The sequence below is a fragment of the bacterium genome, assembly GCA_026416715.1.
Lineage (GTDB): Bacteria > UBP4 > UBA4092 > JAOAEQ01 > JAOAEQ01 > JAOAEQ01.
This window is the reverse complement of the sequence record JAOAEQ010000018.1, coordinates 1-57,671: the sequence shown is the minus strand read 5'-3', so window position 1 is coordinate 57,671 and position 57,671 is coordinate 1. Positions and strand designations below refer to the sequence as shown.

Below are 57,671 nucleotides of genomic sequence, written 5' to 3'. Positions count from 1 at the left end.
AAATCGCTACACTCTATTCGCTTAAAGCGTTTATCGAATCGCAACAATCAGAACAACATCTTAACGAGAATATTAACCAGTATCTTGCAAAACTCTCAGCAAATCTCAAGGGTATCCGTGTGATTTCGGTTGCGCCGAACGGAATCAATCGTTATGTTTACCCGCTGTTTGGAAATGAGCTTCTGCTTGGAAAAAACCTATTCTCTGATTCGCCATCGGAACTCCGCGCAGATGCACTCCGTGCGCTACGTTCCCGTAAAGTAGTTATCAGCGGTCCGTTTGAGGATTGGAACGGCGGTTTCGGGATTATTGGTATATTAGCGATTTTCCGGAATGAACGATTCTGGGGCTTCGTGACTATAGGAGTCGATATAACTAATTTACTCGAAGAAGCGCAATTCGGTGAAGCGAATCATCCAAATTATTATGCTTTCCGTCGTCATACCGGTAAAGTTTTTGCCGGAAATCCGTTGGTGTTTGACAAGAACCCGGTTATCAGCAAAATTGAACTGCCGGGCGGATATTGGGAATTAGCAGGAATTCCACGTGCTGGTTGGAATGCACTGGTATTTAAACGTGTTTGGATAATGCGAGGATTAAGTTTGGTGTTTTTATTGCTCTCCTTCAGTTACCTATATTTTCTGCTCACGCAACGAACGCAATTAGAACGACTTGTTGCCCAACGAACTTTAGAAGTGAGTCGAATTGCAACCCAACTTCAGATGATTACCGACGGTATCAGCGGAATAATTGCTTATGTAGACCGTAACGTTCGCTATCAATTTGTTAATAAAACCTATGAAACTTGGTATGGATTGACTAAAAACGATATGCTCGGAAAATCGATGCGCGAAGTCTGGAAACCGGAGGTTTATTCACGAATCGAACCGTATATCCAGCAGGTATTATCCGGCATCCCGGCACATTATGATTCTACTATCGAGCTGAAAATCGGAAAGCGTGAAATTAGCATTGATTATATCCCGCATTTTGGCGAGACCGGCGAAGTTATAGGTTTTTTTATTCTCGGTGTGGATATGACCGAGCGCAAACTCGCTGAAGAAAAATTAAGAACCGCAGAACAACAGTTGCAATTTTTCCTATCCTCGAGTCCAGCGGTTATTTATGCGGAACAATTTGAACAAGGTATTGCCCGTAATGCTTTTATCAGCGATAATTTGCTGGATATATTTGGATATACTTCGCAAGAATATTATCGAGAAAGAGAATTTTGGAAATCGCGAATCCATCCGGATGATTATCCTTTGGTCGAACAGAAATATAACCGATTTTTAGACCAAGGGATATTCCGTTGCGAATACCGATTTCGGCATAAAAATGGAAGCTATCGCTGGGTATATGATGAAGCACGAATTATCCGAGATCATTCAGGAACTCCGAGTCAGATTATCGGTTTCTTGAACGATATTACCGATCGAAAAACTGCAGAAGAAAAAGCGAAATCAACGCAAGAACGATTGAAATATCTAGTTTCGGAAGCGCCAGTAGTTATTTATTCCTATTCAGTTGGTGAAGAGCGCCAAGTAACGTTCGTGAGTGAAAATGTAATAGATTTACTTGGGTATGCTGCAGGTGAGTTCATTATCGAACCCGATTTCTGGCGAAATCGGGTTCATTCGGAAGATTATCCGCAGGTACGACATGAATTAGCGAACTTATTATCTACAGGACATATTGTTCTTGAATATCGGTTTCAGCACGAAAACGGAACTTACCGCTGGCTGCGGGATGAAGCGCGCGTGATTAAAGATAATCAAGGTAATCCGGTTGAAGTTATCGGATATTGGATTGATATAACTGCTGAAAAACAAGCGAAAGAAGAACTTGATCGGAGTTTCGGGAAACTCCGCCGTGCAATGGCAGGAACGATTCGTGCGTTAGCGTCAGCGACTGAGCTGCGCGACCCATATACCGCTGGACATCAACGGCGAGTAGCGAATCTCGCGCGTGCTATTGCTACGGAAATGAATCTGCCCTCAGATACTATTGAAGGAATTCGAATCGCTGCTACCGTTCACGATATTGGAAAAATCTATATTCCGGCGGAAATCCTAACTAAACCAACGCAATTAACCGCACTCGAATTTGAACTGATTAAAACGCATCCACAAGGTGCTTATGATATTTTGAAAGAAATCGAATTTCCTTGGCCAGTAGCGCAAGCGGTATATCAACATCACGAACGACTTAACGGTTCTGGATATCCGAACAAACTCACCAGCGACCAGATTGTTCTCGAAGCGAAAATCATTGCGGTTGCGGATGTGGTTGAAGCGATGACTACGCATCGACCGTATCGTCCGGCACTCGGAATTGAAACCGCATTAGATGAAATTAAACGAAATAGCGGAATCCTATATGCTCCGGAAGTCGTCCGTGCGTGCATAACTGTTTTTGAAAAAGGATTTATTTTCGATTAATTTTTAACCCTAAAGTTTAGAACTCTGCCAAGGTATAACTGAATTCTTCAAGGTAAAAGACGGACTATGCAATAGCAAGAGGGAATTATGACCGCTATTATTGATTTTCATACGCACGCATTTCCGGATACACTTGCCCAGCGGGCTATGGAGCATCTGACAAAACAAGGAAATATTCCTGCATTTCATCAAGGAACGATTTCTGCTTTGCTGGAATCAATGGATAAAACCGGCATAGAAAAAAGTATCATCTGTTCGATTGCAACGAAACCGAACCAGTTTAGGTCGATCTTGAATTGGTCGAAATCAATCGCATCTGATCGGATTATTCCGTTTCCATCGTTTCATCCGGATGATCCAAAGTATGCGGATAATATCAAAATGATCAAAGATGCTGGGTTTAAAGGAATTAAATTTCATCCGTACTATCAAGAGTTCAACCTAGATGACGAAAAAATGTTCCCGATATACGAGCACATTGCTACGGCAAACCTTATTTTGCTCTCACATACCGGATTTGATTTTGCTTTTCCATTTATTAGAAAAGCCGACCCGGAAAAAATCCTGAATGTTCTATCTCGCGTACCGGAGTTAAAACTAATCTGCTCGCATCTTGGCGCCTGGAAAGATTGGGATAATGTCGAATGCTTACTCGTCGGTAAACCGCTCTATATGGAAATCTCGTTTGCACTCGATTTTCTGGAGTTCGAACAAGCGAAACGTATCATAGTGAATCATCCACATGAATATATCCTATTCGGTACCGATTCACCTTGGACTGACCAGAAAAAAACATTGCACCTGCTAAAATCACTATCACTCGACCCTACGTTTGAACAGATGATTTTGTATGGAAACGCTATGCGATTGCTTAACTCCGTTAGCTAACTCAAGCTTAGTTCAGGAGATTCTAGGTTAACCCCCTATGTATAATTCTGCATCAACTCGTTTTCTCGAGCTCAAGCACAGGGTTATACTCAGCAGTTTGCATGAGTATATCTTATTAGGATACAATTTATCATTATTTATTTTTCTGTTGCATTAGGAGTAATCGGTTATGCCATATATCTATGTTATTGCCGAAAACCAAAACTTAATCCGAAAAGAATTATTTCGAGAAATAAAAGATGCGCAAATCTGTTACGGAGAAAAAGTTCCGTTCGTCGAGTTATTCGCCGCAGATGTTATTGTTTATTACGTGACTAACGAACAAATTGCAGTAACTGATATATTAGAATTACGAGAAGAGAAGGAACTATTTTTAAAGCCGATATATCTCGTTGCCGAACGTGAACTAATCGAAGTTAGCGGATTGATTGATGAAACAATTTTTATTTCAAGCACACCACAGTTAATGGCACAGAAACTCCGCGCCGGACTTGAACTCGCAAAAAAAGTCAATCTCTATCAGAAGATGTTTCCGCTCGATAATCCGAATGAAATCTTGTTACTCCGCTATCTAGAAACTCGACCGAATTACCATCTTAATCCAATGATGGACTATCAATCGCGAGTCGGCTATACGTTCCCGTTAGTTTCTGCGCTGTTAAATGCGCCGGATGCAGATGAAATCGCGTTTCTCGATTCGTTATCCGCGATGTTTCTCCTGTCACGGAATCTTCTGGATAAAGTGCATCTTTGTCCGTTTTGTAAGTATGCTCAGATAAATTTCCGCGAAATCTGCCCGAAATGCAAGTCAATTACTATCTCGGCTAGTACTGATTCCGGTCAATTCAAATGCAACGAGTGTTTGCACCAATTCACACTCGTAAACTATGATTGTTTGTGTTTCTATTGCGGTAAACGATTTACGCCGGAAACCGCGCTGGTTGTTGAAATCAATGGATATACGATTACGCAAGCTGGTATTGAGAGTGCAAAACAAGGTGTATTACCGACGTCCGAACTAATGAAAACAATTCAGAAAGAAACCGGATATTATACGCTCGATGAATTTCGGGAAATGCTGAAACAGGAAGTGCGTCGTTGCACGAGATATAACTATCCGTCAACTCTCATTCGATTTAAGGTTAAAAATCCACAGTTTCTGGTTGAACGGTTCGGATTAGCGCAGGCGCAAAAGATTTGGAAAGAAATCGCTACGATATTCATGCAGACTTTTCGTGATACTGACATTTTAACCGAATATCGGGTAAATGAACATTTAGCGATTCTTCCGCATACCGATATATTCGGTGCGCAGAAAATATTTGACCGGATTAAAGAACAGGTGAGTAAGAAAATCCAGCAGACACTGGATATCCAATACCAGGCGCTCGGATTACAGAATGAATCGTTTGAACTAGAACTACTACTTGAAAAAATGGGCGGGTAATTTGTCTGAGTTAAAACTCGAGGTGAACCGTTGTGTTAAACATGATGTATCCAACCACTATAGTTAAGTGGTGCAACGTTGAAAAATAGGAGTTATCAATTATGGCTACAAAAGAGCTTTTATTGGGGAATGAAGCGATTGGTCGAGGTGCGATCGAAGCAGGTATTTCGTATGCCGGAAGTTATCCGGGAACTCCGGCAACGGAAATCCTTGAATATTTGGCAAAACATAGCGATGCGGTGATAAACTGGGAAGCTAACGAAAAGATTGCTCTCGAAAACGCGATTGGTGCATCGTATGCTGGTAAACGGGCGCTTTGTTCGATGAAGCATGTCGGACTTAATGTTGCTTCCGATGCGCTGATAACTATTCCATATCTAACGGTTAAAGGTGGATTGGTTATTGTGGTTGCTGATGATCCCGGTGCATATTCGTCACAAAATGAACAAGATTCACGGTTTTACGCGCAGTTTGCCAAAATCCCGTGTTTCGAGCCGAGTGATGCGCAAGAAGCAAAAGATATGGTTATCGCCGCATTTGATTTATCTGAACAAATAAAACTGCCGGTTATGGTTCGCAGTCTTACCCGAGTTTCGCATGGGTTATCTCCTGTAGAAATCGGGATTCCTCGCAAACCAAACCCACCATCGTTAGAAAAAGACCCGGGTCATATGCTCGCTATTCCGAGCAATGTTATTCGATTGCATCAAGAGCTTATCGCTAAACAACCACAGTTAGTCCAATGGGGTGAATCTGCGGGATTAAATATCACCACCAAATCCATCCATCAGAATAAAGGGATTATCGCCTGCGGAATTACATATCACTATGCCAAAGAGTTTGCCCGCGATTATGCGTTCTTAAAAATAGGGTATTATCCATTTGCGGAGAAATTAATCGCTGAGTTCGTTACGGGTTTAGATGAGGTCTGGGTTCTTGAAGAAGGTGAACCGTTTGTTGAAGAGCTCACGCGTCGATATGCAAAACATGTTAAAGGGAAACTCTCCGGCGAATTGAATCGAGTAGGGGAACTCGGTCCGGATGCAATAGCTAAAAATCTTGGTGGAATGCAGGTGAACCCTAATATAGAAACAATCAAAAAATCGTTACCGGTTCGTCCGCCGGTACTCTGTCCTGGGTGCGGGCATCGAGAATTATATAAAGCGTTGAATGAAGCACAACCAACGTTTATAACCGGTGATATCGGCTGTTATACACTCGGAGCAAATCCGCCATTATCGGCAATGGATACATGTTTGTGTATGGGCGCAAGTATCAGCAAAGCCGCAGGAATCGCGAAGCAAGGATATACCAAAATCGCAGCGATTATCGGCGATTCAACGTTCATCCACGCGGGGATTCCAGCGTTAATCAGCGCAGTATATAATCAGGCGAATATAACGGTTATTATTATGGATAACGATTCTGTTGCTATGACTGGCCACCAACCGACTCCATTAACCGGAATAACTGCTAAAGGTGAAGCAGGGGGCAAAATTGTTCTGGAAGATTTATGTAAATCCTGCGGAGCGAGTTCGGTTGAAGTCGTTGACCCATTCGATGCTAAGAAAACAAAAGCGGTTTTAGTTGAGAAACTGAATGCTGCTGGAACTCACGTGATTATTGCACGACGTCCGTGCGTTCTGCTCACCCGAAAATCGAAAAGATAAATTGTGGGTTCGTATTAAAAAATAAATCTATAAAGGTACTACGCGCATTAAAGAGAATAAACTTCTTTTGCCGATAGAACGGTCATCTGCGCCTTTTGCAACGCTTTAATTCCATCAGCAATGTTCTCGGTGCGAATAACCACTACTGCTTTCTCACCACTTTTTGCAACAAATGCATAGAGATATTCAACGTTTAAATCTGCTCGATTGAACACTTCTAACACTGACGCTAATCCGCCTGGTTTATCCGGAACACCTACTGCAATGACATCGGTTTCCGCGACGCGAAATTTTGCTTTCTCGAGAACTTGTTTCGCTTTATCCGGGTTTGGAACAATCAATCGTAAAATGCCGAAATCAGACGTATCGGCGATGGATAACGCGCGAATATTGATTTTCGCTTGGGCAAGAACATTAAGTACTTCAAGTAATCGTCCTTTTTTATTTTCAAGAAAAATCGAAATCTGTTTGACTTTCATAGCTATCAGCCTCCTCATTCATTGAATCATGTTATTCCTATAGATTGAAAGAAGTTAAACAACAAGTTACTGTCGTTTCATTACAATTGCCGTTTATCGATAACCCGTTTCGCTTTTCCTTCACTTCGTGGTAAAGTTTTTGGTTCGACTAAAGTTACTTTTACCCGAATTCCAATCGAATCTTCGATATGCTGTTCAATTCTATTTCGGACTTCTTCCAGATGCTTGATTTCATCTGAAAATAATGATTTCGTCGCTTCAACTTGAATCTCCAGTTCGTCAAGGTTATGCGGGCGCGTTATGATAATTTGATAGTGCGGTTCGACTCCTTTAATTTCGAGCAGTGCTTTTTCAATCTGCGAAGGGAAAACAATCACACCACGGATTTTTAGCATATCATCCGACCGACCGGTAACTCGATCCATTTTTATCAGGGTTCGACCACAAGCACATGTTCCAGATTTTAATTGCGTAATATCTTTCGTCCGGAAACGAATCATAGGCATACCTTCCCGAGTTAAGGTAGTCAATACCAATTCGCCTTTTTTCCCTTCCGGTAACACTTCTAACGTTTCCGGCGAAATGATCTCTGGATAAAAATGGTCTTCAAAAATATGCAATCCACTTTTCTCCGGACACTCTTGCGATACCCCGGGTCCGATGATTTCAGTTAGTCCGTAAATATTCAATGCGGTTAAATGAAACCGCTTTTCAATTTCTTCGCGCATTCGTTCTGTCCACATTTCTGCACCGAAGCAACCGGATTTTAACTTCAATTTCTTTAAATCAATCCCTTCTTCTTCAGCGACTTCTGCTAAATAGAGCGTATACGACGGTGTACAGGTTAATATGGTTGACCCGAAATCACGCATAACCTGCAGTTGTCGTTTAGTATTCCCAGCAGAAATCGGAATGACGGTAGCCCCGATTTTCTGCGCACCATAATGCACGCCAAGTCCGCCAGTAAATAAACCGTAGCCATATCCGTTCTGAACAATATCATCTTTTTTTGTTCCTGCCATCGTCAAAGTTCGGGCCATCACTTCGCTCCATAACTCGATATCTCCACGCGTATATCCGGCAACAATCGGAGTGCCAGTTGTTCCCGAAGAAGTATGAATTTCCACAATCTCGGACAACGGAACCGCAAACATCCCGAACGGGTATACTTCCCGTAAATCATCTTTACTCGTCAAAGGAAGTTTCTCGATATCTTTGAGGGTTTTAATATCCGCTGGTTTAACTTTCGCTGCTGCAAACCGTTTCCGATAATAGGGAACGCGTTCATAGGCATATGTAACAATAGTGCGGAGTCGCTCTAGTTGTAGTTCCTGCCGTTGTCTTGCCGACATACATTCGGCTTCACGATTCCAGATCATTTTTTCTTCCTCCCTGAAGTTAATTTCCCTTGATAAAATGGAATGTTTGCTTTTTTCAATAATTTTTTAGCGAGTTGAACGTCAACGCCTTCAACCAGAAGATACGCTCGTTTTCGCGTATCCAGAACCAAGACATGCGCATTTTCGATATTTAGTTTATTTCGGGAAAAAAATTCCGCGATCTGATGTAATCCGCCAGGTTTATCTACCATTTCAATTGCCAGAACCTCTTCGAGCGATACGGTCATTCCTTTATTTTGCAATGCTTTGAGAGCTTTTTTCGTATCATCAACTACAAATTTCAGTACGCCAAATGCATCTGAACTGGCAATACTAATCGCAAGAATATTTATGTTATTTTCGGCCAATATCCGAGTTATTTTTTCCAATTTTCCCGGTTTATTCTCGGCAAAAACCGATATTTGTTGAATTCCCATAATACACCATGCTCCTTTCGGAAATAATCCTGAAAATGATTTACGCTACAACGTTCGCTTATCAATAACCCGTTTCGCTTTCCCTTCACTAATCGGTAAGGTACCAGGTTCGGCGAGTTCGATTTTCGGAGTAACGATGATTTCTGACTTCAGTTTGTCAATCAATGTTTGCCGTAATGCAACCAGATGTTCAACTTTCCCATCGAATAAACTTTTTTCTATCTCAACTTTAATAGTGATTTCGTCTAACGCATCGAGTACTATCAGATAATTTTTCGCTACGCCTTTAACACTCATCAGAATGCGTTCAATCTGCTGCGGGAAAATATTTACTCCACGAATGATAAACATATCATCCGTTCGTCCGGCAATTCGGGTTATCCGCCGATGCGTTCTACCGCATTTGCATTTTTCCGAAATGACTGAGGTAATATCCCGAGTTCGATATCGTAATAACGGCATTCCTTCTCGGCATAGCGTGGTCAAAATTAATTCACCTTGTTTTCCTTCGGGAACATAATCGCCGGTTTTCGGGTCGATGAGTTCAATATAAAAATTATCTTCCCAAAGATGCATACCGTTTTTCTCTTCACATTCAAATGCTACTCCCGGTCCATTCATTTCCGATAAACCATAGGAATTATATACCTCGATACTCAACGCTTGTTCGATTTTACGTCGGGTTTCTTCTGAATACGGTTCTGCACCGACGAACGCTTTCTTTAACCATAAATCTTTTTTAGGATTGATTCCTTTTTTCTCTAAAACATCTGAGAGATATAGAGCGAAACTTGGCGTGATATGAATTGCAGTAGTTTTAAAATCTTGCATCAACTGAATCTGTCGGTCAGTATTACCTGGTCCTGCGGGGATAACAAGGATCCCGACTTTTTCAGCTCCATAGTGCATAACCAGAGCGCCGGTAAATAACCCATAGGTCATCATATTTTGCAAAACATCATTCTTCTTCATACCGGTCATAACTAAACATCGGGCGATGAGTTCTGCAGCTTGTTGAATATCGTTGTAGGTAAAAAAGATAGCTTTCGGTTTACCAGTGGTTCCGCTTGAGGTATGGAGCCGAACAACTTCTGAATAGGGAACCGCTAATAATCCGGTTGGATACGTAGTCCGTAAATCATCGTTCGTGGTAAACGGAAGTTTCTTGATATCTTTTAACGATTTAATATCGCTAGGTTTAATCCCTTTTTTTGCTAGTTTTGCGCGATAAAATGGGACTTTTTCATAGACTCGTTTAACCGTCTGTTTCAGCCGTTCAAGTTGAAGTTTTTCCAGCTTTTTCCGGTCAATAGTTTCTAGTTCCTTTTGCCAATACATACCGAACCTTCTTTCTGTTAAAATGATAACTGTTACCAAAACATCGTATGATGCATTTCATTATACAATATTCAACTGCAATAATCAAACCCCAAAAATAGTTCGATAAAAAAAGGATGCATTGTCTTCTACCGTGCCAATGCATCCCCCTTCGTATCAACAATGTACTCTTTTACGAAGAAAATTTATACTGCAACTGCCAGCGGAAAAACCACGCGTGGTCTTGCGAGTTATCTGCATAGAAACTACCGGGGAACAGCTCCTCAACAATGATATATCCATCAAGACTTTTATTGAACTTATGATTCAACTGAATCTGCGGTAGATGTCCACGAACTTTACCATCTGCGGAAAACATTGACCCATTAACATTTTCGTTTGCTAAGAGATAGCTATAGCAGAGACTGAGATTTGTTTTCGGGGAAAGATCGAGTTTTACACTCGCCCGGTACGTTTGCAAATTAGTCCAATAGGCAACAGTTTTCGTTTCTTTTGCGAGCGTAAAAACATAGAGTTCACTCAGCCAAGGCCAGCGCGAAAATATCGGATCCCAAGCTTCAACATCGGTGGTAGTCGGATCGTCACCGGATAGGTAGTAATATCCAAGATTTATTTCTGGAGTTAAACAAACGTCGTTAAACTTTCTACCTGCAATGAAATAGCCACCGATACCTTCTCGGTCAATATTGCTATCATCATAATCACCAATTTGACCGGCAAGTTCCGCTCGGAATTTCCACGGGACAGGAACATACACGCCACGCGCGCCAAATGTATGGAGTTTGAGCGTTGGGGTTGTCCCATATCCTCCTTCTCGTTTCCAGATGTAGTATGGTTCTAACGTAACTTTATCGTTCAGTTTATTCTTCCCGTAGAGAACGATACCGGATTCATCAGAGTTATTCGTAGCAATCTGCTGGTCATTGACTACGGGCAAATGGTCTTCGTGCCAGTTATTGATATACACGAGATCGAGCGAATTATTCTTATTGATTTTCCACGTCGATTTCAATGCGTTGAAATAGAAGGTTTTTGAGCCATCGCCCGGCGTTCCATCCATAATCACGAATCCTTCACCATAGGTTCCTAAGAAATCTTGGCGACCGATTCGTAAATCCAGCGGCGCGCCAAACGCATCTTTAACATCTAGGTAAAGGTTATCAATCACAATTTCTTCGTTCGTAATCTCTTTTCCTTTACCTACATCACCGGATGAAAAGAAATATCGCGGTTCCGAGGTAAGCTTTAACATCATACTAACATCGTTATTGAAATTGTATTTCGCCCAAGGTGATATTTTCAATCGAAGATAGTTATCATCCTTACCGACACCGTCGCGGAGATCTAAAACATTGATCAAATATTCTTGCCGCAAACGAATGTCTAACCCATATTTTAAATTCGAACTATCTTCTGCCATCACCGCAGTTGCAAACCATCCGCTAACAACTAATGCTCCAATGAAAATAACTAGCATTTTTTTCATATTAAATTAAATCCTCCTGTTAATCGCCATGTATCTACTAAACTAGGATTGTATAGTTCACCTGCCTTTCTCTCATAAATTTATTGATTATTTTTACCACGAATAAATCCGCCGGTTAACGATGCATCGAGTAGTTCTTTTGAAGGTTTTTTCGTTAATAAACTTACGACAAGCATAACCACAATTGATATAACGAAACTATAGAAACTATAATGCATCGGCAATTTTTTCACCCATTGATGAATTCCACCGAAAATAAACGCACTCACGAACCCAGCAATCATCGACCAAATTGCTCCTTGTTTCGTTGCCCCTTTCCAATACAAACCAAATAATATTGGGGTAACAAACGTTGATAACATAATTCCTATTCCCATCCAGATTAACCAAGCGAGCAGTTGGTCAGTTCGCATTAAAGCGAGGACAAAGCTTATAGTTCCGAATACGAGAACCGCAATGCGACTCACCAGAGTAATCTGTTTATGGGTAGCATCTTTATTAAATAGTTGTTTATAGAAATCCCAACCAAACGCTGATCCGATTACTAAAAGGAGTCGATCGGTAGTTGACATTACTGCGGCGAGAACCACCACTGCAAAAAACGACCATACGAATTCGCTTGGCATTGCATATCTAACGCCGGCTATAAACGCATCGTCCGGTCGCGTTAACGTGAGTTTTCCCGTTTCAACCAATGTACCGACCGCCATCCCAGTGATTTTTATTAAATACATAATGATTAAATATAACCCTACGATAACCAACGGCGACCAGCGGAACAGTTTTTTATCTTTAACCGCAATAACGTTGTTTATAATATGTGGAGCCGAACCAAGCCCGAACGCTAATAAGAAAAACCACGAGATAATGAATAGCGGAGTAAAAACAGCATATTTTGCATACGGTGGCGCTTGTGGAAAAGCAATTTGGACTAAATTCGGGTCTTTAGCTGCCAAAGTCTGATTGATAACGGTTAAACCACCAGCGGCATTGATAACCAGCGGAGCCATTATCAATACTCCAATAATGATGATAATCCCCTGAAATAGGTTAGTCCATGCGACCGCATAGAGTCCACCCAGTAATACATAAATTACCACGATAAATACACCGAGCAGTAATGCTTGTATTTGCGTAATATTTAAAATAGATCGCAGAACGATTGAAATTGCATCGTATTGACCGACTAAATAGATTAACGAAGTTACCACCACGGCTAATGAGGCGATTGACCGAACCGCTTTCGGGCTTTCAAACCGATAGGCGAGATAATCCTGTACCGTATGAAAGTTATTTTTCTGACATACTTGATAGATTTTATATCCGTATAAAATAATCATCACACCGCACGTTAACGGAACGAATAATTGTTCCCAGAAGGTTGGCCAGCCGCCAGTACTTCCCAAACCGGCAACCCCTAACAAGGTCATTCCGCTAACCACGGAACCGAGAACGAGCATAACGAACATCCAGAATCCTAATGTTCTCCCTGCAACAAGATAATCTGACGACGTTTTAATTTTAGCGCTCGCTGCTGCTCCAATGAAAAGCAAAAGTACAAAATAGAACACTATTACTATTAACCCACCAACACTTACCATATCATTGTTCCTTTCTGATTCGAAATAGTTACGGGATTGAATTTGGTTTTCGACCGAATCATTATTCTTTAAAACTAACGCCCCACCACAACAACCATGCTAGAATAAGAAAAGGGCAAATAATGAAAAACGTTACAAAGGTACTTATTGGTAATCCGAACATACACACCTCCTCATTTGGTTATTTTGCGGTTTCGTTACGATAGGTAATTAAAGAACCGAGATAAGTTACGAGTGCAGAAATAGGTAACGCAATAACAATCGGGTCAACCACCGCCCAAGTGGTTTTCGTAACGAGACTCGGTTTGTTAAATAACCAATTACATAGCTGCAGCGCCGCTGATTCCTTTTCGTGCATAAAGAAGACCCAGAACGCCCAAACTATTAACCCGACAACCATCCCCGCAATAACACCTTTTCGGGTTGCTTTTTTCCAATATAATGCGGAAATATATGCCGGCAGAAATACGACCGCACACATTCCGAAAAAGAGCGAAGTCGCAATGGCAATAATACTTCCCCCAAGGTTATACGATAAGATTACCGTTATAACGAATGCGATAAATATCCCGAGTTTGGCAATTAATACCGTTTGTTCTTGATGTTTTCCTTTATTAATCGCTTGTTGGAAGAAGTCGCGTCCGATTGAAGTTCCAATAGCATGGAATTGACCGCTCAACGTTGACATTGCCGCCGCGAGTAATGTGACTAGGAAAAGGTAACCGAACCATTCTGGCATCGCCATACTGATATAGGTCGGTATTATTTTATCGATATTAGGTTTTTTCGTTACTTCATCGATGACCATCGCCAGCGATATTTTCCCTTGCGTTTGCCAAAAATATAGGTTGGTTAATGCACCGACGACAAACGCAACTCCAGTCATCATTAAAATGAATATCCCGCCAGGAACCAGCGCTCGGTTCAGTTCTTTTCCACTTTTCACCGTCATATATCGGACACAGAGTTGCGGTTGGGCGAGAACGCCAATACCCACACCCATAATAATCGTTGAAACTAACGTCCACCACAGTGGTGTATTAAAATAGGGCATCGCTGTCCATCCGCGATGTCCCTGTTCGATTAATGGTGGCGGAACTTTCACCGCTAAATCGGTTAACGCCTGATGTGCACTAAACCACCCCACTTTCGAATACGTTGCGATTAACAAAATCAACATACCAACAAACATTAACCCACCTTGAAATGCATCGGTATATACCACACCTTTTAATCCGCCGAAAAAGACATACGCGACTACGACCGCAGCGAAAACAAACAATGCAACTTGATAATTCAAATGCAGTTGAACTTCGACGAAGCGCGCGCCGCCAATCATCACTGCAGCGGCATATAACGGCATTAAGACCGCAATGGTTAATCCAGCGAAACCTTGAATGAATCTCGATTGGAATCGTCTGCCTAACAATTCAGGGAAGGTATGCGCATCGAGTTGAGCACCAATTCGTCGTGTCGGTTTACCGAAAAAAACAAACGCAATAAAAATACCCATAAAAATATTTAACATCGTTAACCATAGTAATCCCATTCCAAACATTCCGGCAGCACCACCGAATCCGACGATTGCTGATGTACTGATAAAGGTACTGCCGTAAGCTAATGCCATTAACACCGGATGAATTTCTCGACCGGCAACAAGATAATCCGCAGCACTTTTCGTCTTGCGGTATCCTAGCCAACCGAGATATGCTACGATTAATACATACGCCCCAACGACTATGGTTAAAATAGTGAAATTCATTTTGCGCTTCCTCCTCGTTTACACCCAAGATTGTTATAGGATTAAATGATATCCCTTCATTTTAAACGGTTTCTTCAAACTCGAGGTCTTCATCTTTCGGATGAGTCGGTGGCATCATTTCTTCTTCATCGTTCCAATGCATTAAACCATAAATAACGCAGAGTGCCGTACTCGCTATACAGAGAACATATGCACCGAGCACCCAGATATCGCCAAATCCAAGCATACCCTTTTCCTCCTTCGTGGTACCAAACGGTACCAATGATTTATTTTGATTAAGAAAGGTATGACATTATAATGGTTGCCATAATTCTTGTCAAGTAGAAAATGGTAAAACACGATCATTGGTTCACGATTGATCGGAACTCACTGTATAGCGAGTCTACCCTGAGCGAAAGCGGCGAGATTCAGTTCGATAGTTTTCGGCGGAACATTTGAAGCGATAACGCGTTCCCATGCTTCCACTGGAAACAGAAGAAATCGGGATAATGCACCGAGGAGAATGATATTTTCAACTCGCTGGCTGCCAAGATTCTGCGCCAGCCCCGATGCATTTACCTCGATGGTGTGGAATCCTGATTTTATCAATTGCTGCAATACATTTTCCGGATACGGTATTTTTCCCGGGTTAGCGGTCGCTGGGATAACGCGTCGTGTATTGAAAATGATGGTTGCGGTCGGTTTTACATAATCGATATTTCGTAATCCTTCCAATGCTTCCAGCGCAACGAGATAATCTGCATTCCCTTTAGGAATCAATGGCGAATAAACCTCTTTTCCAAATCGAACATGACTGACAACACTTCCGCCACGTTGCGCCATGCCATGAATTTCGCTTTCCTTTGCGACATACCCAACTGAAAATGCTACCTGCGCAACAATTTGACTCGCTAAAATAATTCCTTGCCCGCCGACCCCGGCAAACAATATGCTTGTAGTTTCCATAGTTTAGTTTCCTTATTATTAAGATTACGATAGATTGGTTCTTTCCATGTAAACAAAAAAAGTATACCATAAAAAAATACTGAACGGTAATCTTAATCCTATTTATGGTATCTGCAAGACCCCTGTTCCTTGGATGCTACTCTGTTTGAGTTGGTATAACGCAAGGTTCGCTTGCGCTAAGGGAAACACGGTAGTTTGTGGTTTAATCGGAATTTCTGCAGCTAACGTAAGGAAATCGGTAACGTCAGTGCGCGTGCTATTTGCTACCGTTCGAATCATTCGTTCGTGATAGAGTAGGGGATATGCTAATTCCGGAATAGGCGTCATATAGATCCCCGCTAACGCGACTGTTCCGCCTTTTCTGAGAACACGCAATGCAGGTTGAACCAGTGTGCCTACCGGCGCAAAAATGATGATACTATCGAGCGAACTTGGCGGGATATCTTCAGCTCGACCAACCCAATCAGCGCCACGTGTTCTAGCGAACTCTTGATTTTGTTTACTTCGGGTAAATACGAACACCTTGCAATGGTATAATTTAGCGATTTGCAATACGATATGTGCGGAAGAACCGAATCCAAATAATCCTAAAGTTCCGCCCGGTTGAATGTTACTCAATTTGAACGCGCGAAATCCAATCACTCCGCTGCAGAACAGCGGTGCAGCTTCGATATCCGAAAATGTTTCCGGTATCGGGTAGGCGAACTCTGCGGGAACTACCATATATTCCGCATAGCCACCATGAACGTTGAATCCGGTGAACTGGGCGGAATCGCAAAGATTTTCGGAACCCATTTGACAGTAGCAACAGGTTCCGCACGTCGAATATAACCACGGCACTCCGACTCGAACACCACATTTGAATCGGCTTACAGAATCACCGATTTTATCCACTACGCCGACAATCTGATGACCGGGAATTATCGGCAATTGTGGTGGGGGTAATTCACCTTCGATACAATGTAAATCGGTATGGCAAATTCCACAAGTATGAACTCGAATCCTAATTTCATTCTGCCGTGGTTCGGGAACGGGAAACTCTTGCAAGAGTAACGGAGCGGATTCAATTGGTGCTGTTTGGTGTAATACCATTGCGAGCATAATTGCACTGAGAATATCCTTACGATTCAGGGTCAATTTTCATATGCGTAATCGAAACCTTTTGCCTGCGCGTCCTAAAATTTTTCGGGACGATTTGCCGTTCGGAAGCGATTGATGGTTTACCGCCAAACTGGCGGCGCTACTACAGGCGGATTAGCCCAGCATTTTATGCTGGGCTTTGGACTGCAAAAACTCTGCTTTCGCTCTGTCTTTCGGAAGCTTTGCTTCCGTGTTTATACTTCTGGTTAATCCCGAAGGGATGATTAATTCTAGCTCAGCCATTCATGGCTCGGTTACGATGAAACCACCGTATCCCCTAGTCCCGTCAGGGACGATTGAATGGTCAGCGCCGACGGGTTTTAACCCAGAATGAAACCGATGACGGGTTCTGGGCTGAAGCCCGACAAACCGTACCACCATCTCTCCCCGACCTAAAGGTCGGGAAGAGTCATTCGGCACTAACGATTTGGTCACAACCTAAGTTGCAGCATTTCATGCTGGGCTAATCCCAATCGCCCTGAACCAAAGCTACCAACTTCTCATTATCCGATAGAACAAGATTTCAAGAGTACTCATTGCGTCTGCAAATAAGGTTGTGCGTAACGATATGCTTTAAGTCCTTTACGAAGTTTTCTCTTGAGTAATAGTCCGAGTTCGGAACACGATTGCGCCAATGATTCGATGTTCAGTTCGACAACCAGATAAACGGTTTTCTGAGTATTCCGAACTTCTTGCAGCCATAGTTTCGTGAGCGCATCTCTTTTTTTCCATAGTTCGCCGGTAACAATCGTTAAATCATTGATATACGGCACAAGGACGATATCAACGGTATCTTTGAGTCGAAGTAACTCCGATTGAATTTGGGCGATGGTGGTTTGCGGTATGCTCGATGGTTGTTGCGTCTGTGCAGGGTTTGTTTCCGGTTCACTGTTCGCCAGGATAACCTTCACGCCAAGTTTCTTCAAATATGCTAGGAGAAACGACCGATATTTTCCTTCCAGCATATTTGCGGGAATCCCTACGCGATTAACCTTGTATGATTCCGGCAGATATGATTTCAACCGAGTTCTCTGTTCTAGGAGTTTTTGTTTGAGAACAAGAGAATATGCGCGCTGTGATTTGCGGGCTTTTCGGATCGTTCGTTTCCCATACAGTTTTATCCCTGCATAGAAGAAGTCGAACCGTAGCACCCGTGATACGATTGACCACCACGAATAAAATTTCCGCATTGCCCGATACGTTTCCTGTTGCAGTTCATACGCGGTCATCAAGTTCGGTTCAAAGACGACATGGTGCGCATCATATTTTGACCAATCGAAATTGATAATTCGATTTTGCGCCCGGAGTTCTTGATAGGTTTGCGTTCCCGGCAGAGGCGTTAAGTTCATGAATTGAACGGAATCGATATCGAGTTTTCTTGCGAATTTGGTAGTCTTGCGAATCGTATCAACTGTATCATAATCTGAACCAAGAACAAACATCCCATGGATATAGATATTTCTTTGATGAAAAGCATCTATACTTCTTCGAATATCTTGTATAGTTTGGTGTTTATCATAATACGCTAATGTTTGCGGATTAATCGATTCGAATCCAATAAACACCGCAAAGCATCCGGTTTGGTGCATCAGATCAAGTAACTCTGTATCATCCGCCGTATCCGCACGAACCTGTGCGCTCCATTCAATAGAGATGTTTTCCTTGCGGAGTTGCCGCAGTAATGCTTTCGTTCGTTCTTTAAGTGCGGTAAAATTATCATCTGCAAAAAATATATGACCAACGATACCCTGATAGGTTTTTATCTCTCGGATGACGTGGTCAATTGAATGGAACCGATATCGATTGCCAAACATCGGAATGACGGAACAAAACTTACAGTGGTATGGACAGCCCCGCGAGGTAGATAAGGTAATCAGTTTACGGTTCAGGTTCCAATTCGGGATAACCGAATAATCAATAATCGGATTTTCATCGAGGTTCGTTAGGAACGGTCGCGCTGGAGTATGAACGACTTCGGTTCCGATGCGGTAAGAAAGACCGGCGATAGAGTCGAGGTTCGTCTTAGTTTCTAACGCAGCAATCAATTCAGAAAACGTTCGCTCGCCTTCACCTCGAACGACATAATCGCCATGCGCTAATGCCTCTTCCGGGAGGAAAGATGGATGTGACCCGCCGAACACAATCGGGATATGGGGATTCAACTTACGAATGGTATCCGCAATCAGATAAGCCCGTGGTGCGGTTGAGGTTATGGTTGAGATTCCGATTACCTCTGCGGTAACAACGTCCGAATAATCAACTGGTATCATATCTTCAATATACACTCGGACATCGTATCCCTTCTGTTTAAGAATCGTGGCTAACAGAATACTACCGAGACGTGGTATGGCTGCGAAACTGAAGATATGCGATGCAGGAGATTTCGGTTCGATAAAGATTATTTTCTTCACGCGATAATTATACCATAGGATAAAAATCCTAAGATACCAAAATAAATAATAAAAATCATTTTATCTCTGCAAGCTCTTTAGTTTTGGGACGCGATTATTAACGTTAAAGAATATGGAGAAGTCAAATACGTCGGAGTAAGTTCACCGGATGGATATTACGATATCCCGCATATCAAACCAAACACCTATACGGTTACCTTCGACCATCACACCGCTATCGCACCGGTTACCGTTACAGGAGTTACCATAACCGAATTGCAAACGCATATTCTCGATGAATATTTAGAACCATAATAGTTGTTTGGTTATGGTTCGGAGAGAATGGTGAACGTAAACGTTGATTTCGCATTGATTTTATCATAATTAGCGAAATGAAGTTCGATGGTATGAGCACCTGGACTTAACGCTTCGTTCGGTTGATAGGTTAATATCCCGTCTCGCCAATGATACGCGGCTACCACTGGTTGTCCATCCAGTTTCATCTGAATACTGCTCGGAATGATTTTATAAACAGTATCCGCAACGCCGTCATCGAGTTGAATGCTTATTCGCGGTCTGGACTCGCGGAGCGGAACCGCAGAATTCGGCTCGAGCAGGATTGCCACCGGTTGCGGTGCGGAAAAATATTTCACTAATGCAATAAAATATGCATACGCTTCGCGTCGCAGATAATCGAGGTTGCGCAGCATCTCTTCTTCAGTAAAACAGTAGTAATGCGACCCTTCACCGAGCACGCCCGGTCTCCCTTTTAACCCACGAAGCTCGGCATAGCCAGCGTTCCAATATGAATAATAATCCGACATCGCCCCTTGGTTTGGTATATTCATCAACGCGGCTAACTCCTGACTTAAATAGCGGCATAAATCAACACTGACCGGTTCACGTTCCGGTTCTCCATGGAAATAGAATGAAACATAGTTGGTGTAAAAATCATAACTATTATGATGCACCGAAATAAACAAATCGCAATTTTGTTCATTAGCTAATTTCGGCCGTTCAGCTAACGGAACATCAATATCCGTTGTTCGACACATATATACCGTCGCACCAACGGTCTCTAAATATTTCCGGAGTTCTTCCGCTACTTTTAGATTCATTTCCGATTCTCGGTATAACGTTGCACCAATTTTATATTCAGAAAGATACGCTAATCCACCATGCCCCGGACTGATACAGATTCTTTTCCCCGTAAGCGTAGTTGCACATGCAGGAATATACTGTAAATCTACCGGCGGAAGAACCCGTTTGGTATGCGTGGTGAATTCGGTATAGTGTGGTTGCTCGGAAAAGAATCGCGCTCTGGTTGCAGAATCGAGTTCGGCTACGGGCAAAGTGGTTTTCGTATAATATATTTCGGTATCAATTCCATCGAATCCATACCAAACAAGATGGAGGTACCCTCGTTTATCAATCGCAATCGTAGGTGCATATTCAAAAATATTATTATTGGTTATTCGGGTCGCAGGTATCCATTGATGACCGAGCCTGGTTGTACAATAGATTTCATACGGTCCCTCATTTCCACCAAGACCACCGTGATACACCAGATATGCGGTTCCCTTCCTATCTATGGCGATATTCGGTAAATCATACCACGCTTCACTGACCATAATTCGTTCCGGTTCCTGCCATTTACCAGATGTACCTCGAATCCAACCGATGTTCTGTTGGAGTTGTGTATCACAGGCAAACACTACGGTTAATGTTCCGTCCGGCGCAATCGCCAGATGCGGATGCCATGGCTGCCAATATGCCGGTACAATTTCTTCCGCTTTCGACCACACCGGATTACGAATTCCTTCAGTTCGGGTTAAATGCATTAACCGATACTGCGCATCTACACCTCCTAGGTAAACAATATGCAGGATGTCATCGTTATCAATCGCGATGGTTGGCGACCAATTAATCGAATCGGTTGCCGTGGGAATTTGCACCAACGGTTCCCAACCGTGTTTAGTTTTTTTGAGATAGAGCAATTTTCCACTGTCATCATGGAATACCACATGTATGGTATCGCGGTTATCAATTACGACCGCAGGTTTTGATTCCGGCGCATTCCACGGTTTGGTTTCCGTAAGGCAGGTTACCGCAGACCATACCCCGTTGCTTCGTGAAAGATAATGCAAATACAGCTGATTATTGCGAGTTGATACTCGACTTAAGAAAAAAACATGCACAGTATTGTTCGAATCGCATTGAACCACGGAATAATAATCGCTGATTAAATCGGTATTGGTTAAATTGGTTTTAGTCCAACCAGTGGTTCCGTTCTGTTCGAACAGGAAAATATCATATTTACGGTTCGGAATGATTTCATGGCAAGTAATCAGAACGTTTCCGCTGGTATCGAAAGTAATCGATGGCATCATATCCATAACGGTATTATCCGTTACCGATTCTATCGATCGCCAGAACGCAGCTTGAGAAAATGAAAATCCGGATGCAACTAACACCCAAGCTAAACTTATTAACCCTAACCAGTTTTGTTTTCTATTCATCATTCACCACTCCTTATCTTAAATTACATAGGTATTCTGGACAAAAGGCAAAACTCCACTCTGATGGGATAACCGCAAATTCTCCTGCGTTGCAACTCGAAACGATACAATGTCCGAAAGCAAAAAACGAATTGCATCCGGTGCAATGTACTCGTTCCGCTGCGGAATTCTGCCCTGCATTGACCTGCGGTTATTCTGGATGAAAACACGATTGCGATAGTGGAATAATCATTACATTTCCTAAAGAACCATCGTGCTGTTTATCGAAAATCTTTTTTCGGATAAACATTTCATCAGTGCTACCCCACCAGTTATTGATTGCGATGATATCAGATTCCGTTTTTGCCAAGACGAAATCATATGCCCGATTTCCATAGATATCGTTGTTTCGAATCACCGGATTCGGCGCATACGCGCAGATAATACCGCTGCCATTATGGATGATTCGATTATCGGTTACCGTAGGTTGCATCGAGCCGATATACACTCCATGTTCAATATTATCGCTGATGCGGTTGTGCGAAATGACCGCATTGCTATTCCACAAATGCACTCCGACATTGTTCCCCGTAATGATGCAATAACTGATGTCGGGCGAATCTCCATCGCAATATATCGCGAATCGCGCTTGCGTAATAAGACAATGCGAGATCATTGATTTCTTCCCCGAGTATTTATTTGCAAAAACTAGTCCATAGTATCCGGAGATATAATATTTCCCGGCTTGTCGAAATATAATTGGAGCTGAAGCTGCGCCGTTCGCTATCAAGGTTCCTTCTATTTTCAGTTTATTATTCCCGCTGAACATAACAACGACTCCGGGTTCAATCGTTAACGTTGTCTGCGCTGGAATGAGAATATCTCCTCGGAGAAAATATGGTGATTGCGCTCGACCCCAAACAGTATCGCTTGTAATACCGGTAACAATCTCTGTTTTCTTGTCTAATAATTCTCCACAACCGATGAGCAATATCACTCCACTAAAAAATATCACTAAACGAACTGATGCTATGGTAATATATTTAAGCGATTGCATGAGTCGTCTTTTCCATTTGGAATGTGGAATTGAATAATATAGGGTAACATAGATTATGGAAAAAAGTGAATTGCGAAAACAATTACTTGCCTGGCGAAAATCATTATCCTGGAACGAAGTGATTAAACGGAGTGAATACATCGGGATTCGCTTATTTACCTTATCAGAATTTCGGCGCGCAAAACGGATACTGTTTTACGTCTCCTATAATAATGAAGTATATACGCATCAACTAATCAAGTTTTCTTTAGAATATCAAAAAAAGGTTTTCGTTCCGTTCACTCGTCCCCAGGAACGCACGCTATGGATAAGCGAACTGGTCGATTTTGACCAAGATCTGTCGCCGAACACCTACAACATATTAGAACCGAAACCAGAATGTATACGGTTAGCCGACCCGAAAGAATTAGACCTGGTTATTGTTCCTGGGATCGCGTTCGATATTTCCGGAAATCGTATCGGACATGGACGGGGATATTACGATAACTTCCTCCGAATTCTTTCACCCACGATAACCACTATCGGTTTGGCATATAAAGAACAGATTGTTCAAACCCTGCCACGCACAGAATCCGACGTTCCCGTTCATCTCATTATCACAGAAGATACGATTTACCACTGCCGTATGGCAAAACGGACATGAACTATATTATCTCAAACTCGGTTAAATATCAATGCATCCAGTGCGGTCAATGCTGCCGAACTAATTGGCTGATTGGCATTGATGATACTTCGTATAGACGTTTGATAGAGTTAGATTGGACTGAAAAACAGCCGGAACTCGCATCGCGCCAATTATTCCAACTTCTACCGAAACCATTACTCACTGGAGAACGGTATACCTTCAGTCGAGTTCAGAATCAGGCATGTATCTTTTTACTTCCTGATAACCGATGCCAGATTCATGTCTCATTCGGCTTCGATACCAAAGCGCAGGTATGTAAAGAGTTTCCGTACCATTTTGTAAAAACACCGGATGGAATCGTTGTCGGCGTATCATTTGCATGTACTGCGGTCAGTAAACAACTCGGAACAACTCTCGACCAGCATATCACTGAACTCGAAACAATATATCCCAACCACTATCGGATTGAAAAAATTGACGAACCAATAACGCTGTATTCCGGAATGACCATATCTTGGCAAGAATATAAACAGCTCGAATCGTGTTTACTCCAGATATTGAATGATACCGCATATTCCTTAGAAACCGCTCTGATTGCCGGAAGTATATTAATCAACGTTTGCGTGAGTTTAAAACAGGTTGAACTCATTGCCCAAAAAGAAAATAAAAAACCAAATGAAACTGTTCTTAGCGGATTGAATAAATTACAACTCGAAAAATTCCGACATATTTTTGATATCGCGCTGAAAATCAAAAAAGCGAAAAAAACGTCTCGCGCCTATTTAGCTCCGTTTATTACTTGGATAGAATTTGTTGCTCAGAAACAGAATCGGTTCGCCTTGGTATTCAACCTTTACAAAAACTATTTCAAATATCGTAAGGGTAGGGGAACCATTTCTCCGCTGATAACCGACGGGAAAAAAATCAGATGGGAACTGGTCACTCCAATCCGATTCGATATCCAATCTCCTGAACTGGCAGACTATTTACGCCGCTACTATACGCATATGATATTTCGGAAAACACTCCTCCCGATTCACGGCGTCTACCGAGGCTACCATACCTTACTCGCAGTGTATGCGCTCGGCAAACTCATTGCTAAATCAGCCGCAGCTGCGGATAATCGCGCTCAGGTTGTATTGACCGATGTCCAATTTGCATCAGCTAAGTTAGATACACAACTTGTTCTGCATGCCCAATTCAGCCGATTATTTACCGTAAGTCCCTATATTACATTATTAATTGACCGATTATATCTCCAGCCGTATTTCCCACAAATTGTCATTCAATAAAATAAAATGAAATGAAATGTTTCCTGTTTTAGGGTAGGATCGATCGCAACGATACCGAACGGTTTCGTTCTTTACCGTTTCAAGTTTAACATCGTTTTTTGTAGATAAAAAATATCGGTAAGATTAATATAAACTATTGATATTATTAAAATATTATATCAATTTTTCAACTGCTTTTTGAAGTTTTTTAGGGTTCGTATGGGTATAAATTTGGGTGGTAGCTACAGAAGAATGACCTAAAAGTGCCTGAATATCAATCAAATCAACATCTTTCCCATGCAGCATGGTCGCAAAGGTATGCCGAAGTTTATGCGGACTAAACTTTTCCTGCGAAATGCCAGCTTTAATCCGATATTTATTGACTAAATACTGAACCATTCGCGGTGATATTCTTTTTTTCAAGCTACTCAAAAATAATGCGTCATTGTCAACGAATGGTCGAATATCCAGATAGTCGCTTAAAACCTTGATGACAGGCGCAACTAAAGGAATAATTCGTTCTTTTGACCCTTTACCCATAACGCGAACAAACCGCTCTTGTAAATTCACATCTTGCAGATTCAAATGAACCAGTTCACTTAATCGCATTCCTGTATAGCTGAATAAGGTTAAAATCGCTAAATCCCTAATGCCTATGGGGTCGTTTATATTTGGAGCAGAAAGTAGCTTTTTTAATTCATCTTGCGTCAAATACACCGGTAGTTTTTTCGCTAGCTTCGGGCTTTGAATCGTTTCCATCGGATTCATCTTTATGTGTTTTTCGTTGAGTAGAAAGGCGAAAAATGTTCGTAAACACGAAATTTTACGAAATATCGCATAACTTTTCACCCGTCGTTTCTGTTGTAAATAAGCAAGAAAATCCCGAATATCTTGCGTGGTAATTTCGGTTACGAGCGGTTCTTTTCCATATTTAGATAACATGAAAGCGGTGAACTTCATTAAATCATGAGAATAACCTGCAACGGTATTATGCGAAAGATTTCGTTCTACCGATAGATGAGATTTAAACTCTTCTATACAATTCAACAGACTCTTACTCATACTTTTTACCGCTTATTTCTTATATATTTGAGATAAATCTTTGCTATCACAGGTTGTTGCGCAACCCACCCATAATTGCGTTAAATATATCTTTAACGCAATAAGTTACGCTCAGGCTAGTGTTATATAACATATTGTAATTTAATAAGTTATGATAGCTTCATCTTGAAATACCCTAATTATATTACGTTAAAAATGCAATTATGTCAAGATTCTATCCGGTTTTTATGCTACAATAACTATTCCACTCATTCTCATTGTTGCTTAACATTATGGTGCAAAAACTCATTTATTCATTCATTGCAAAATTATTGCAAATTCTACCGCTTTCTTGCGGATTGTTTATCGGGCGACGATTAGGTGATTTGTGTTATTCGATACTTCGGATTCGGAGAAGAGTTGTCTTAGAAAATCTCCGATTTGTTTTCGGTGCGGAAAAATCGAAAACGCACATTCGACATATTGCTAAACGAACCTATCAAAATTTTGGAATGACATTAATCGAATTTATCCGGTTTCCTGTGTTACAACAAGATTATGTTCGGCAACACATCGGTTTTCATGGGAAAGAACATTTAGATTCTGTTTTACAGGCAAATAAAGGCGCAATTGTCATCACCGCCCACTTCAATAATTGGGAATTAATGGGTGCCGTGCATACGTTAATGAAATATAAAGTTATCGTATTTGCTCGCGAATTACGAAATTCGGTGGTCAACACGTTAGTGATTGAGAATAGAAAAAAGGTTGGGATGGAAGTTATTACCAAAAAATATGCAGCACGCGATATGATAAAAGCATTACGGTATAATTATCTTCTCGCTTTTCTCATTGATCAAGACGCGCGAAATCATGGAATCTTTGTTGATTTTTTTGGGAAATCGGCAAGCACTTTCCGTGGCGCAGCAGCATTTGCTGTTAAAACGAATACCCCCATCTTACCTATGTTTATCGTGCGTGAATCCAATATGAACCATACCATTTATATTGAACCACCGCTGCTACCAAATCCTGAAGCTCATGATGAACAAAGCGAGATATTTCGGTTAACTCAAACGGCAACAAAATTACTTGAGGCATATATCCGCAAATATCCAGACCAATATTTCTGGTTTCATAGGCGATGGAAAACCCAACCGAACTCAACATAAAATATGCTACAATTATTACATTATGGCGATTTTAAAAATTCATTATTACGGAGATCCAATCCTAGAAAAACCCACTGCGCTCGTTAAAAATATTACCGGAAGAGAAATTGCGTTGATTGAAGATATGTTTGAAACGATGTATGCGTTGGATGGAGTTGGACTCGCCGCAAATCAAGTCGGGTTCAATAATCAAATCGTCGTAGTTGACCCTTCTCGAGGTCAGTTAAAAAAAGAACGTTTTATCTTGATTAATCCGAAAATAATTTATTATTCGCACAAAACGAACTGGCTAAAAGAAGGATGTTTGAGTTTCCCGGAAATAGAAGGAAATGTTGAACGGGCAATCTCTATTGGGATATGCGCATTAGACCTTAATGGTAAGCAAATAGAATTGGACGTAAAAGAATTGTTAGCGCGGATATTTCAACATGAAATTGACCATGTTAATGGAATTATGTTTATTGAAAAAATGAGCCAATTTGACCGACAAATGATCGAGGGAAAATTGAAAAAACTAAAAAAAGAAACCTTAGCAAAGTTAAAACACAAAAAATTACCATAGGAATAATAATATTTGCTATGTCTATGCGGATTATTTTCTTGGGTACATCAGCATTTGCGGTTCCTTCTCTTGCCGCAATTATCCAATCGAATCAGCACGTCATCTCGGTTATAACTCAACCTGATCGTCCTTATGGTCGTGGATTAAAATTGCATCCTTCTCCGGTAAAACAGTTTGCACAACAGCATCAATTACCGGTTGAAACACCAGAATCAATTAAATCCGAAACATTTATCAACCATATTATGGAATTACATCCGGAGATTATTGTAGTTGTTGCTTATGGGAAAATTCTTCCCCCTACCCTATTACAAATCCCGAAATATGGTTGCGTGAATGTTCATGGGTCACTTCTGCCGAAATATCGTGGTGCTGCTCCGATCCAATGGGCACTCATTCGTGGGGAAACAGAAACTGGAGTTACAACTATGTTTATGAATGAGAATATGGATGAGGGAGATATCATTTTTCAGGAGAAAATTCCGATACTTCCGGAAGATAATGCTGGCAGTTTATCGGTTAAACTAGCGCAACTCGGTGGATCGCTTCTCCAGAAAACGTTAAACGCAATTGAAATGGGAATTGCACCACGTATTCCGCAAAATCATCAGGAAGCTACTTACGCTCCGAAACTAACTAATACTGATGGGCGTATTGATTGGAATAAACCCGCAGGAGAGATTGTTAATTTAATCCGTGGCGTAACTCCTTCACCAGGAGCGTTTACGTTTCTAAAGGGAAAACGGCTCCGGATTCATTTAGCCAAAGTCGGTCTTGGTTCTCCAGCTGAGCCCGCAGGAAAAATTATTCTGGTTGGCAAACATGATGAGAGCGGAATTGTCGTGCAAACAGGAAATAATACTGCGGTGCAGATTCTTCGGGTTCAACCGGAAAATGGGAAAATCATGAGCGCCGCTCAATTTGCACGGGGATATCGGTTGACGGAAGGGAGCTATTTAGGTGTATAATAAATTATGATTTCCTGCATAAAGGAGCCTTGGAATTATGCCATTAGGTATCGAATTCCATCCGGAGCAGGACGAACAATGGATTACGGAAACCATTCAACAGATTAAAAATCATTATCGGCCACTCCATTCCTTAAAACCACACTGGATTATTGATAAAGCGGTTGAAAAAGATACGCTGCGTAAAAAATGGCGATACCGTGGTCTGCAAGAGATCGAATTTCATTTAGCCCCAACGTATACGACTAAAGATGGACTCCTGCGCTTATTATGGCATGAATTAACCCATACCTACGATGAATTAAATCCACGATTCCAATTCAATTACGAATATTTCAAACAGCATTATGAATCCGGCGGTATCTATGAACGGTACTATACCTATGTCCATGCGATATGGGACGTTTGGATTGATGGCCGTCTGAAACGGGAAAACCATCCTGTCCCAAACATTACCATTACCCAATTGCGTTTTGAAGAAGTATTTCCGTTAACGAAAGAGAGTGGCGAATGGTTTTCTCGATTGTATAATTCCAAACAAGAACGGACGTTCAAAGAATTGGAAGATATCGCTCGGAAACTGCGGAAATTGACCCGAGAACTGGAACGATCGAAGTTAGCATAAATTTATTATGAATATGAATAAGATTATCGAACGAAAAACATTCCATTTAAATTTCATTCCAGTTGACGAAATGCATTCTATCCTTATGAGCCAGCATTTTCTTATTCAACCGAATTACGCTATCAATAAACATGCTAATAATCTGGTCATCGAATTGAGTCATATTTCAAAAGAAAAAATAAACGACACTTGGGCAGCGATTGAACGGTTGATTAAAGAAAATGATTTATCCCCACGGAAAGGTTAATCAGAGAGAAGCGATAAACGCTTTTGCGAAATCACGACATTGCTCGAGCTCAGTTCGATTCGGAACAAAATGAATTTTTAACCCCGGAAGCGTAATGTTCATTTTTAATCCTTTCAATCTATCTTCAAGTAGATGTATTGCTTCACCGCTCCAACCGAATGACCCGAAAACAGCAACCGGTTTCCCTCGAACGGCAACAGTAGGAAGTAATGAGATGATATCCCAAATAGGTTTAACAGCATCACCCATAAAAGTAGGAGAACCAAATAAGAAACCATCAGCGGATTCTAATTCGTTCCGGAGCAACTCTACCTCCGCTTCTTTAGCATTGATAAGTTTTGCTTCGATAGTTCCAGATTGATTTATTTCCGCAGCAATTACCTCTGCCATGTTGCGGGTATTTCCATACGCAGAAACATAGAAAATCGCTATCCTCTTTTTCGCCGATGGGGGCACTTCTTTTGTCCAATCGGTATATAATTGGATATATTTCTCGGGGTTGCTTCTCAGTATCGGTCCGTGACTTGGACAAATCATTGTTATATCTAACCCAGCGATTTTCGAAATTCCCGCAGCTATTTTCGGTTTAAAAGGACGCATGATATGGTCGTAATAATATTTGAAATCGTCATCAAAATTAGCTACGGTATCGTTGAAAAGCCGTTCATCGCAGAAATGACAGCCGAATCCATCACAGGAGAATAAGATGGCATCTTCTACGAGATAGGTAAACATTGTATCAGGCCAATGCCAATAAGGAACAGATATAAACCTCAGTTTCTTTTGTCCTAAATCAAGGATACTTTGATCTGTTACTGGAAGAGAATGGAAATCGCGATTAACAATTTTCTTTAGGAAATTCGCTGCGGTTTTCGTTGAAACCACCTGCACGTTCGGCGCTAATTCCAATAATTGAGATAGCGCACCGGTATGGTCCATTTCGGTATGATTAACGATAATATAGTCTAGCTTTGATAACTCAATAATCGATGTTATGTTATCAATTAAAGTATCGGTAAATTTCGCATGCACTAATTCGATTAACGCTACTTTTTCATCTAGTATTAAATAGGAATTATACGTTGTTCCATGCGGGGTATAGAGAACAACATCAAACCAGCGCAATTCTGGATTAAATGCGCCTACCCAATAAAGATTTGATTGAATCTGAATTGGTTGTACCATATTCAATTACCTTTCGTTAGAACCATTCGTTTAATGTAATGTTCTTTTGTATATTTATTAATCTTATGTTATCTATGCTGAAATATTGGTTTCGACCATATTCTATTATTCTATTGTCTCAGGATAATTTCATCAAAAAAAATTAATTCGGGCGGTCTCCCCACCGGGTTAATACTAACGATTTGGACAACATTATGTTGCGTATTCGGAACCACGGCAAACTGCACTTGGCGCCATTGGTTCGGGTTCCATTTTCCCGGTTGCAATATTGCGTTTCCGCTTTCAATCACCTTATTATATGCGTTATCATTGCTATAGAGATAAAGATATACTTTCTGCGTTTGGTTAAACGAGGTCGCTCCGCTATATACCCAAACTGAAACAAAAGTAGTCGTTATACTTGACAGACTGATAAATTGACTCAACTTCGCTTTTTCGCTGGCAGTCTGTGTCCCGAAAAGAACGCCAGTATGTCCATACCAACTGCCGAGTTGACTCCATATTCCGGTTCCAACACCATCGCCATATATTTCTAATAGCCAGCCGGAAGTTCCATTGTCAAAACTACTGTTTGCTAACGATACGGTCGAATGCGAAATCACCTCACCGCTAGCAACCCAGATTTCATCTATATATAATCCACAGGTTATTCCACTTACACTAGGATTAATGCCCACTGCTTGCACCGCTAAAACGGTATTCTGCACATAAAATGAAATGGTTACAAAACGCCATACACTCGCTTGACCGAATCCACCGTTTCCTGACGCAATAACTTGATTCCCTGTAGCTACGACTGTTGTGCTGTTATCAAGCTCTTGAAGATATAAATATACTTTCTGCTGTTTGGAAACATCGGCGATATCAGTAGCGAATTTCGCTCGTGCGGTATACCAACCGGAGGTGGTTACAGTAAATATCTGCGTTAATTTCGCTTTTTGTCCCGGCGTTTGCGTTATCTTAAGTAAACCACCGGTTTGCCCCCCGAAACTATTTAGCCAACTCAATGTTCCCGGACTAATCGCATCGCCATATTTCTCGAAATACCACCGAGTAGTATCACTACTTGAAGTAAACGAACCATATTGGTTGACATACGTTATGGGAACAGCACGAACCGTGGTTGCTACGGTAGTATAAATATAATCACCAAATGAATTCCCGTTATTGTTTGCGGCGTTCCCTGCAGCATAAAAGAGAACGGTCGTAGTCGTATCATTCGGTGCTTGCCAATGAAATGACCATACTGCGCCACTGCTTGTTCCCGCAAACGTTCCCGGAGCGGTATGTTTCAGGAATATACCTGAGGATAACTGCGTGTTTACGGTATCAGCAACCAGAATCGTTCCAGCGGTTGATTTCAACTCGAAACCCCACCGAGTTTGACCACTCTGCAGAATACGCAGATTTATCGGATAAACACCATTTCCTACATAACTACTCGGTACATTTTCAAAGCGGAATATGCCACCGCCCGAATTTAACGGATATGAAGTATGGCATTGGCGACAGTCCATCTCCCCTGGAGCACCGGTTCGATAATCCGGCGGTCCGCTAGAAAAACCGTAACCCCATACGGGAATAGAGATCAACAGAAAGAAGACTAATAGGTTATTTATCATACTAATAGATTCTCATGTTAGAATTTCTTAAACTTTTCTTTTTTCGCACCACATAACGGACAGACGTCAACTTCTTTTCCGGAAGCGGTATAACCACAGACGGAACAAATATAGATATCTCCGACAGCTGCATCTTCGTTTCGGTCAATTGCTTGTTTTGCTTCTCGATACATAATCGCATGCACTTTTTCCGCTTCTAATGCCCAGGTTGTTGACCGAACCGCTCCTTTTTCTTCCTGCAATTTCGCTACCGCTTGATATGCCGGATACATTTCCTCAACCTCAAACGTCTCCCCAGATATCGCTTCCTGCAAATTTACTGATGAATCTCCTATACCTTTCAACTCTTTCAAATGATTGGTGGCATGGACTTGTTCTGCAAATGCAATTGCGCGAAACAATCGCGCCAAATTTGGTCGACCAGCATGTTCCGCTATGTCAGCAAAAATTAAATAGCGCATATGCGCTTGGCTTTCCCCTGCAAAAGCAGAGTGAAGATTATTCTCCGTCATTTTTCGCATAGCTCGTATACTCCTTTCTTAAGGTTAAACTGTATTGATTATATCCTATTATACCTTAATAAAATGGAACTATCAAGAAAAATCGGACTAATTTTATCTTTTTTAATGGAGTTACCTATTTGCGATATTCCTATATGTCTCCTGCATATGTATAGCTACATAAGACAATGTTTTGATATACTTAAGTAACAAAATACGACATTTTAAAAGCCGATTTCGATATAGCTTAATGTTTATAGGTATGACAATTATGTTATAAAGTTATCAATAAAATAAAGGAGAGATAGATATATGCTACGGCAAAATATTTTACAATCATTGGTTACTCAGACCGAGTCAAAAATTATTTTATTAGTTGTTGACGGAATAGGTGGAATTCCAATCGTTGATGGGAAAACTGAAGTTGAAGCGGCATATACGCCAAATTTAGATAAGTTGGCAAAAGAATCGGTTTGTGGAGTAGCTGATCCGATAGCTCCTGGTATAACCCCGGGCAGTGGTCCAGCTCATTTATCCCTATTTGGATATGATCCTATAACATACCAAATTGGGCGTGGGGTTCTCTCCGCTTTAGGAATCGGATTTGAATTAATGGACGGTGATGTAGCCACGCGAGGAAATTTCTGTTCGTTAGATGCAGAGGGTATAATTACTGACCGTCGTGCAGGCCGCATTCCAACCGAAACATGCGCAACTCTTTGTCGAAAGATACAGACTGCGATTCCGGAAATAGACGGAGTACAAATTTTTGTTCTACCCGAAATGGAATATCGGTTTGTCGTGATATTCCGTGGGAAAGGACTTTCCGGCGAAATAGCAGATACCGACCCGCAAAATATCGGTGTAAAACCCAAACCAGCTGTGGCGTCAGCCCCAGAAGCAGAACGAACCGCTACTATGGTCAATCAGTTTATTCATTATGCAACGGAAATATTGAAAAATGAACATCCTGCCAACGGCATACTCCTTCGCGGATTCGCATCAAAACCGCAAATTCCAAGCATGTCAGAATTATATCAATTGAATGCAGCAGCTATTGCAACTTATCCGATGTATCGTGGATTAGCGAAATTAGTTGGAATGACCGTGATACCAACCGGCGAAACTATGCAAGATGAATTAAAAACATTGCAAGAGAATTATTCCCGATACAACTTTTTCTATTTCCATGTCAAAAAAACCGATTCTTATGGAGAAGATGGAAATTATACAAACAAAATAAAAGTCATTGAAGATATGGATAAATACCTTATACCGGAAATTGTAGCATTACGTCCCGATGTACTAGCAATTACTGGCGACCATTCAACACCCGCATCGCTGAAATCGCATTCGTGGCATCCCGTTCCATTTCTACTCCATGCGAAAACTGCTCGGATAGATCGCGTTCAATCTTTTAGCGAAATAGAATTTTCGACTCTTGGTGGATTAGGCAGAATTAATTCAATGGAAGTTATGCCATTATTGTTAGCGCATGCATTAAAACTGAAAAAATTCGGCGCGTAATACCTAAACCATTACGAATGCGGATAAAGGACATCGTCATAAAATTGGTGCCACAATTTCTTTTCCGGTCGCATCATTTCTCTTTTCTGGAGTTAACAGAATAGGATGGTGTTCCGCACGTATGGGTAACTAAAAGATGATAGGATATGTTTCATTAAGTTTTCGGATGATTTTATCAACATTTTTTTCTCTTCCGTTGGACACTTATCCGGATGTTATTTTTTCATAAGTTGACGAGAAGCAGATTTTATCTCAGACAAACTTACACATTCACCTTATTCCAAGATTTACCAAGCATTGTTGAGATTTACCGAATCGAACATTTAACAAATACTTTAACAAAAAACTCCGTTTATCACCGAAAACTTCCGCTGACAGTTTCACAACTAAGCCTAACCGGTTTGCAACCACAGATAAAGTTCAACTGTGATTTGATTATGGTATCTATTTTCAGGTAAAATATATATATAACTATCAGATTCATCAAATATGTCCACTCGAGTGCCCGTTGAATACTTGATAAAAAGGAGATTATTGTTGTCATGGAAGTTAAAATTTTAAAGATTGAAAACCTAGGAGAATGTAAAAAATCGATACAGATAGAAATTCCAGGGGAAGAACTAACCCCAAAGATTGAGTCGGTATATAAAGAAGTGGCTAAATCTGTTCAAGTTCCGGGATTTCGAGTTGGGCACGTTCCCCGAAAAATACTGGAAACTCGGTTTGGAAAACGCATTCGTCAGCAAGCAGTTGAAGAGCTAATACCAACCGCTGTTGAGCAAGCGATTAAAGATGCAAATTTATCTTTAATTAGTTCACCAACGGTAACCGAAATACAAGATAGTCCGAATAATCCAGTGCAGATAACTATTCTCGTTGAAGTTAGACCGGAATTTGAAGTGACTAACTATAAAGGGTTGACTGTAAAAAAAGAAGTAGTGGTAGTTACTGAAGAAGAAGTGGATAAAGTTTTATCACAGTTGCAGGAGCAACACGCAGAATTCATTCCGGTTATCGATCGCAATGCGCAACCTGGCGATTTTCTGATCATCGATTTTGAAGGGACTATTGATAAGAAGAAGTTCAACGGGAGCAGTGCCAAAGGATATTTTTTTGAGCTGGGAAAACAAGAAGTGTTTCCCGAATTCGAATCGGTTTTAGTTAATCAGCCGGCAGGAACGGTAACCACGGCGACGGTAACCTATCCGACAGACCATCATAACCAAGCACTCGCGGGTAAAACCGCAGTGTTTACTATTACCCTCCGTGAGATCAAGCGAAAACAATTACCGCCACTTGATGATGAATTTGCGAAAGATGTAGGTAACTATAATAGTTTAGCAGAGTTAAAAGAGAAAATCGAACTCGATTTAAAAAATAAAAAAGAAGCGGAACAACTGCATAAAATGAAACAACAGATAATTGACCAGTTAGTCCAATCAGTTTCGATGGAGCTACCAGCTTCTATGGTTGACCGATATAGCAAATATCTGCTAGGTCGACAATCGTTACGATTGCGTCAAGCAGGGTTAAGTTACGAATCGTTAGGAACGACTGTTGAAAAAGCTAAAGAAGAAAGCATCGAAATAGCTAAAAAACAGGTCAAGGCATCATTCATTCTTGAAGCGATAGCTGACCTTGAAAAGATAACAGTCAGCGATGAAGAAATTGAAGCGGAAATTAACCATATTGCCAACTACAACCAAATCGAACCAGCTAAATATAAAGAATATCTAATCAATGAAAAACGGATTGACGGGTTGCGTGACCAACTTCGCGAAGACAAGGTTCTGCAATTTCTCATTGACCATGCTCAGGTTGAACTAGCTGGGTCGAGGATAGTTTTACCGAAGTAGGCGAATGGATATATGAAAGAACAACGATAGAATATGAGATCACCTTAGAGAAATCACATTACATTTATTAAAAACAATGAATTAGGGATTTGGGATTTTTTTGCAAGGAGAAACCTATGGCATTAGTTCCCATTGTAGTTGAACAATCTACGCGGGGAGAACGAGCGTATGATATTTATTCCCGTTTATTAAAAGAGCGGATTATTTTTATTGGTACGCCGATTGACGATGAAGTAGCAAATTTGGTTATCGCCCAATTACTTTTTCTTGAATCGGAAGACCCGGAGAAAGATATTAATATCTATATCAATAGTCCTGGTGGTTCAGTTACCGCTGGACTAGCAATCTACGATACGATGCAGTTTGTGAAACCTCAAATTTCTACCACCTGTATGGGACAAGCAGCGTCAATGGCAGCATTACTCCTTGCGGCTGGAACTAAAGGGAAACGGTTTTCTTTACCGCATGCCCGAGTGTTAATTCATCAACCGATGGGTGGTGTTCAAGGACAAGCTACTGATATCGATATTCAGACGAAAGAAATTTTACGGATTCGCGAGCGAGTAAATGAAATTCTGGTTAAACATACAGGACAACCGCTTGAAAAGATTCAAAAAGATACTGACCGTGATTTCTTTATGTCGGCATTACAAGCGAAAGAATATGGAATAATTGATGACGTAATTGAAAAAAGAAAATAAAGTTCTCTAACTATCTCCAAGATTGCAAAATCGATTTAAGTTTAATAGGGTATGAATAATTCTCATCAAGCAAAATGTTCTTTTTGCGGTAGACCACAGGATAAGGTGCGTCGTCTCATTGCAGGTGGAACTCAACCATATGTCCCAAATGTATTCATCTGTGATGAATGTATTCTTGCCTGTACGACGATATTAAGTAAAACCGGCGATTTTGAATTTCAGCTCGACCAGGCTATTGTTTCTTCTGATAAGAAAACACTATCGATATCGCCAGAAACTTTTCCGGTTCCCAAACCGATGGAAATTAAAGCGGTGCTAGATGAATATGTTATTGGGCAGGAGCGAGCGAAAAAAGCGATGGCGGTTGCTGTGTATAACCACTACAATCGTATTCAACAGAAAAATAATGCTGACGGTATAGAGATTCAGAAAAGTAATATCCTCCTTATTGGACCCACAGGTAGCGGTAAAACTTTGTTAGCGCAAACGTTAGCTCGAATTCTTCATGTTCCGTTTACGATAGCAGATGCCACTACCTTAACTGAAGCGGGATATGTTGGTGAAGATGTCGAGAATATTCTTCTGCGCCTATTGCAAGTAGCCAATTACGATGTCGCAAAAGCGGAAAAAGGGATTGTCTATATTGATGAAATTGATAAGATAGCTAAAAAGACGGAGAATGTCTCGATAACCCGCGATGTCTCGGGTGAAGGGGTTCAACAAGCGTTATTGAAAATTATCGAAGGAACGATTGCGAATGTTCCACCGCAAGGTGGACGTAAGCATCCGCAACAGGAATACATCCGAATGAATACCGCTGATATTTTATTTATTTGCGGCGGCGCGTTTGTAGGATTAGATAAAATTATTGAAGCACGATTGAATACCAGCCGCATCGGATTTGTTGCACCAGTTAAACCAAAACAAGAGAAAAAAATGGGTGAACTATTGTCTGCGGTTCAGCCGGAAGATTTATTGAAATTCGGGTTAATACCGGAATTTATCGGCAGATTACCGGTAGTAACGGTAGTGCATGAGTTAAATGAAGATGATCTAGTAAAAGTTTTAACCTATCCTAAAAACTCATTAATCAAACAATATACCAAAATATTTGAGCTGGAAAATGTGAAGCTTACCTTTACCGAAGATGCATTGCATGCAACCGCAAAAGAAGCGATTAAACGCGGATCAGGAGCACGTGGGTTACGGGCGATTCTAGAAGAAGTTATGTTAGATATAATGTTCGAACTACCTTCCCGCGAAGATATTAAGGAATGTATTATTACCGAAGAGGTTGTTCGGAAGAAAAAATCACCGATTCTAGTTTTCCATCCTACTCGAACTAGCTCCGCCGAACTAGCGTAATAGGTTACGCTCCTATTTCCTCAATAGTTATTCCTCTCTTCTTAAAAACGGTTTTGTATCTTTACGAAAATAAAAGTATATGATACGATATTCTATATATAATCATCTTACGTCAGTAAGTTGTAGGCTTAAAGCAATACCATATAATATCGAGAATAGAACATTACCCGCAGCCACGCTCTTGTCAATATTTGGTATAATCTTTAAAGAAGGAGAGACGTAACCAAATTGAGTATAAGCCGTTCGAAACCCCAAATAGCTACCTTAGCGAAAAAATACGGTACGCCATTGTTTGTTATTAACCGTTCGCGTTTGCGCAAAGAAGTGAATCGATTTCGAATGTTGCTCCCCCGGGTTCAACCCTATTATGCCGTAAAAGCAAATTCGCATCCGGAAATCATCCGGTTTTTTGCTCGAGCAAACCTTGGCTTTGATGTCGCTTCGCAGGCGGAAATGGAATCGGTTCTTGCTGCGGGAGTTTCCCCTACTCGATTGATTTTCGCTAATACCGTCAAACGACCGGAAGCGTTAATCTATGCGAAATCAAAAGGAATTACTCTAATGACGTTCGATTCGGAATATGAATTATTAAAAATCGCGCAATATTGTCCTGGAGCGAAAGTGTTAGTGCGGATTAAGGTTCCGAACGTTGGTTCTATTGTCGAACTATCAGTTAAATTCGGCGTTGAACCTGCGGATGCGATTCCGCTATTAATTAAAGCGCATAAACTGGGGTTGAAACCGACAGGGGTAAGTTTCCATGTTGGCTCGCAATGTACTCACATTGAAAATTATATTGAAGCATTTGAAATGAGCTCGATTATTATCCGAGATGCACGACTGAAACAGATTCCCTTAGAAATTGTGGATATCGGCGGCGGATTTCCGATTCGACACTTTGATAACGAGAAAGATTTATTTAACCAAATGGCGCCACGGTTGAATAAAGAATTAGATCGACTTTTTGATTCGTCGGTGCAAATCATTGCGGAACCCGGCAGGATTTTAGTCGGTTCTTCCGGAACGCTGATTATGCGAGTTATCGGGAAATCGATTCGCGCGAATAAACATTGGTATTATTTAGATGATGGCGTATACGGCGCATTATCGGGTATCGTGTATGACCATTGTAAATATCAATATAAAGTGTTACGACGGGGGCATCCGCAAATTTCAACGCTCGCCGGACCGACCTGTGATTCGTTTGATATTATTTCTCTAAGTGAAGATTTACCGGAACTAGAGTTTAATGATATTGTCTATGTTGAGAATATCGGCGCCTATTCTATAGCTAGCGCTACTGAATTTAATAGTATCCCGAAAGCAAAAGTAATCGTCGTAGATTAAAACAAACGGATGGATGACAGAACGTCCTTTCGTTTTTAAGTTATTTTTATTAGGAGGTAGAACCAATGAAACGAGACCATCGGTTACGTGAAGATTTATCGGAGTTACCGGATTGGCTTAGAGAAAAAAAATGCCCGAGAAAGAAGATATATCTTTCTGGAAAACGGATTATGCCAAAAGGGATAACCGGAAAAGAGAAATTGAATAGGTTAATTGATGAAACTTTTCTCGCGTATAACGCGGCACGACTTCGTGAGGGATGCAGACTTTTCGTTGAGAAAATGTTAGAACCGGACGTAACGATTGGGATGAGTTTAGCCGGTGCATTAACCCCAGCTGGGCTCGGGTGTAGTTGTATTATTCCGTTGATTAAAGCGGGTTTTGTTGACTGGATTGTTTCGACAGGCGCAAATATGTATCACGATCTCCATTTTGCATTTAATCTACCATTACATGTCGGCTCGCATTTGGTTGATGATGCCGATCTGCGGAAAAATGATGTAGTTCGGATTTATGATGTTCTCCTAGGATATACTGATTGTTTGATGCAAACGGATGAAATTCTCCGTTCGATTCTGGTTCAACCGGAGTTTCAAAAAGAAATGGGTACCGCAGAGTTTTATTATTTGCTCGGACGATATGCAGCGGAATGGGAACGGAAAAGTGGGAATAATGATGTTTCTGTTTTAGCGGCCGCATATCGCGCTGGTGTGCCGATATATACGAGTTCACCGGGCGATTCGACCATTGGAATGAATATCGCGGGTGTCGAATTACAAGGGAATAAACTCCGAATTAATCCGTCAATAGATGTTAATGAAACGACCTCGTTTGTTTTAGAAGCGAAACGGTCAGGTGGCAAGTCTGGGGTTGTCCTTATTGGCGGGGGGAGCCCGAAAAATTTTATGTTGCAAACTGAACCGCAAATCCAGGAAGTTCTCCGGATTAAAGAAGTCGGTCAGGACTACTTTTTTCAAATCACTGATGCTCGTCCTGACACCGGCGGATTATCCGGAGCGACTCCGCATGAAGCGGTTTCGTGGGGCAAAGTTGATCCGAACCGATTACCTGATGCAGTAGTTTGTTATCTCGATGCAACCGTTGCCTTGCCCATCTTTACTTACTATGCATTAGCGAACCATAAAAAACGGCCGTTACGAAAACTCTATTTTAAACGGCAGGATTATATGCGGAAATTGGTGCGCGAATATTTTGCGCATAATAAACAGTTAGGCCGTGAAATTATTGAACAAGCAAAAAATATTTGGGGTATCTGAGTTAGCGATAAGAAGTCAAATGTCATCAGTGGCAGAAACGATATAGCTAACCTCTAGCTTCTCTTTATGCACAATATTGTTTCGTTGATACAATGTAAGAATTACGAGCGGCAGAACGTGCTACGTGCGGTGCAAGAAAGTATTGAAGAACTTGGTGGAATAGGTGATATCATTCAAAAAGATACGCGCGTGTTCTTAAAATTAAATCTTCTCCGTGCTGCAAGACCGGAAGAAGCCGTTACTACCCATCCATCGTTTGTTTATGCGTTAGCAAAGACATTGAAAGACTATGGCGCCAAGGTTGTTATTGGCGATAGTCCGAATGCAGGTGTCCCGTATCGAGAATCGGCGTTGAAACAGGTATATTCCAAATGTGGTATACTCGATGTAGCTAACGAAATTGGGGCAGAGTTAAATTATGATACGAGCATCGTTGCAGTGTCATATAAAGATGGTAAACTTATCAAGCAGTTTAATGCAATGAAACCAGCGCTTGATGCTGATGTTCTGATTTCCGTTGCAAAAGGGAAAACCCACGGATTTACGTATATCACCGGGGCGGTGAAAAATATGTTCGGTCTTATTCCCGGATTCGAAAAAGCCGGATACCATGCGAAACTGCAATCGCTCGATCGATTTGCTACTATGCTAGTTGATATCTGCGACTGTGTTAAACCGCAACTCGCATTTCTAGACGCAATAACGTGTATGGAAGGGGATGGACCTGGTTCCGGCGACCCGAAAGAAGTTGGGGTAATTATCGCTTCGCGAAACCCGCATGCGGTTGATGCAGTATTCTGTGATGTTATTGGTATAGATTGTCGGAGGTTACCTACGATTCAAGAAGCAATATCCCGCAATTTATTAAATTTGGATACCGTCGAACTCCATGGGGTTTCACTCTCCGAAGTTAAGGTAACGAATTTCAAAATGCCAAAAACAGTCGGAGCAGGTGATGGATTAATTCTTTCCGGTGTAATTCAACGGATGGTTAAACCATTATTTAAAACTGCGTTTTCAGTGAAACCGGTTATTGTAAAAAAAGTATGTATAGGCTGCGGTATATGCGAACAAGGTTGTCCGGTTAATGCTATTACCTTAGTTGAGGGTAAAGCGGTAATTGATTATGATAAATGTATCCGCTGCTATTGCTGCCATGAATTTTGCCCCCATCGTAGTATCGAACTGCGAAAATCAATGCTCTATAAAATCTCTAGCAAAGTTTTACAATAACTATATTCAATCCAGATCGTAATCACAGCTTGGTCGTAAATCCGTCAAATACACCATTTACGTATCACAATTTGAAATAACAGTTATGGCACTCACGAAAAAAATTGGGCACGGAATTAAACTTATTGCTGCGAAAACAATGCGGAAACGGATTCCGTTAATTGTGAACTGGGCGATTACCGGTAAATGCAATCTGCGGTGTATCCATTGTTATGGTGCATATGGAATAACCCAGAAAGATGAGTTGACTACTGACCAGGTATTTACAATCATAGATGAATTGAAATCGATCGGAACCCGTCGAATAACGATTGAAGGTGGCGAACCGTTAATGCGGAAAGATATCGGCGATATCATTGACTATATCCATCAAAAGGGAATAGAACAGAGTTTATGTACCAATGGAGTATTACTCGAACGGAAGATTGACCAAGTTAAAGGGAAAGTTGATATCGTTATATTAAGCATCGACGGAGCGGAACAAACACATGATTATATCCGTGGACGAGGAAATTTCAAACAGGTTCTCCATGCAATTGATGTCACTAAAAATGCTGGGCTTCGAACCTTAATCTTCTATACTTTGATGGATGAGAACTTAAACGATCTAGATGAAGTAATAGAACTAGTTAAACAGTTAGGAATTTTTATTGCGTTTAATATTGCCGTAGCGAAAATAACCAGTGATGGAAAACGAATTTCGCTTCCCAAAGAATCGGAACAAAAATATCGCGAAGCAATTCGTAACATTCTTGAATATAAGAAAAAAGGATATCCAATTTTTTATTCTGATAAAAATTTTTTGCAAGCGCTCCATTGGAAAAGTTACACCAAAGAAAGGTTGTATCCAGAAGATTTACCGAAATATAAAAGTGAACCGTTAATTCCATGCTATGCTGGAAAATATTTCGCCTATATCGAGTGTAACGGTGATGTTTATCCCTGCTATCAACTGGTTGGAACGATGCCGGTTAAAAATGCGGTTAAAGACGGATTTAAATCTGCGTTCGACCATTTAGCGAAGGTAGATTACTGCTTGCATTGTTATAATATTACGATTAGCGAATTGAATCTCCAGTCTGGACTTGATTTCCAATCGGTTGTTCAGGTTTTACAAAATTATTTGAAAAAATGATTCTGTTCATCTGCGAAATCCTGGTGTAATCCGTTTAATGAGTGGTTTATGAAACGAACTAAGATTGTTTGCACTATCGGCCCTGCATCTGAGAAACGAGATATTCTCCGTCAGATGATTCAATCTGGTATGAATGTCGCTCGATTGAATTTCTCGCACGGAACTCAAGCGGAGCATTTATCTCGGTTACAGAGTATCCGTCAGATTGCTCAAGAACTCGATATACCGATACCGATCATCGCTGACCTTTGCGGGCCGAAACTTCGTATTGGGAAGATTCATACACCAGTTGAACTTAACTCTGGCGCCAGTTTTATTTTAACCTCTGAACGAATCGAAGGTGACAGAAATCGGGTTAGCATTTCGTACCCTACCCTCCCGGAATATATCCACATTAACGATCGAATTCTTCTTGACGATGGGAATATTGAACTAGAAGTTACGAAGGTTACCAAAACTGAAATTCATTGTAAGGTTATTCACGGTGGGATACTTTCATCCAATAAAGGTTTATCAGTTGTTAGTGATACCATATCCATTCCTGCGATAACTGAGAAAGATAAATCGGATTTATCCTTCGCTATCCAGCATCAAGTTGATTATATCGCTTTATCATTTGTTCAATCTATTGAAGATATTAAGCAATTAAAAGATTTGATTCTTGCACAAAATGCTGATGTTCCGATCATCGCAAAAATTGAGAAGCCGAACGCGGTGAAAAATATAGATAGTATCCTGGAGATAGCTGATGGGATTATGGTTGCTCGAGGCGATTTAGGTATCGAGATGCCATTTCAAGAAGTACCGATAATCCAGAAAACAATAATTCAAAAATGTAATATGCGAGCAAAACCGGTTATCACCGCAACGCAGATGCTCGAATCCATGGTGCATAAACCGCGACCTACCCGAGCGGAAGTGACGGATATCGCTAATGCTATCCTTGATGGAACTGATGCAGTAATGTTATCTGGGGAAACTGCAGTCGGAGAATATCCAGTAGAATGCGTGCGAACAATGGCGGAAATCGCTCAACGAACCGAAAAATCATTAACTACCATAATGCCGGATATAGCCGAATGCCAGGGAATGAGTTTAGCTGAAAAATTGAAGAATCAAAGAACGGGACAACTCGAATATAAAAAAGTTGAATGGGAAGTAGCCGAATCGGTTAGCTCTGCGGTATTTAATCTAGCGAACCAGTTACAGGCGGCTGCGATAGTTACGCCAACCGAATCCGGAAGTACCGCACGGTTAATCGCTCGATTCCGACCGACCTGTCCAATTATCGCGCTCACGCCGAATCGGAAAACTTTATATCGGTTAGGATTAGTTTGGGGAGTCAACGCGTATTTCTGCGAGAATCTACCGGATACCGATGCTGTGTTCGCGAAAGCAGAACAGTTAGTCCAGTCGTTAGGATTAGCGAAATCGGGTAATACCATTATCATCACCGCTGGAATTCCACTTCGTAAACCGGGAACGACCAACCTAATACGTATACTTACCGTGTAATTACTCAAGAAGAAATAACGAAATTCCAAAATTCTTCTCCGTTCAGTCGGTAACGGTATGGTTATCCATTCTGGTTTTAGGGTGAACTTCTTTTTCAAAAACCGCAATGTTTAATGTTTGAGCATTATCGGCAGAGATATTCTTTTAGTATTTCAAGGTAAAAGAATATCGCTATGAACTGAGTTTACAAGCATACGCGTAACGTGATAAGATTTTTAATGCTTTAACGGAACAAACCTAAGAACTGATATACCACTTAAGTATTCGTTTACCGAATAAGGATTGATTATTCAGTTCTTGCGTTATCGAGAAAGGAGAGGCCAACTTTTGCTAAAACATTTATCTGACAATATTCAACGAGCATTAGCTATCATTGAACGTGGTGCGGTAGAAATTATTCCCAAAGAAGATTTAATCCGCAAACTTGAGAAATCCGAGAAAACAGGAAAACCGCTTAATATTAAGCTTGGCGCTGATCCATCTGCACCCGACCTACATCTCGGCCATACGGTACCGTTACGGAAACTACGGCAATTTCAGGACTTAGGGCATCAGGTAACCTTTATCATTGGCGATTTCACGGCAATGATTGGCGACCCGACCGGAAAATCCGAAACTCGCAAACCGTTATCTCGAGAGCAAATCGCAATCAATGCAAAAACTTATCAAGACCAGGTGTTTAAAATCCTTGACCCGAAAAAAACGAACGTAGTATATAACAGCGAATGGTTATCCCCATTACATTTTGAAGATGTTATCGCGATTGCCGCTAAATATACGGTTGCCCGAATGCTTGAACGGGACGATTTCGAAAAACGATATAGAAACGGAGATGCAATTTCAATTCATGAATTTTTATATCCGTTAATGCAAGGATATGATTCAGTTGCCATTCAAGCCGATATTGAAATCGGCGGAACTGACCAGAAGTTCAACCTGCTCGTTGGTCGGGATTTGCAGCGAGAATATGGACAAGAACCGCAAGTTATTTTAACTCTGCCGTTAATTGAAGGAACCGATGGAGTTCAGAAGATGAGCAAAAGTTTGGGGAATTATATTGGAATTAGTGAACCACCACAAGAAATGTTCGGGAAACTTATGAGCATTCCGGATAATTTAATGCTGAAATACTATGAATTATTAACCGATGTTCCGAAATCGGAATTAACTAAAATCGAATCTGGTTTGAAAGACGGTTCTCTCCATCCACGACAGGTTAAGGCAGAGTTAGCAAAGATAATAGTTACATTTTTCTATGATAGAACAACGGCAGAAGTTGCCGCAGAAGAGTTTGACCGAATTTTTCGGGATAAACAGACGCCAGAACAAGTTCCGGTTGTAACTATTTTTTGTGAACAGGAGAAAATTTGGATTATTAAAGCTTTAGCGCAAGCAAGTATCGCAAAAAGTAATAGTGATGCCAGGCGGTTAATCCAACAGAATGCGGTCGAACTTGACGGGTTGAAAGTAACCGATGTTAATCTTGAACTTATGGTAGGGAAAACCTATCTATTCCACGTTGGACGGAAGTTCTATCGTCTCGAACTCAAATTGAAACAAGAAGCATAGCAAGGGAAAAAGGTACTTTAAAATTCAAATATATCGTTGTGTGATATAGTCATTAAACCCATTATGTATTATTTCTATAGGGTTAAAGATTCATCTGAGATTAGATTCACTTAGCTATCCTTTATTTTTCCTGAGTTATATGTTTGGTAACATCTTAAGAAAAATACTCCCGAGTAAACAAGAACGCGATATTAAAATGCTCGAACCAATCGTTGAGCAAATCAATGAGTTGGAGCAAAGTATCGCAGCGCTATCTGACGAAGCGCTCCGTCGGAAAACCGATGAATTCAAACACCGACTTGCTGACGGAGAAACGCTTGATGATATTCTGCCGGAAGCGTTTGCGGTCGTTCGAGAAACAGCAAAACGAACCATTAAACTTCGGCATTTTGATGTCCAGCTTATGGGTGGAATTGTTCTTCATCAGGGGAAAATTGCTGAAATGGCTACCGGTGAAGGGAAAACGTTAGTAGCTACACTACCGTTATATTTAAATGCATTAGAAGGGAAAGGATGTCATCTGGTAACCGTTAACGACTATTTAGCACGTCGTGACGCTGAATGGATGGGACCAATATATCATTTTCTTGGATTGAAGGTAGGTGTGGTTAACCATGATAAATCGTTCTTATACTCACCGAATCCAAAGGGGAGAACGACTCAGCTCGGGTCTGGCGAAGAACTGCAGGTGGTTCCACGGAAAGAAGCGTATCTAGCGGATATAACGTATGGAACAAATACCGAGTTTGGATTCGATTATCTCCGAGATAATATGGCAATTCGGCTTGAGGATTTAGTGCAACGTGAATATAACTATGTTATTGTTGACGAGGTTGATAGTATCTTGATTGACGAAGCACGAACGCCGTTGATTATTTCCGGTCCGGTAGAACATTCGACGCATAAATTTGATGAAATGAAACCGCTGGTTGAACGGTTGGTTAGGAATCAGACACTTTTGGTTAACCGACTGTTATCCGAAGCGGAAAAACTGTTAGAAGAAGGCAAAGAATACGAAGCAGGAATAAAATTTCTTCAGGTACGTCGAGGTGCGCCGAAACATAAACGGTTGATGAAACTTGAAAAGGAAAAAGGGGTACTTCGTCACATTGAACGAGTTGAATTAGATTACACGCGGGATAAAAAACTCCATGAATTGGATGAAGAATTATTTTTCAGTATAGATGAAAAGACCCATGTGGTTGATTTGACTGAAAAAGGAAGAACCGCGTTATCGCCGCACGACCCAGATTTCTTCGTCTTACCAGATATCGAAGAACAACGGCGGAAAATCGATGCGGAAGAAGGGTTATCCGAGTTAGAGAAATTGGCTAAAAAACAGGCGATTGAACAAGCGTTCATTGAAAAAAGCGAACGGTTGCAGAATATTAGTCAGTTGCTCAAAGCGTATTCCCTCTATGAAAAAGATGTAGAATATGTTGTTGCAGATGGCAAAGTGGTTATTGTCGATGAGTTTACTGGGCGATTGATGCCCGGACGGCGGTTCAGTGACGGATTACACGAAGCGTTAGAAGCGAAAGAAGGTGTGCGCATTGAACGGGAAACACAAACGCTCGCAACGATAACGATTCAAAACTATTTTCGAATGTATCAGAAAGTTGCGGGTATGACTGGAACGGCAGTAACCAGTGCTGGTGAGTTTTGGGATGTATATAAACTTGATGTGGTGAGTATTCCGACGAACGAACCGGTACGTCGGATTGATTATGACGATGCGGTATATAAGACCAAACGAGAAAAATATAATGCGGTTATCGATGAAATTGAGCGATACCATAAAGCTGGTCAGCCGGTTCTGGTTGGAACGATATCTGTTGAAGTATCCGAAACCATCGGGCGAATGTTAAGCCGAAAAGGGATAAAAAATTATTCTATCCTGAATGCGAAATATCACGAAAAAGAAGCGGAAATTATCGCTAAAGCTGGTCAAGCTGGAGCGATTACCATTGCAACCAATATGGCTGGACGGGGAACGGATATCAAACTTGGTTCTGGAGTCGTTAAATGCCCATCTACTTGCTGTATCTTATGTGAACATGAAGCAGAACAAGGCTGTGCAACCTGTCCGGATAAGAAAGAACGGAAACTGGTTGAATGTTTAGAAGACGTACCTTGCGGACTACATATTATCGGGACAGAACGGCATGAAGCCATGCGGATTGATAGACAGCTTCGTGGTCGGTCAGGTCGGCAAGGTGATCCTGGGTCGAGTAAGTTCTATCTCTCGCTCGAAGATGATTTAATGCGATTGTTTGGTTCTGATAAACTGGTTGCGTGGATGGATAAACTCGGCGTTGAAGAAGGAGAAGTTATAACGCATCCTTGGGTAACGAAAGCTATCGCTACAGCACAGAAACGAGTTGAAGAACATAATTTCAGTATCCGGAAACGACTGCTTGAATATGATGATATCATGAACAAACAGCGAGAAGTAGTGTATGAATTGCGTCGTGCGCTATTGCACGGAACGAATATCGAAGATTGGATTATCGAAATTCTTATTCCAGATTATCAACCTTCAGCTCCAGTAGCAGAAGAAATGACCGATACACCAAGTGGGATAACCCTGAAACAGTTAATCATTGCGATAGCGGATGAACTTATCCAAAATAAACTCGATGAATATGCAAATGACAAAACTCATCCGGAAGATTGGGATTTAAAAAGTTTATTTAATTGGTATCAATCGTTTGTTCCAACGAGTATTCCGGTTCCGATTATTGACCCGAAAACTATTACCCAAGGACAGATTTTTGACCAGCTATCAACCATTTTCCGGAAGGTATATGATGAACGGGAAAAATTATTTGGTGAAGAATTCCGGTTTATTGAAAAGATGGTTGTTCTTCAGACAGTAGATTCGAAATGGCGCGACCATTTGCTGGCAATGGATATGGTTAAGGAAGGAATTGGACTTCGTGCGTATGGTGCAACGGTTGAAAATGAACCGTTGATTGCGTATAAGAAGGAAGCGCATAACCTATTTATGCAGATGATTGATAATATTAAAACCGATATTCTATCGTTAATTTTTCGCGTTCAACCGATTCTGATGGCAACGCCAGAACAAACCGCAACGCAACCACAACGAACAACGCAACCGCAAAGAATTCCTTTCGGTAGACAACCAATTCCAGGGCAACCGAAACCAGCGAAACCGCAACCGGTACAATCGAAAAAAATCGGCCGAAATGATCCTTGTCCCTGCGGCAGCGGGAAAAAATACAAAAAATGCTGCGGTGCGGCTATCCTCACCTAAACAAATTGATTGCATAAACTTGCTATCACCTTCTTTGATTCACACTTCCTTGGATAAAATTATTTTCTCCATCCCGCCAGTTATACAACCGCAAAGTGAATGTATCAAGAAGACTACACTTAAGCTCTGTCAACGATACCTCTCGCGTTCGCTTGTGAATCTAATTGAAAGCACAATGGGCGTGGAGTAGAACCAGTGTGGGTTTAAGGCACACTGGTTTTGCTCCGGTTCTCTTTCAGAATTAAGCTAATAAAATATAAAAAGATATAATGATGATCTTGGATTCAGCCGTCCCTAGCGAGACTCCATTGTTTGTCTCCCTCCGGTTTCCCAACATTGCATGCTGGGCTAATTCCAATCGCCCTTATCAGGGCTAACCAACATCAACCCGAGTTTATTCACTGAAGCGTTCGCTGAACTTACGGAGAAAAAATTAGTTTAGTTTAACCAAGAAGAACCTCGGCACTCTCTCTGCGCTCTCTGCGGTGTCGAAATTGCTTTTTGTTAATCCCAAAGGGATGATTGATTCTAGTTCAGCCATTTATGGCTTGGTCTCTCTGATATTATAATGATTACATAAAATATATAAACTTATACTTTAAGAATTCAATTTAACTTATATATTCCCAATAACTGAACTCCAAAAAGTTCCGTTCGATAGGTAGGTTGTTCTTCCTGATATAATCGCCAATCGAATGGAGTAAATAGTCCTTGACGTGAGATTAAAATGAAATAGTCATACGGCGGATCGGCGAAAAAGTTTATATCCGACCGGATAATTCCCCGCTGCTGATAATAAACTACTACATCTGGATAGAAGGATAATGCTGCGACTGGCGCATGGTTCGCCGGATATACCGGCAGAATTTTCACTTTCGCTTGAAACGGCAGATTCCTATTCAACCAATCGATTTCTTTCTGGGTTATTACTTCGCCCCAATAAGTGGTTTCAAACCCTAATTTCGTTGCTCCTTTCAGACCACCAACTAACTCGTTGAAATACGAGAGTTGATATGGATGATAGGTTGCTATTGATACGAGAGGTAACAAGAACACAATAACAACAATAATAAGATTTATGAATTGAAAGGTAAGTTTTGCAATGTTTGTTTTACTCGCTAACATCTTACTTCGGATTTCAGCAAAACCTTGTCCAGCGAATATCGCGAGCATCGGGAATATCGGTAGAAAATAGCGAACGCCATCTATGACCAGCGTTCCGGGAAGAGCGAAAAAAATAAGAAAAAATCCGATGTTGAACAATAATAATGTATTGAATGCATGGTGTTGAAAGACGATATATTTAATGTTAGGATTTTTCCCTCGTAGAAATGACATCAAGCAACGGGGAAATACCGTTATCCCTTTGAAGGCAGGATAACAATGGGAAACAAAACTTCTTAAAATTCCATATAATGCGAGTAGAAGGATTCCTATAGGAACTGTTGTCAGGGTTAATACCAGCGGATAATGCCACGGAGTACTCGCGTAAGCATGTCCGAGATAGAATGTTTTAAGCGGACTTTCCATCAGGAAGAAAAACGCAAAATAATCGAGTATGCGGATGAATGTATTATTCCATAACCAAGGCCAGAACAAGATAAAAATAATTGGTCCAATCGTGAACATACAAAAAAGGTTGTTAGTATATTTATTCCGATGGAATATCTGCGCCCAGACGAATAGCGGAATGATAACAAACACTGCTATAACTTTGGTTAACAATGCAAAACCAAATCCCAAACCACAAATTAGACTCCAAATCACGGGGCGATTAAATCCGAAATCCGAAATCCGAAATCCAAATAACCTTCTGTGGTTCTTAGTTTTTAATACGTAATACTTATTATTATCAATCCCTCGGTAGAAAGCGTAGACTGTACACAGCCAGATAGTTGCGAGCGGTAAATCGAGTTCGAGGAGATGGGCATCAGCAAAAAGTCGCGGCATAACTGCGGTTGCCAGCATTGCTACCCAAGCGACGTTCTTCCCATAAAAAGATTGAGCTACATGATAAACTACGAGAAGTAATGTGAGATACCAAAAAAGTTCCGCTAACCGAAATGCGATAACGTCATCTAGCCAATGCTTGGTTATGGTATAGGTTAATCCGGCGAGAAGTTTCGTTAACGGCGGATGCTGGGAGTTATGTTGCCAATACGTGTCAATGGTTTTGGAGTTCAATGCCGTCTGCCAATCTCCGGAGAAAATTAATCCGAACCAATCGGTATACGATTTCGCTGCCCGAAAATAGAGTGGTTCGTCCCAAGTTATGCCGTAGTCCGGTATTGTCATTGCAGTAAAGGTTATCCAAACCGTAAGAAAGATAAAGATCATTAAGGTAGGAGAAGTTTTAAGCATCGATAGACTATTTCATGACAAATGTCAAAAATCCCTATCTCAAATAAAAGTCAAATCACCAATGCCAAATGATATGTTACTCCATATCGTTGTTATATTTGAACTGTGCAATATTGGAGATTGATTTAGTATTTGAGTTTAGATATTTGACATTATCTGGTGCTCGTTACTGAATTCGATACTTCGCTTAACGAAAGTCCTTCCCGCCACAGATAGTAGAACCCAATAGCGATAATCGGAATAACCTGACTTGCATGCAAAATAACTGCGAACCCGACTGCGATATTAACATCTACACCAAGTAGAACTAATGCGCTACGGCATGCTGCATGATACGGGCCGACATATCCCGGCGCGGAAGGTAGCATAACTCCGATAGCGATGATAATCATAACAAAAATCGGTGCTGACCATGAAAGAGAACCAAGCCCGAACGCATATTGGACGAATAGAATTTCGAGCGCTACAGTCAGCCAAACCGCTAATGAATAGAACGATGCGAGAATAATCTGTTTCGGTTGATGCAAAATATGCAGTCCGTCAACGAATGAATAAAGTAGATGCGTAAGTTTTTCTAACCAATGCTCTGGGAGAAATCCAAATAGCTTTGTAAATAGAGCAACGAGTTTTTCTGGATATTTCTTTAAGAGATACAAGAAGAATAAAATCGCGATATTAACCGCCAGGAAAGTATAACTTATCGCTTGAATTTTCGGCAGACTGATAAAAGAATCAGTGCTCGAGCTAATAGTAGGGGCGAAGAATAAAAGAACGATAGCTAAGAGAAACAACATACAGATGCCATCGAATATTCGTTCGATAACTACGGTAGCTAAAGCGGCGGAAATGCTTAATTTTTCTTTTTTGCCGAGTACATACGGGCGAATGAGTTCGCCTAACCTAGCCGGCAGAACGCTGTTTCCCATAAATCCAATCATTAATGATGGAAGAAGCCGTTTAACCGGTAGATGTTTGACCGGGTCAATAAATATCTGCCAGCGTACTGCCCGAAGCCAGAAACTGAATAGAAAAACAACTGTTGCGGGAATAAGCCAGATATATTGAGCAGTACGCATAATCTGCCAGGCTTCCCGCCAGTTTATTCCTTTAATAAAATATATAATGCAAAGAACGCTGATAATCAATCCGATCCAGAGTTTTTTATCTTTCATAGTAAATGAAAAAATAAAGAATGATAGCAAATGACATAACAGATTATTCGCTCGATACATCATTCGGTATCATTCGGAAAATTTCTATTTGTGGCAAATAAAAATACCACGAATACTATAGTTCGAGCAAGAAATGAGGTTTATTGAAGACCTGAACGACGATACCAAGCAAGTAATCGTAAATATCAAATTCAAAAAATGAATAACCGAGTTTTAATTTCAATTGTTGGATATTGTCATTTAGTTTTATTAGCTCTCGGGAACAACTCCCTAAAGAGGTTTTTTGCGATTACGTTTTTCTTGACAAGGATATGCTTTGAAGGGTATATTATTTATGCAAATCAACTGTTTTCCTTACCAATCTTTGTGCCGAGATAGCTCAGTTGGTAGAGCGCAGGACTGAAAATCCTGGCGTCCCCAGTTCGATTCTGGGTCTCGGCACCACCATTACCTACGACCATGTTTCTTGCTTCTTGGTTTTTCTATTTCTAACCTTTTTTACTTTTCTCGGATTGAGTTTTGGCTGCTGGGTTATCTTCAATTCTTCATGAGGCTACGCTGCTCTTTTGCGTAATGTCTATAGAATCCATTATAATTAATCATGGAACGGAACGAATTCATATATGCATCATCATTTTTGGTTCATCATATTTTTATTTATTCTAATCACTATTCTAGCAAGTTTAAGTATTATTGCGAATTCGGTTACCACAGATGAATTCGACCATGTTCCTGGTGGATTAGCGCAATTACGAACCGGAAAGTTTAATATGAGTCCGGCAAACCCGCCGTTAATCCGGATGTGGCTAGCAGTACCGTTATTATTCGTTTCACCGAAACTGTATCTGGAACCCGGATTTGAACAAATAGATTATGTTCATTACGGCATGCGGTTTATGACTGATAATGCCGACCGATATTTTGGATACATAAAGTTATCTCGGATATTTGTTTTTCTGCTGATAATTCCGCTCGTTTATCTAGTTTGGCAATGGACGAAAAAAGAGTTTGGAATCGAGGTTGGAGTAACCGCATTATTTTTCCTGCTTTTAAACCCGAACATTTTAGCACATGCAACATTAGCGACGACTGATTTCGGGTTAACCGTATTTTTTTTCGCCACCGTATATTTTTTTAAGAAGTTTTACGAAATCCCAAGTTGGATCAATGCGGCAAAAGTCGGGGTTACGCTCGGACTTGCCCAATGCGCTAAGTTTACCAGTTTATTCCTATACCCAATTATACTCATAGGTATAATCCTTTTCTGTCTTCACCATCGGTTGCATCATAAACAAATCGTGCATGATAATGTGTTCATCTATTGCAAAAAAATCGTGCTAATGGCAATGGTCATAATTCTTATGAGTATCCTGATAATCAATTTAGTCTATTGTTTTCAACTGACAGGAACTCCGTTGTATTCATATCAATTTCAGCATCCACTATTGCAATTCTTGAAATCGGTGTTACCTACTTGGTTACCGATACCATTACCCTATTTCTATCTATCAGGATTAGATAGGCAAATTGCGGAAACGGGAATGTATCGGAATTATCTCCATGGAGTTCTCTCATCGCACGGCTGGTGGTATTACTATCTCGTCGCATTCGTAATCAAGAATCCAATTCCTTTTCTCATTTGCTTAGTTCTCGGTTGCTATTCCTATTTTCAGCGAACGAAATTGAAACGAACCGATTGGTTATTGATTTTGCCACCGATTATCGTATTCTTAGCATTCTCAATCAGCTCAACGAAAAATATCGGACTTCGCTTTATTCTTCCAGTATATCCATTTTTTGCGATACTCGCTGGGCAAGCGATTACACTTCAAATCCCGAAGAAAAAACTTATCGTAGGAACTCTTGCAGCGTGGTATTTCGTTTCCAGTTTATGGATTGCACCGAATTTTTTAGCATATTTCAACGAGCTAATCGGCGGGCCGTCGCAAGGGTATAAATATCTACTCGATTCGAATCTTGATTGGGGTCAGGATATGCTGCGATTAAAACGTTACCTCGATAAAAACCAAATCAAAGAAATGCATTTATCCTGTTTCGGACCGGTTCCGCCGCAAATCTATGGAATCGAATCACTACCGTTACCGACAAACCCGCAGCCAGGACGCATGGGAATAAGTGTAAATCATCTGTTTGGAATTGAACTTGATGAACCGAATAAATTCGCTTGGTTACGAAATTACGAACCGAGCGACCGTGTTAGTTATTCGATTTTCATTTATGATATCAAAACTACAAAATAAGACTGATTATATTTTCTCAATAGCAACGTTACTTCTTCCACTTGTCGTTGGTATGCTGTTCATCAAAGCTGGTATCGGCTCGCCGCATGATGCTTCTCGAATCGCAACAATCCAGAGTATCGTTGAACAACATTCGTTATGCATCGATAAATCGATTCTTCCATTAGCTGTTGATATTATCAAAATTGATGGTAAAACATACTCGGATAAACCGCCGATGTTAGCCATTCTCGGTAGCGGAATATATTTTATTTTCTACCATATATTGCATTTGAATTTAACAGAACATTTTAAACTCATCTATTATTGGCTAACCTTTTTTTTATCCGTTGTTCCTCTAGGAATAACCTGTTTTCTATTAAACAAATTATTTGAACAGCAAGGGATAACCTTCAATCTTCGTCTCGTTTTATTCCTATCAGCTTGGCTTGGAACACTTATGTTACCGTTTAGTGGAACCTTGACCAACCATCTGGCAGCGGCAGGAACAGCGACGCTATCGCTTTATTTACTGATACAATCATATGTTCAGGTACAGCATTCTCATTGGCGAACGTTCTGGCTCGGATTCTTTTCCGCAATGACTTTCACGCTGGATTTACCTGCTGGCGGATTAGTGTTAATTTCGTTTAGTTTGATTTATTTTTGGCGGAATCATCGAGTGCAGGATTATCTCTATTTTGGTTTAGGGATTGGTATTCCTTTACTAACACATTTTACGGTGAATTACGCATTGACCGGCGATCTCGTTCCCGCATATCTACATACGGAATATTATCAATACCCCGGTTCAGTTTTGGTTTCCGAAATCGGTAAGAAACGTTTATTTGGTAAAACTATCGCAGGTCAGTATTGGCACATGCTGTTCGGCTATCGCGGGATATTACTATTTTCGCCAATATTGCTTTTTGGCATTGCCGATTGCCTTAAAGTATTTATAAAAAAATATTGGATTAACGATACATTTTTCAATTATCTACGGTTATCGAGTTTAACCATATTTTTCGGCACTTTAACAGCATACGCAATTCAGATTAGCGATTTCGGCGGAACAAGCTACGGTCTTCGCTGGATTATTACTTCAATTCCGCTATTACTTTATTTTGTAGGATTGAATGCAAACGAAATTATTCGTCGCGTAAAAAAAATTATTGGGGTTCTCTGTTTGGTCTGGTCAATATTAATTTCATTCATCGGCGTATATAATCCGTGGAGTTTAAATATTATCAGTCCAATTCCTTTTATTGATAATTTAGCATATTTAACCCTTGATTATTTCCCGCAACACGCTCGGTTCGTTGAAATAATCTTAGATAAAACTTCTTTAGAAAAAGGATTAGCATATTATGAACTCGGAAAATACTTTTTGAATCGTAATCTACCAGAAAAAGCAATTCCGTACTATGAACAGTCAATCAAATATGCTCCGCACCACACCCTAACCTATTATCACCTGGGTATAGCGCTTGACCAGGTCGGAAAACCAAGTGAAGCTATCCCGATTTATGAAAAACTGCTTCTCGCTGAACCGGATAATATCGGTGCGCTAAATAATTTCGGTATCTCATTGATAAAAGCAGGTGAGTTCACCCGAGCAGAAACGATTTATCGTCGGTCGATTTCATTAGATTCAACTCGGGCGATTGCGCATTTTGGGTTAGCGGTCTCGTTGTTTGAACAGAATAAATTCACTGAAGCAGCTAAAGAAGCTGCTATTACTCTGCAAATCCAACCGGATTTTCTACCAGCAAAAAAGTTACTTAGCGATATCCAAAATCTCGTTCATCAGTCAGATTAAAAACCATTCACTTAACAATGGAGAATGTGAAAGTTCTAATTTCGCTTTGCAGTTCATAGAGTTCTTTCTCTGATAAGAGAAGTATTCTTGCAATCTACACCGCTTGAGAAGTTTGATTCGTTACATTGCAATAAAAAAATAACAAACTAGTTTTCTTCCCAGGAAAGAACTTTCCAGTGATTAGCTGACTGCCGCTGGACTTGAACAGAGATAACTCTATGTCCGGAGTATTTCGCCGCAGAACGTGTTTTCCCCATAGCAGTTATGAGGAATCCATTTTGCGTCGGTTTAACCGTAACCGAGAAGAAACCATTACCTAATTGGGTATTCTTTTCGCCTGAATAAACGCCGTTCGTTCGTGTCAGTTCAAATATTGCTTTTTCAATACCTGCTTCCGCTAGGTTCAATGCCTGAAGATTATGGTAGGCAACCGTACCGGAAGCAAATTCATTTTCTAATTTGGTCAATAATAAACCGAGTAGGATCTGTCTCTTATAC

45 protein-coding genes and 1 tRNA gene (1 of these 46 running past the window's edge) are annotated in these 57,671 nt (G+C 40.8%); 25 read left to right on the top strand and 21 right to left on the bottom strand.

The features are described 5' to 3' along the window. From N3A72_08610 to N3A72_08595, 4 genes are all read left to right on the top strand, one after another. On the top strand, window positions 1-2,441 hold the 3' portion of the coding sequence (locus N3A72_08610) for a PAS domain-containing protein (protein ID MCX7919649.1). Its footprint begins 172 nt before the window's first position; 2,441 of the gene's 2,613 nt are visible here — the last part of the coding sequence; its start codon lies off the left edge, out of view; it ends in the stop codon at window positions 2,439-2,441. Window positions 2,442-2,528: 87 nt separating this feature from the next. Continuing rightward, window positions 2,529-3,329 (top strand): amidohydrolase family protein, encoded by an 801-nt coding sequence (locus N3A72_08605; GenBank protein MCX7919648.1) that lies wholly within the window; start codon window positions 2,529-2,531, stop codon window positions 3,327-3,329. 169 nt (window positions 3,330-3,498) lie between these two features. Continuing rightward, window positions 3,499-4,776 (top strand): diguanylate cyclase, encoded by a 1,278-nt coding sequence (locus tag N3A72_08600; protein ID MCX7919647.1) that lies wholly within the window; start codon window positions 3,499-3,501, stop codon window positions 4,774-4,776. A 101-nt stretch (window positions 4,777-4,877) separates the two neighbouring features. Continuing rightward, on the top strand, window positions 4,878-6,446 hold the full coding sequence (locus N3A72_08595) for a thiamine pyrophosphate-dependent enzyme (GenBank protein ID MCX7919646.1): 1,569 nt from the start codon (window positions 4,878-4,880) through the stop codon (window positions 6,444-6,446). A gap of 47 nt (window positions 6,447-6,493) precedes the next feature. On the opposite strand, the gene N3A72_08590 is transcribed toward N3A72_08595, so the two are convergent. The 14 genes from N3A72_08590 to N3A72_08525 all read right to left on the bottom strand — a co-directional run bounded on the left by N3A72_08590 (window position 6,494) and on the right by N3A72_08525 (window position 22,958). Further along, window positions 6,494-6,925 carry an ACT domain-containing protein gene (locus N3A72_08590; protein ID MCX7919645.1) on the bottom strand — a complete coding sequence of 144 codons (432 nt, stop codon included), beginning with the start codon at window positions 6,923-6,925 and terminating at the stop codon, window positions 6,494-6,496. An 80-nt stretch (window positions 6,926-7,005) separates the two neighbouring features. Continuing rightward, window positions 7,006-8,304: a phenylacetate--CoA ligase gene (locus N3A72_08585; GenBank protein MCX7919644.1), complete on the bottom strand. Its 1,299-nt coding sequence runs from the start codon at window positions 8,302-8,304 to the stop codon at window positions 7,006-7,008. Beyond that, the gene (locus tag N3A72_08580) at window positions 8,301-8,741 is read right to left on the bottom strand and encodes an ACT domain-containing protein (protein MCX7919643.1); all 441 of its coding nucleotides are present in this window, start codon (window positions 8,739-8,741) and stop codon (window positions 8,301-8,303) included. The genes N3A72_08585 and N3A72_08580 overlap by 4 nt, the downstream gene beginning before the upstream one ends. A gap of 45 nt (window positions 8,742-8,786) precedes the next feature. Next, a complete protein-coding gene (locus N3A72_08575) occupies window positions 8,787-10,079 on the bottom strand; it encodes a phenylacetate--CoA ligase (GenBank protein ID MCX7919642.1) in 1,293 nt (430 codons plus the stop codon). Window positions 10,080-10,251: 172 nt separating this feature from the next. After that, the gene (locus N3A72_08570) at window positions 10,252-11,565 is read right to left on the bottom strand and encodes an alginate export family protein (GenBank protein MCX7919641.1); all 1,314 of its coding nucleotides are present in this window, start codon (window positions 11,563-11,565) and stop codon (window positions 10,252-10,254) included. Between the two features lie 80 nt (window positions 11,566-11,645). After that, on the bottom strand, window positions 11,646-13,166 hold the full coding sequence (locus N3A72_08565) for a sodium:solute symporter family protein (GenBank protein MCX7919640.1): 1,521 nt from the start codon (window positions 13,164-13,166) through the stop codon (window positions 11,646-11,648). Between the two features lie 181 nt (window positions 13,167-13,347). After that, window positions 13,348-14,928 carry a sodium:solute symporter family protein gene (locus tag N3A72_08560; protein MCX7919639.1) on the bottom strand — a complete coding sequence of 527 codons (1,581 nt, stop codon included), beginning with the start codon at window positions 14,926-14,928 and terminating at the stop codon, window positions 13,348-13,350. Between the two features lie 61 nt (window positions 14,929-14,989). Further along, window positions 14,990-15,154: a hypothetical protein gene (locus N3A72_08555; GenBank protein ID MCX7919638.1), complete on the bottom strand. Its 165-nt coding sequence runs from the start codon at window positions 15,152-15,154 to the stop codon at window positions 14,990-14,992. A gap of 140 nt (window positions 15,155-15,294) precedes the next feature. Further along, complete coding sequence (locus tag N3A72_08550) at window positions 15,295-15,873, bottom strand: indolepyruvate oxidoreductase subunit beta (protein MCX7919637.1); 579 nt, start codon at window positions 15,871-15,873, stop codon at window positions 15,295-15,297. 102 nt (window positions 15,874-15,975) lie between these two features. Continuing rightward, the gene (locus N3A72_08545) at window positions 15,976-16,974 is read right to left on the bottom strand and encodes a zinc-dependent alcohol dehydrogenase family protein (protein MCX7919636.1); all 999 of its coding nucleotides are present in this window, start codon (window positions 16,972-16,974) and stop codon (window positions 15,976-15,978) included. A gap of 282 nt (window positions 16,975-17,256) precedes the next feature. After that, window positions 17,257-17,448 carry a hypothetical protein gene (locus tag N3A72_08540; protein ID MCX7919635.1) on the bottom strand — a complete coding sequence of 64 codons (192 nt, stop codon included), beginning with the start codon at window positions 17,446-17,448 and terminating at the stop codon, window positions 17,257-17,259. A 98-nt stretch (window positions 17,449-17,546) separates the two neighbouring features. Next, window positions 17,547-19,424 (bottom strand): B12-binding domain-containing radical SAM protein, encoded by a 1,878-nt coding sequence (locus N3A72_08535; protein MCX7919634.1) that lies wholly within the window; start codon window positions 19,422-19,424, stop codon window positions 17,547-17,549. Window positions 19,425-19,729: 305 nt separating this feature from the next. Beyond that, the gene (locus tag N3A72_08530; GenBank protein ID MCX7919633.1) at window positions 19,730-21,925 is read right to left on the bottom strand and encodes an N-acetylmuramoyl-L-alanine amidase; all 2,196 of its coding nucleotides are present in this window, start codon (window positions 21,923-21,925) and stop codon (window positions 19,730-19,732) included. Between the two features lie 187 nt (window positions 21,926-22,112). Next, window positions 22,113-22,958 (bottom strand): right-handed parallel beta-helix repeat-containing protein, encoded by an 846-nt coding sequence (locus N3A72_08525; protein ID MCX7919632.1) that lies wholly within the window; start codon window positions 22,956-22,958, stop codon window positions 22,113-22,115. A gap of 55 nt (window positions 22,959-23,013) precedes the next feature. On the opposite strand from N3A72_08525, the gene N3A72_08520 reads away from it, so the two are divergent. Further along, entirely contained in the window at window positions 23,014-23,601 is a 588-nt protein-coding gene (locus tag N3A72_08520) for a 5-formyltetrahydrofolate cyclo-ligase (GenBank protein ID MCX7919631.1), read from the top strand. Next, window positions 23,598-24,875, top strand: coding sequence for a YkgJ family cysteine cluster protein (locus tag N3A72_08515; GenBank protein MCX7919630.1), 1,278 nt, complete (start codon window positions 23,598-23,600; stop codon window positions 24,873-24,875). Before N3A72_08520 ends, N3A72_08515 begins: the two co-directional genes overlap by 4 nt. 153 nt (window positions 24,876-25,028) lie before the next feature. On the opposite strand, the gene N3A72_08510 is transcribed toward N3A72_08515, so the two are convergent. Then, window positions 25,029-25,916, bottom strand: a complete 888-nt coding sequence (locus tag N3A72_08510; protein MCX7919629.1) for a tyrosine recombinase XerC — start codon at window positions 25,914-25,916, stop codon at window positions 25,029-25,031. A gap of 272 nt (window positions 25,917-26,188) precedes the next feature. On the opposite strand from N3A72_08510, the gene N3A72_08505 reads away from it, so the two are divergent. Genes N3A72_08505 through N3A72_08485 form a run of 5 tightly spaced genes read left to right on the top strand, consistent with a single transcriptional unit; the run spans window position 26,189 to window position 29,469 of the window. Continuing rightward, the gene (locus tag N3A72_08505) at window positions 26,189-27,067 is read left to right on the top strand and encodes a lysophospholipid acyltransferase family protein (protein MCX7919628.1); all 879 of its coding nucleotides are present in this window, start codon (window positions 26,189-26,191) and stop codon (window positions 27,065-27,067) included. 22 nt (window positions 27,068-27,089) lie between these two features. Then, window positions 27,090-27,629 (top strand): peptide deformylase, encoded by a 540-nt coding sequence (gene def / locus N3A72_08500; GenBank protein ID MCX7919627.1) that lies wholly within the window; start codon window positions 27,090-27,092, stop codon window positions 27,627-27,629. A 17-nt stretch (window positions 27,630-27,646) separates the two neighbouring features. Beyond that, the gene (gene fmt / locus N3A72_08495) at window positions 27,647-28,597 is read left to right on the top strand and encodes a methionyl-tRNA formyltransferase (GenBank protein MCX7919626.1); all 951 of its coding nucleotides are present in this window, start codon (window positions 27,647-27,649) and stop codon (window positions 28,595-28,597) included. A gap of 37 nt (window positions 28,598-28,634) precedes the next feature. Further along, window positions 28,635-29,222 (top strand): hypothetical protein, encoded by a 588-nt coding sequence (locus N3A72_08490; protein ID MCX7919625.1) that lies wholly within the window; start codon window positions 28,635-28,637, stop codon window positions 29,220-29,222. Between the two features lie 7 nt (window positions 29,223-29,229). Beyond that, window positions 29,230-29,469 carry a hypothetical protein gene (locus N3A72_08485; GenBank protein MCX7919624.1) on the top strand — a complete coding sequence of 80 codons (240 nt, stop codon included), beginning with the start codon at window positions 29,230-29,232 and terminating at the stop codon, window positions 29,467-29,469. Here N3A72_08485 and N3A72_08480 read toward each other — a convergent pair whose 3' ends face one another. The 3 genes from N3A72_08480 to N3A72_08470 all read right to left on the bottom strand — a co-directional run bounded on the left by N3A72_08480 (window position 29,470) and on the right by N3A72_08470 (window position 32,797). Beyond that, window positions 29,470-30,654 carry an FprA family A-type flavoprotein gene (locus tag N3A72_08480; GenBank protein ID MCX7919623.1) on the bottom strand — a complete coding sequence of 395 codons (1,185 nt, stop codon included), beginning with the start codon at window positions 30,652-30,654 and terminating at the stop codon, window positions 29,470-29,472. It abuts the gene before it with no gap. A 110-nt stretch (window positions 30,655-30,764) separates the two neighbouring features. Then, window positions 30,765-32,276 (bottom strand): hypothetical protein, encoded by a 1,512-nt coding sequence (locus N3A72_08475; GenBank protein ID MCX7919622.1) that lies wholly within the window; start codon window positions 32,274-32,276, stop codon window positions 30,765-30,767. Window positions 32,277-32,293: 17 nt separating this feature from the next. After that, complete coding sequence (locus tag N3A72_08470) at window positions 32,294-32,797, bottom strand: rubrerythrin family protein (protein ID MCX7919621.1); 504 nt, start codon at window positions 32,795-32,797, stop codon at window positions 32,294-32,296. 291 nt (window positions 32,798-33,088) lie between these two features. Between N3A72_08470 and N3A72_08465 the strand changes: the two genes are divergently transcribed. From N3A72_08465 to secA, 11 genes are all read left to right on the top strand, one after another. Then, window positions 33,089-34,303, top strand: a complete 1,215-nt coding sequence (locus tag N3A72_08465) for a 2,3-bisphosphoglycerate-independent phosphoglycerate mutase (protein MCX7919620.1) — start codon at window positions 33,089-33,091, stop codon at window positions 34,301-34,303. 542 nt (window positions 34,304-34,845) lie between these two features. After that, on the top strand, window positions 34,846-36,159 hold the full coding sequence (tig, locus tag N3A72_08460) for a trigger factor (protein ID MCX7919619.1): 1,314 nt from the start codon (window positions 34,846-34,848) through the stop codon (window positions 36,157-36,159). A gap of 116 nt (window positions 36,160-36,275) precedes the next feature. Beyond that, window positions 36,276-36,860 (top strand): ATP-dependent Clp endopeptidase proteolytic subunit ClpP, encoded by a 585-nt coding sequence (gene clpP, locus N3A72_08455; GenBank protein MCX7919618.1) that lies wholly within the window; start codon window positions 36,276-36,278, stop codon window positions 36,858-36,860. Window positions 36,861-36,911: 51 nt separating this feature from the next. Next, window positions 36,912-38,225, top strand: a complete 1,314-nt coding sequence (clpX, locus tag N3A72_08450) for an ATP-dependent Clp protease ATP-binding subunit ClpX (GenBank protein ID MCX7919617.1) — start codon at window positions 36,912-36,914, stop codon at window positions 38,223-38,225. 228 nt (window positions 38,226-38,453) lie between these two features. Next, complete coding sequence (locus tag N3A72_08445; GenBank protein ID MCX7919616.1) at window positions 38,454-39,572, top strand: type III PLP-dependent enzyme; 1,119 nt, start codon at window positions 38,454-38,456, stop codon at window positions 39,570-39,572. Between the two features lie 65 nt (window positions 39,573-39,637). Then, window positions 39,638-40,849 carry a deoxyhypusine synthase gene (gene speY / locus N3A72_08440; protein MCX7919615.1) on the top strand — a complete coding sequence of 404 codons (1,212 nt, stop codon included), beginning with the start codon at window positions 39,638-39,640 and terminating at the stop codon, window positions 40,847-40,849. Window positions 40,850-40,915: 66 nt separating this feature from the next. After that, a complete protein-coding gene (locus N3A72_08435; GenBank protein ID MCX7919614.1) occupies window positions 40,916-42,082 on the top strand; it encodes a DUF362 domain-containing protein in 1,167 nt (388 codons plus the stop codon). An 85-nt stretch (window positions 42,083-42,167) separates the two neighbouring features. Then, window positions 42,168-43,217 (top strand): radical SAM protein, encoded by a 1,050-nt coding sequence (locus tag N3A72_08430; GenBank protein ID MCX7919613.1) that lies wholly within the window; start codon window positions 42,168-42,170, stop codon window positions 43,215-43,217. A 48-nt stretch (window positions 43,218-43,265) separates the two neighbouring features. Further along, window positions 43,266-44,732, top strand: coding sequence for a pyruvate kinase (gene pyk / locus N3A72_08425; protein ID MCX7919612.1), 1,467 nt, complete (start codon window positions 43,266-43,268; stop codon window positions 44,730-44,732). A 327-nt stretch (window positions 44,733-45,059) separates the two neighbouring features. Further along, entirely contained in the window at window positions 45,060-46,301 is a 1,242-nt protein-coding gene (gene tyrS / locus N3A72_08420; GenBank protein ID MCX7919611.1) for a tyrosine--tRNA ligase, read from the top strand. 139 nt (window positions 46,302-46,440) lie between these two features. Next, on the top strand, window positions 46,441-49,581 hold the full coding sequence (gene secA / locus N3A72_08415; protein ID MCX7919610.1) for a preprotein translocase subunit SecA: 3,141 nt from the start codon (window positions 46,441-46,443) through the stop codon (window positions 49,579-49,581). Between the two features lie 606 nt (window positions 49,582-50,187). Here the strand turns inward: secA and N3A72_08410 are convergent. Together N3A72_08410 and N3A72_08405 are read right to left on the bottom strand one after the other, a co-directional pair. Then, on the bottom strand, window positions 50,188-51,876 hold the full coding sequence (locus N3A72_08410) for a glycosyltransferase family 39 protein (protein ID MCX7919609.1): 1,689 nt from the start codon (window positions 51,874-51,876) through the stop codon (window positions 50,188-50,190). A gap of 218 nt (window positions 51,877-52,094) precedes the next feature. Continuing rightward, the gene (locus N3A72_08405) at window positions 52,095-53,114 is read right to left on the bottom strand and encodes a flippase-like domain-containing protein (protein MCX7919608.1); all 1,020 of its coding nucleotides are present in this window, start codon (window positions 53,112-53,114) and stop codon (window positions 52,095-52,097) included. A 368-nt stretch (window positions 53,115-53,482) separates the two neighbouring features. Here N3A72_08405 and N3A72_08400 point away from each other — a divergent pair. The 3 genes from N3A72_08400 (at window position 53,483) to N3A72_08390 (ending at window position 57,173) form a co-directional block, all read left to right on the top strand. Next, window positions 53,483-53,558: transfer RNA gene (locus N3A72_08400), tRNA-Phe, on the top strand. Between the two features lie 179 nt (window positions 53,559-53,737). After that, window positions 53,738-55,375, top strand: a complete 1,638-nt coding sequence (locus tag N3A72_08395) for a glycosyltransferase family 39 protein (protein ID MCX7919607.1) — start codon at window positions 53,738-53,740, stop codon at window positions 55,373-55,375. Beyond that, window positions 55,353-57,173: a tetratricopeptide repeat protein gene (locus tag N3A72_08390; GenBank protein MCX7919606.1), complete on the top strand. Its 1,821-nt coding sequence runs from the start codon at window positions 55,353-55,355 to the stop codon at window positions 57,171-57,173. The genes N3A72_08395 and N3A72_08390 overlap by 23 nt, the downstream gene beginning before the upstream one ends. A gap of 146 nt (window positions 57,174-57,319) precedes the next feature. On the opposite strand, the gene N3A72_08385 is transcribed toward N3A72_08390, so the two are convergent. Further along, window positions 57,320-57,671, bottom strand: a 352-nt coding sequence (locus N3A72_08385; GenBank protein ID MCX7919605.1) for a hypothetical protein, incomplete at its 5' end; no start/stop codon positions are given.

Excerpts from the sequence above, each read along its gene's own strand:
- N3A72_08605 (MCX7919648.1), top strand. The coding sequence starts at position 2,529 with ATGACCGCTATTATTGATTTTCATACGCACGCATTTCCGGATACACTT.
- N3A72_08600 (MCX7919647.1), top strand. The coding sequence starts at position 3,499 with ATGCCATATATCTATGTTATTGCCGAAAACCAAAACTTAATCCGAAAA.
- N3A72_08595 (MCX7919646.1), top strand. The coding sequence starts at position 4,878 with ATGGCTACAAAAGAGCTTTTATTGGGGAATGAAGCGATTGGTCGAGGT.
- N3A72_08590 (MCX7919645.1), bottom strand. The coding sequence starts at position 6,925 with ATGAAAGTCAAACAGATTTCGATTTTTCTTGAAAATAAAAAAGGACGA.
- N3A72_08585 (MCX7919644.1), bottom strand. The coding sequence starts at position 8,304 with ATGATCTGGAATCGTGAAGCCGAATGTATGTCGGCAAGACAACGGCAG.
- N3A72_08580 (MCX7919643.1), bottom strand. The coding sequence starts at position 8,741 with ATGGGAATTCAACAAATATCGGTTTTTGCCGAGAATAAACCGGGAAAA.
- N3A72_08575 (MCX7919642.1), bottom strand. The coding sequence starts at position 10,079 with ATGTATTGGCAAAAGGAACTAGAAACTATTGACCGGAAAAAGCTGGAA.
- N3A72_08570 (MCX7919641.1), bottom strand. The coding sequence starts at position 11,565 with ATGAAAAAAATGCTAGTTATTTTCATTGGAGCATTAGTTGTTAGCGGA.
- N3A72_08565 (MCX7919640.1), bottom strand. The coding sequence starts at position 13,166 with ATGGTAAGTGTTGGTGGGTTAATAGTAATAGTGTTCTATTTTGTACTT.
- N3A72_08560 (MCX7919639.1), bottom strand. The coding sequence starts at position 14,928 with ATGAATTTCACTATTTTAACCATAGTCGTTGGGGCGTATGTATTAATC.
- N3A72_08555 (MCX7919638.1), bottom strand. The coding sequence starts at position 15,154 with ATGCTTGGATTTGGCGATATCTGGGTGCTCGGTGCATATGTTCTCTGT.
- N3A72_08550 (MCX7919637.1), bottom strand. The coding sequence starts at position 15,873 with ATGGAAACTACAAGCATATTGTTTGCCGGGGTCGGCGGGCAAGGAATT.
- N3A72_08545 (MCX7919636.1), bottom strand. The coding sequence starts at position 16,974 with ATGCTCGCAATGGTATTACACCAAACAGCACCAATTGAATCCGCTCCG.
- N3A72_08530 (MCX7919633.1), bottom strand. The coding sequence starts at position 21,925 with ATGATGAATAGAAAACAAAACTGGTTAGGGTTAATAAGTTTAGCTTGG.
- N3A72_08525 (MCX7919632.1), bottom strand. The coding sequence starts at position 22,958 with ATGCAATCGCTTAAATATATTACCATAGCATCAGTTCGTTTAGTGATA.
- N3A72_08520 (MCX7919631.1), top strand. The coding sequence starts at position 23,014 with ATGGAAAAAAGTGAATTGCGAAAACAATTACTTGCCTGGCGAAAATCA.
- N3A72_08515 (MCX7919630.1), top strand. The coding sequence starts at position 23,598 with ATGAACTATATTATCTCAAACTCGGTTAAATATCAATGCATCCAGTGC.
- N3A72_08510 (MCX7919629.1), bottom strand. The coding sequence starts at position 25,916 with ATGAGTAAGAGTCTGTTGAATTGTATAGAAGAGTTTAAATCTCATCTA.
- N3A72_08505 (MCX7919628.1), top strand. The coding sequence starts at position 26,189 with ATGGTGCAAAAACTCATTTATTCATTCATTGCAAAATTATTGCAAATT.
- def (MCX7919627.1), top strand. The coding sequence starts at position 27,090 with ATGGCGATTTTAAAAATTCATTATTACGGAGATCCAATCCTAGAAAAA.
- fmt (MCX7919626.1), top strand. The coding sequence starts at position 27,647 with ATGTCTATGCGGATTATTTTCTTGGGTACATCAGCATTTGCGGTTCCT.
- N3A72_08490 (MCX7919625.1), top strand. The coding sequence starts at position 28,635 with ATGCCATTAGGTATCGAATTCCATCCGGAGCAGGACGAACAATGGATT.
- N3A72_08485 (MCX7919624.1), top strand. The coding sequence starts at position 29,230 with ATGAATATGAATAAGATTATCGAACGAAAAACATTCCATTTAAATTTC.
- N3A72_08480 (MCX7919623.1), bottom strand. The coding sequence starts at position 30,654 with ATGGTACAACCAATTCAGATTCAATCAAATCTTTATTGGGTAGGCGCA.
- N3A72_08475 (MCX7919622.1), bottom strand. The coding sequence starts at position 32,276 with ATGATAAATAACCTATTAGTCTTCTTTCTGTTGATCTCTATTCCCGTA.
- N3A72_08470 (MCX7919621.1), bottom strand. The coding sequence starts at position 32,797 with ATGCGAAAAATGACGGAGAATAATCTTCACTCTGCTTTTGCAGGGGAA.
- N3A72_08465 (MCX7919620.1), top strand. The coding sequence starts at position 33,089 with ATGCTACGGCAAAATATTTTACAATCATTGGTTACTCAGACCGAGTCA.
- tig (MCX7919619.1), top strand. The coding sequence starts at position 34,846 with ATGGAAGTTAAAATTTTAAAGATTGAAAACCTAGGAGAATGTAAAAAA.
- clpP (MCX7919618.1), top strand. The coding sequence starts at position 36,276 with ATGGCATTAGTTCCCATTGTAGTTGAACAATCTACGCGGGGAGAACGA.
- clpX (MCX7919617.1), top strand. The coding sequence starts at position 36,912 with ATGAATAATTCTCATCAAGCAAAATGTTCTTTTTGCGGTAGACCACAG.
- speY (MCX7919615.1), top strand. The coding sequence starts at position 39,638 with ATGAAACGAGACCATCGGTTACGTGAAGATTTATCGGAGTTACCGGAT.
- N3A72_08435 (MCX7919614.1), top strand. The coding sequence starts at position 40,916 with ATGCACAATATTGTTTCGTTGATACAATGTAAGAATTACGAGCGGCAG.
- N3A72_08430 (MCX7919613.1), top strand. The coding sequence starts at position 42,168 with ATGGCACTCACGAAAAAAATTGGGCACGGAATTAAACTTATTGCTGCG.
- pyk (MCX7919612.1), top strand. The coding sequence starts at position 43,266 with ATGAAACGAACTAAGATTGTTTGCACTATCGGCCCTGCATCTGAGAAA.
- secA (MCX7919610.1), top strand. The coding sequence starts at position 46,441 with ATGTTTGGTAACATCTTAAGAAAAATACTCCCGAGTAAACAAGAACGC.
- N3A72_08410 (MCX7919609.1), bottom strand. The coding sequence starts at position 51,876 with ATGACAATACCGGACTACGGCATAACTTGGGACGAACCACTCTATTTT.
- N3A72_08405 (MCX7919608.1), bottom strand. The coding sequence starts at position 53,114 with ATGAAAGATAAAAAACTCTGGATCGGATTGATTATCAGCGTTCTTTGC.
- N3A72_08395 (MCX7919607.1), top strand. The coding sequence starts at position 53,738 with ATGCATCATCATTTTTGGTTCATCATATTTTTATTTATTCTAATCACT.
- N3A72_08390 (MCX7919606.1), top strand. The coding sequence starts at position 55,353 with ATGATATCAAAACTACAAAATAAGACTGATTATATTTTCTCAATAGCA.